Here is a 57671-nt window from a genome sequence, read left to right as displayed (position 1 = left end):
CGCGCTCGCGCGAGGGGGTGGCGACCTGGACGAAGACGGCGTCCTCCACGTCGATCTCCCCGTCGCGCACCAGCTCGCCGAAGGCGCGCAGGCGGGAGTGGATGCCCTTGGTGTAGTCGAGGCGGTCGACGCCGAGGAAGATCTTGCGCGGGTTGCCGAGGGCCTCGCGGATCTCCGTGGCGCGCTTCTCGACGCCCTCGGAGCGGGCCAGCTCCTCGAAGCCGGCCGTGTCGATCGAGATCGGGAACGCGGTGGCCTTCACCGGACGACCGTCGGGGAGGTAGATCGTGTCGCGGTGGGTCTTGTGGCCCACCCGGCTGCGCACGAGGCGTACGAAGTTGGCGGCCGCGCCCGGCAGCTGGAAGCCGATCAGGTCGGCGCCGAGGAGGCCCTCGAGGATCTGGCGGCGCCACGGCAGCTGCGAGAACAGCTCGGCCGGCGGGAAGGGGATGTGGAGGTAGAAGCCGATCCGCAGGTCGGGCCGCTTGGCCCGGAGCATCTGCGGCACGAGCTGGAGCTGGTAGTCCTGCACCCAGACGGTCGCCCCGTGGGCGGCGACCTCCGCGGCGCGGTCGGCGAAGCGCTGGTTGACCTCGACGTAGGACTCCCACCACTCGCGGTGGAACTCCGGCTTGGCGATGACGTCGTGGTAGAGCGGCCACAGGGTGCCGTTGGAGAAGCCCTCGTAGAACTCCTCGACCTCCCGCGCGCTCAAGGAGACCGGCACGAGCGAGAGGCCGTCCTCGACGAACGGCTCGACGTCCTCCTCGTCGGCGGAGCCAGGCCAGCCGATCCACGCCCCGTCGTTGGCCCGCAGCACCGGCTCGAGGGCGGTGACCAGCCCGCCGGGGGAGGTCCGCCACGACACGCTGCCGTCGGGCTGGTGGACCCGGTCGACAGGCAGGCGGTTGGCCACGATCACGAGGTCTGCCTGCAGCGATGGGCTCACGTGGCAACCCTAACGAGCGCCGGTGACATGCAGGTCACCCCGCGGTGTCCTCCCTGTGACCGGTCTGCCCTCGCCGCATTCCCCCGGTTTGTCCAGACGACTCGCCGGAGGCGAATGACATCGTTGTCGTTCGTCGCCTAGACTCACTCCCGTCCACCCGGTCACGGGTGGGTGTGGGGTCGACGAGGAGATGGCAATGGACGCAGCGAAGCACATCGCTACCGAGCAGGAGACTGCTCCGGAGCTGAGCCAGCGCGACCGCGACATCCTCGAGTTCGAGCGGCACTGGTGGAAGTACGCCGGCGCCAAGGAGCAGGCGGTCCGCGAGAAGTTCGACATGTCGTCGACCCGCTACTACCAGGTCCTCAACGCGCTCATCGACCGCCCGGAGGCACTCGAGTCCGACCCGTTGCTGGTCCGCCGGCTGCGTCGTCTCCGTGCCTCGCGCCAGCGCCAGCGCTCCGCCCGCCGCCTCGGCTTCGAGGTCTGACCCACCGAGATCTGACCAACCACTCACGATCGGCTTCCTTCCCCATGGCCTTCTTCCCCAGTCCTGGCCGTTCATCCCGCCGCTCTGCCCGTCCCGGGCGTGACGAGCGGGGCGTGGCCTTCCCGTCACCCGTCGTGCTGCTGTCGGTCCTCGCGGTCGCGATGGCCGCCGTCACCTTCGTCGCCACCCGCGACCAGGCCCCGACCGAGCGCCGCGTCGACAACACCGCGACCATCGCGAGCGCCGACCAGACGCCGAGTCCCGAGCCCGAGAAGACCAAGGAGCCGAAGCCCGAGCCGCAGCTCGAGCGCGGCGAGGTCTACGTCGAGGTCTTCAACAACTCCGGCATCAAGGGCCTCGCCGCCACCACCGCGCAGAAGGCCACCACGGTCGGCTGGGCCGTCGTCGGCGAGGACAACTGGTACGGCGTCGTGCCGACGACCACGGTCTACTTCCCGCCGCGCCTCAAGGCCGCCGGCAAGCAGCTGGCCCTCGACCTCGGCATCAAGCGCACCGCGCCCGCCGTGGGCGAGATGAAGCGCGACCGGCTGACGATCATCCTCACCACCGACGCTCCCCAGTGACGGCCGCGCGCTGAGTCCATCTCGGGGCGTGGTTGGCTTGGCCCCATGGAGTTCACCTCCGACGACGCGCGCGCCCACTACGACGCCGTACGCGCCGTCCTCGACGGTGTGGTGGTCGGTCTCGACTTCGACGGCACGCTGTCGCCGGTCGTGGACGACCCGGAGGCCGCGCGGCTGCACCCGGGCGCCCCGGGCGCGCTGCTCGAGCTGGCGGAGGTCGTGCGCGCGGTCGCGGTGATCACCGGGCGTCCCGCGCGCCAGGCCATCGCGATGGGTGACCTCGACGCGCTGGGCAACGCGATGCTCGACCGCGGGGCCGAGCTGTTCGTCTTCGGGCAGTACGGCAACGAGCGCTGGTCGTCCACCGAGCAGCGCATCCGTTCGCCGCGACCGCCCGCCGGCCTGGCGACCTTCGAGCGCGAGCTCCCCGCCGTCCTGCGCAAGGCCGGCGCCGCCGATGCCTTCATCGAGGAGAAGGGCCTCGCCGTCGCCGTGCACACCCGGCGGATGGACGACCCCGCCGGTGCCCTCGAGCGTCTGCGCGGACCCGTCGCGGAGCTGGCCGCGCGCCACCACCTCAGCATCGAGCCCGGCCGCAACGTCGTCGAGGTCCGCTCCGGCGACATGCACAAGGGTCAGGCCGTCCGCGCCTTCGTCGCCGAGCAGGAGGCCACCGGCATCGTCTTCGGCGGCGACGACCTCGGCGACATCGAGGCCTTCGAGGCCGTCCGCGCGCTCCGCGCCGACGGCCTGCCCGGGCTCGTCGTGTGCTCGGCGTCCCACGAGCAGCCCGACCTCGAGGAGCTCGCCGACGTCGTGGTCGACGGGCCCGCCGGCGTCGTCGACCTGCTCACCCGGCTGGCCCTCCCCGTGCGGCACTGATCTCTCATCCTGAGACGCACGTCCAACAGGTGGACGAACGGCGCACGCGACGACGCGGTCTGCCTACTCTGGTCCTGCTCATCACGAGGGACTGAGGGAACGGCCCGACGAAGTCCCGGCAACCACCCATGAGCCTCCTGCGCGGATCCGTCCGGCAGTCATGGGAGCAGGTGCCAAATCCGACCCACGCGAGAGTCGCGGGGACAGATGAGAAGGAGGACTTCATGAGCACCCTGGTGGACGAGAGCACCACGCACACGCTTCGCGAGGGCGCCTTCGGCAACGCCCGCTCCCTCGCCTGCCGCGAGTGCGGGCACGAGGTCGAGCTCGGCCCGTCGTACGCCTGTCCGGAGTGCTTCGGACCCCTCGAGGTCGCCTACGACTACCCGGCCGTGACGCGCGAGGAGATCGCCGCCGGCCCGGCCAACATCTGGCGCTACAAGGCGCTCCTGCCGGTGCCCGACGACATCGAGCAGAGCCCCAACACCGAGCCCGGCTTCACCCGCCTGCTCAAGGCGCACAACCTCGGTCGCGAGCTGGGCATCGACCACCTCTGGGTCAAGGACGACTCGACCAACCCGACGAACTCCTTCAAGGACCGCGTCGTCGCCTGTGCCCTGAGCGCCGCCCGCGAGCTCGACGCCAAGGTCTTCGCCTGCCCCTCGACCGGCAACCTGGCCAACGCGGTCGCCGCCGCGGGTGCCCGGGCCGGGATCCCGACCGTGGTCTTCATCCCGAGCAACCTCGAGACGCCGAAGAAGGTGAACTCGGCGGTCTTCACCGAGAAGCTCGTCGCCGTCGACGGCAACTACGACGACGTCAACAAGCTCGCCTCCGAGATCGCCGGCGAGGAGGAGGGCTGGGCGTTCGTCAACGTCAACGTGCGCCCCTTCTACGCCGAGGGCTCCAAGACACTCGGCTACGAGATCGCCGAGCAGCTCGGCTGGCGGCTCCCCGACCAGATCGTGATCCCGGTCGCGTCCGGCTCGCAGCTGACCAAGGTCGACAAGGCCTTCAAGGAGCTGATCGCGCTCGGGCTCGTCGAGGACAAGCCCTACAAGGTCTTCGGCGCCCAGGCGACCGGTTGCTCGCCGGTCTCGGTCGCCTACAAGGCCGGCACCGACGCGATCCGCCCGGTCAAGCCCGACACGATCGCCAAGAGCCTCGCGATCGGCAACCCCGCCGACGGCATCTACGTGCTCGACATCTGCCGCAGCTCCGGTGGTGCGGTCGAGGACATCTCCGACGACGAGGTCCGCGAGGCGATCGTCCTGCTGGCCCGCACGGAGGGGATCTTCACCGAGACCGCCGGTGGCACCACGGTCGGCGCGCTGAAGAAGCTCGTCGAGACCGGCCAGCTCGACACCTCGCTCGAGACGGTCGTCATCAACACCGGTCACGGCCTCAAGACCCTCGACTCGGTGTCCGACCGGGTCGGCCCCGCCGCCACCATCGCACCGTCCTACGACGCCTTCGTGGCGGCGAACATCATCTGAGCGCATCCTGGTGGAGCGTCTGCGGCGTTGTCGGCGCTCGACGACCCGCTCAGCTCGAAGGTCGCCGGCGCGCCTCCGCCCTGCATCCGCACACACCAGGACACGCTCAGCCCGGTCCACACACACCAAGGAAGTCTCATGGCAGTCTCCGTCCGGATCCCGACCATCCTCCGCACCTACACCGGCGGCGAGTCCGAGGTCAACGCCGAGGGCGACACCCTGGCGGCCGTCCTCGACGACCTCGACGCCAGCTATGCCGGCATCAAGGGCCGCATCCTCGACGAGGCGGGCAAGCTGCGCCGGTTCGTGAACGTGTACGTCGGCAACGACGACGTCCGGTTCCTCGACGAGCTCGAGACGCCCACGCCCGACGGCGTGCAGATCTCGGTCATCCCCGCCGTCGCCGGGGGCTGAGGGAACCCGCCTCCCTCAGGCGCGCGTCGTACCCACCATGACGACGATGAAGCACGTCCTGCTCGCAGCCCTGGCCCCGCTCGCACTCGGTGCCGCGGCCGGCCCGGCGGCGGCGGCCGATCCGCAGCCGGTGCAGCCGTTCGTCCCGGGCATCAACGAGGACCCCGACCTGTCCGCCGCCTGGCAGAAGTGGCAGTCCAAGGGCATCGACGACTACGTCATCACCGTGCGGGAGACCTGCTTCTGCGTTCGCCGCAAGCCGGTGGAGACGGTCATCCGCAACGACCGCACGGTCCGGGTCACCCAGGGAGACCGACGGCTGAAGGCGTCCCGCGGGTGGTCGATGGACGAGCTGTTCTCGCTGATCCGCGACGCGAGGACCGAGGCCGAGCGGGTCGACGTCGAGTGGACCCGCCGCGGCGTCCCGAGCTCGATCGTGATCGACCCGAGCACGATGGTCGCCGACGAGGAGACCTACTACACCGTGACGCTCAGCCGGCCCTGACGTCCACCACGGCCGCGTTGCCGCGCGAGTCGACCTTGATCTCGGCGACGGCACCGTCCTGCAGGAGCTGCTCTGTCTCGCGGGCCCGGTCCTGCGGCAGGAACCAGCTCTCGATGCCGCAGCGGACCTGCCACGAGCGGTTGTCGCACGCGAGGTAGGGCCCGTCGTCGGGTCGCCGGCGGCTCCACTCGCCGGCGGTCCACACGCCGTCCGCCTCGACGAGGGTGACGTAGAGGTCCCCGCGCTGGTCGGAGGACTGCGGGTCGCCGTGGTGGAGGTCCGGGTAGTCGAGCGCGACGTAGGCGCCGCGGAACGGGTCGATCGGGTCGACCGGCGCGACCCGGACGAGGTAGGAGTCGCCGAGCACCCGCGCGGAGAGCTGGGGTGCGACGGCCACGCCCGCCAGGGCCAGCTGGCTGACGGCGATCAGGGCGACGGTGAAGGTGCGCTTCATCGGGCTGCTCCGTTGTCGTTGTCGGTGTCGTTGTCGAGTGCCTGGACCAGCTCGCGCCGGGCCCGGTCGAAGAGGAATCCGGTGCCGAGGAAGACCGTGCCCAGCACCACGAAGAGCCACGCCCCGGTCACGATCGGCGCGAAGACGGCGAAGCTCTGGAAGGTCGTGAAGACCACCAGCCCGACCATCGCCATCGCGGTCAGGATCGCGTGGTCACGCACCGTCCCGAGGGCGACGAGCGCGACGGCGAGGACGACGTACGCGCCGACGGAGACCCCGGCGTGCAACCAGTCGGACGCGTCGATCTCGCTAGCGTCGGTGCCGGTCGACCACAGGCCGAGCAGGGTCGCGGCGACCAGGACCGCGATCGCGCCGGCGGGTTCGAGACGTTGTACGCCACTCCCGGTGGCGAGCGCGGCGAGCGCGGCCAGGGCGGCGGCGACGAGGTGGGCGACGAGCCACGGCGACCAGCGGACGCCGTCACCACCGATGTCGGGGATCGCCGCGGCGAAGAGGGTCACCAGCGCCATCCCGCCGGCGACCGTGCGCCAGGTCCAGGCGAAGGCAGGCAGGTGGCTGTCGTGCACGACGGCGAGGCCGGCGGCGAGCACCGTCGCGGTGCCGAGGAGGACGACCACGGTGAGTCCGCTCTGCTCGTCCCACAGCGGCTGGGCGAACCACCAGCCGAGGCCGGTGAGGATCCCGACGACGAACGGCATGTGGGCGCGGACGAGGTAGCCGTGCAGCAATGCCCCCGCGGCCCAGAGGCCGAGCAGGCTCGGCTCGAAGGCGGGCACCTGGAGCGACTGGGCGGCCTGGAAGAGCACGGCCCCGGTGCCGAGGGCGGCGAGCAGGCGGATGGCGCCGACGAGGGGCGGCGAGGACTTCCGGGCGGCCAGGGTCTCGCCGCCCACGAGGCATGCGAGCCAGAGGACGGTCACGGCGCCGAAGCGGGTGACGGGGGACAGCTGGTCGAGGTTGGCGGCCACGAGCCAGATCAGGCCGATGCCGACGAACGCGCCCCCGATGGTGAGCAGGATGCGACCGATGCTGAAGCGGGTGTGCAGGTCGGCGCGGTAGTGGTGGGAGATGCGGTCCGCCTGGTCGGGGCTGATGATCCCCTGGGAGGTCCAGTCCGCGAGCTCGGTGCGCAGCCAGGCGAGCTGGCGGGGCGGGACCGAGCGGGTGGGCAGCACGGATGTGTCGGTCATGGCACCAGCGTGGCCTCGCGGGTGCGCGGTGTCGTGAGTACATGGACCCATCTGTGGGGGGCCTGTTGGGCCGTCCGTCGCCCGCGGTTGGGTGCCGGTCCACCTCGGTGTGGTTGAAGGGGGGCGTGGGAAAGCACCTGACCCGGGCCGGCGTGGCAGTGACGGTCGTCGGCGGCATCGGGGCCGGCGCGGCGTACGGCGCCCGCGGGCTGCTCGTGCGCCAGGCCGCGCAGGCGCGACGTGCGATCGGCAAGCCGCTGGGCGAGCAGGCGCCGGAGGCCGACCGGCACTGGAAGAAGGCGTACGGCGACCCGATGGACCTGCTCGTGCTCGGCGACTCGATCGCGGCGGGGCTCGGAGCGGAGAAGGCCAAGCACACGCTCGGCGGCCGGCTGGCCCGTGGGACTGCCCGGAGCGCGGGTCGGTCGGTGCGCCTGCGGACGGCGGCCGTCGTCGGCTCGGAGAGCAGCATGCTCGCCGCGCAGCTGGCGTCGCTGCCGACGTCGTACGCACCCGACGTCGCGGTCATCGTGGTCGGCGGCAACGACGTCACCCATCGCGTGCCGGTGGCCGAGTCCGTCGCCCACCTCGCGGCGGCCGTCGACGACCTCCGGGCCCGCGGCGCCGAGGTGGTCGTCGGCACCTGCCCGGACCTCGGCGCACTGCGCCCGGTCCCGCAGCCGTTGCGGGCGCTCGGCTCGCGGGCCTCGCGCCAGCTCGCCGAGGCGCAGCGCGTGGCGGCGCTGGAGCACGGCGCGCGCGTCGTCTCGCTGGCCCACGTGGTGGGTCCGTTCTTCATCACCAACCCCGACGAGATGTTCAGCCTCGACCGCTTCCACCCGAGCGCGCACGGCTACAAGCGGACCGCGAAGGCGATGCTGCCGTCGGTGCTGGCGGCACTGGGGGTGGTGCAGGACCTGCCGTTCGGGCACCACGCACCCGGGGTCGGCGGCTCGGGTTAGGGTTCCCGGGTGCGAACGACTGCTCGACGAGCCGGCCAGGCCGTCAAGAGAGCCGCCCAGAAGGCCGGTCGGATGCAGGACCCGCCCGCACCCGAGCCGCCCGCTGCGTCCGACCCGAAGGCCGAGCGCCGGCAGCGGCTCCTCGCGAGCAACCTGACCGAGCTGGCCATCGAGTTCCGCACCGACAAGTGGGGCGTCCACCGCTACACCCCCCACTACGAGCGCCACCTCCAGCACCTGAGGAAGGACTCGTTCACGCTGCTCGAGCTCGGCATCGGCGGCTACAAGAAACGGCGCAAGAGCGGCGCCTCGATGAAGATGTGGCGCTGGTTCTTCCCGCGGGCCACCATCGTCGGCCTCGACATCGAGGACAAGACGTGGCTGACCAAGGGCCACATCCACACCTACCTCGGCGACCAGACCGACCCCGATATCCTTGCGCAGATCATCGAGGAGCAGGGCGCGCCGCTGGTCGTCATCGACGACGGCAGCCACATCCCGGCCCACGTCCGCGAGTCGTTCCGGATCCTCTTCCCGTTGATGCCCGACGGCGGCATCTACTGCATCGAGGACATCCAGACGTCCTACTGGCCCGCGTGGGGCGGCGAGATCGACCCGCGCGCGCCGGGGACCTCGATGGACCTCGTCAAGGACCTCATCGACGGCCTCAACCACGAGGAGTTCCTCGTCGAGGGCTACGAGGCGACCTACACCGACCAGTGGGTGCGGGCGGTGCACTGCTACCACAACCTCGTGATCATCGAGAAGGGCGACAACCGCGAGGGCTCCAACCGCGACGACGTCGCCCACGAGCTCTACGGCAAGTCGGAGCTGCCGACCTCATGACGGTGCTCCTGGTCACCAGTCGCGACCTGCCGACCGGTGAGCCGGGCGCCGCCGCGCTCGATGCCGCCCTCGTCGCGCGCGGGATCGACGCGCGGTGGGCGGTCTGGGACGACCCGGACGTGGACTGGTCCGCAGCCTCGCTGGTCGCCGTACGCTCACCGTGGGACTACACCGAGCGCTCCGCCGAGTTCCTCGACTGGGCGCACGCGCTGGACCAGTCGCGGCTGCTCAACGGCGCCGACGTCTTCGCGTGGAACCACGACAAGCGCTACCTCCTCGACCTCCACCAGGTGCCCGCGGTGCCGACCGCCTGGGTGACGAGCGCGGCCCAGCTCGTCGCGGCGGTCGACGACCTCGGCACCGCGGTCGTGAAGCCCGCCGTCGGCGCCGGCGGGGTGGGGCTCACGGTCCTGGGCGCCGGCCTCGACCAGGCAGCGGCCGAGGTGCACGTCGAGGCGGGTGCGGTCGTCGTACAACCCCTCGTCGCCTCGATCCGCACCCACGGCGAGGTCTCGGTGTTCCTCGTCGAGGGCGTCCCGGTGTGCCAGGTGGTCAAGGTGCCGGTGGGCGAGGAGGTGCGCGTGCACGAGGAGTACGGCGGCTCGTCCACCGTGGTGCCGCTCGACCCCGCCTGCGTCGACGTGGCACTCGCGGCCGACGCCGAGGCCGCCCGACGGTTCGGCCGACGCCTCGACTACGGGCGCGTCGACCTGCTCTGGTGGGAGGAGCGCTGGGTGGTCAGCGAGCTCGAGCTGATCGAGCCCGGCCTCTACCTCGACGTGGCGCCCGACAACGCTTATCCGTTCGCGGACATGGTCGCGCGCGTTTTGAATCCTTCTTGACGAAGTCCTCTAGACCATGAGGTAAGGGCGCCCTCACAACGCTACCGTCGCGGCGTCGCTGCACCCCGATGGTCAGCGAAACCGTCCGTCGTGGGTCGGGATGTTTTCGTAGATTCTCCGATGTCGTGCAGTGATCCCGGGGGGGACGTGTGCGGAGAGAGGCCGGTCTGTCATGGTCGGTAGAAGTAGTCAACGCTGCCCGAATGAACGTGGGGCAGCAGCAGTCGAGTTCGCCTTGATCGTCCCCATCTTGTTGACCTTGGTCTTCGGGATGATCGACTTCGGTCTGGCGATCAACCGCTACACCATGCTCAACAATGCCGCCCGGGAGGGCGTGCGGGCAGCAAGCCTCAGTGCGAGCGCCGCCGAGGTGTCCACGGTCGTGAACGATCGCCTCGCCGACCTCAAGGGCAAGGTCAGCGTGACCGTGTCGTGCAAGACGCCGACGGGCGGGTCCTGCGGCTCCTGGGACACCGGTCGGACCGCCGGGGGGATCGCCGTCGTGACGGCGACCTACCAGCACAGCTGGTTGACCCCGGTCGGCAAGCTCATCTCGCCCCAGCTCACGCTGAGCAAGACCAGTGAGATGAGGATCGAGTGAAGCGCGGGGCAGGCGCCTCCGCTCGTCGTGATCGAGACGAGACAGGCGCCGTCGCGGTGCTCGTCGGCCTGCTGGCGATCGTGATCTTCGCGTGTGCCGCTCTGGCGGTGGACGTGGCCTCCCTCTCGATGGAGCGACAGAGGCTCCACGACCACGTCGACGCAGCAGCGCACGCGGGGGCTTTCGAGCTGCCCGCGAGCGGGACGTCGGCCAGGAGCTGGGCGGTCACCATGGCCAAGCGGCAGGACCCGGCGATGACGCCGGACGTCGATCTCTTCTGCGTGGTGGCCTCGACGGGCGCCTCGCGGCAGGTGGCCTCGAACCAGGTCCCGGCCACGTGCGACCCGGGGTCGTACGCCGGTGCCTCGGTCCGTTGCAGTGTCACGATCTGCTCGATCCCGTGCCCGACCACCGCGAGGTGCAACACGGTCCGGGTGACCGACTCCAAGGACGTGGACTTCGACTTCGCGCCGATCATCGGTCACAAGAAGGGGTCGACCGGGTCGGTCTCGTCCGCAGCCTGCAGGGGTGCCTGCGGGACGACTTTGCCGAATCCGATGGACATCGTGATCATGGCCGACCGGACCACCTCGATGTCCGACACGCATCGCAACGAGATGAAGGCTGCGATCGTGTCCAGCCTGAACGTGATGGACCCGGCGCTGCACTACGTCGCCTTCGGCGCCATCCACAAGAGCAGGCCCACGTCGTCGTGCTCGACCTCCGCGACGACGTCGTCCGACGGCGTCACCGGCGGTACCTGGGTCCCGGTTCCCTTCTCGAACGACTACAAGGCCAACCGCGACTCGCCGATCAACACGGCCAGCACGCTGGTCAAGGGCGTGCAGTGCCTCCCGAGCAGTGCCGTCGCCAACCTGAGCACCGGCTCGTACGGCACGCACCTCGCCGGCGCGATGAAGGGCGCGGCTCGATACCTGCTCGGCAAGGACTCGAACAACCTGAGCCAGCTGCCCAAGCGTCCCGGGACGCCCAAGAAGGTCATCATCTTCGAGACCGACGGTCAGCCGGACGAGCTGCTGTCGAGCGGATCCACCAGTCTCGACACGAGCGGCGACCTGGGTGCGGATCGCAACTTCTACGGCAACGGCAACGGTGTGAGGGGTTGTGACAACTTCGCACAGGTGTCGCGCTACGCGAAGGACAACGACATCACGGTGCTGGTCATCGGTTTCGGTGACGCCAACAGCGCGTCGTGCGAGAAGCCGGTGACCTCCGGGGGCTCGAGCCGCACGCCCCGTGCGCCGTGGGTGCGGGACTACCTGGCGCAGGCGGCGTCCCCCGGTCCGGGAGGGGCGCCGAGCAAGGCCGAGTCGGACTGTTCGACGACCGCCGAACGCGTCGCGGAGAACGGGGACGGTGACTACTACTTCTGCGCCGCGACCGGCTCGGAGCTCGGGCCGATCTTCGCTGCCGCCGTCAACGCGGTGACGGAGAGCATCAAGCTGATCGCGATGCCGTGACGAGTGGTCACCCGGACCCTCGGGGAGGGGCGCGCCCGGCGCGCCTCTCCCCGGGAATCGTCGTTTGCACTCTCGGGGGGCGAGTGCTAAACATGAGGCTGGCACTCTCGACACGAGAGTGACAACGACCTGGGTGACGCTGAGGTCCACACAAGCCGGCGTGAATGGATCGCCGGGGGAGTGGGCCGTCCGTCGCGGGCAGCCCGCCCGAGGTCCCCACACAGACTCACGTCGAAGGAATCGCGAAGAGCCATGCCGAAGCTGATTGCTTTCAACGAGGAGGCCCGCCGCGGGCTGGAGCGGGGTATGAACACCCTCGCCGACGCGGTCAAGGTCACCCTCGGCCCCAAGGGCCGCAACGTCGTCCTGGAGAAGAAGTGGGGCGCCCCCACGATCACCAACGACGGCGTCTCGATCGCCAAGGAGATCGAGCTGGAGGACCCCTACGAGAAGATCGGCGCCGAGCTGGTCAAGGAGGTCGCCAAGAAGACCGACGACGTCGCCGGTGACGGTACGACGACGGCGACCGTCCTGGCCCAGGCCATGGTCCGCGAGGGCCTGCGCAACGTCGCGGCCGGCGCCAACCCGATGGGTCTCAAGCGCGGCATCGAGGCCGCTGTCGCCGCCGTGTCGGAGCAGCTCTCCTCGATGGCGATCGACATCGAGACCAAGGAGCAGATCGCCGCGACCGCGTCGATCTCCGCCGCTGACACCACCGTGGGCGAGATCATCGCCGAGGCGATGGACAAGGTCGGCAAGGAAGGCGTCATCACCGTCGAGGAGTCCAACACCTTCGGGCTGGACCTCGAGCTGACCGAGGGCATGCGGTTCGACAAGGGCTACATCTCGGCCTACTTCGCCACCGACCTCGAGCGCATGGAGGCCGTGCTGGAGGACCCCTACGTCCTCATCGCCAACTCCAAGGTGTCGACGGTCAAGGACCTCCTCCCGCTGCTGGAGAAGGTCATGCAGTCCGGCAAGCCGCTGCTGATCATCGCCGAGGACGTCGACGGCGAGGCGCTGTCGACCCTGGTCGTCAACAAGATCAAGGGCACCTTCCGCTCCGTCGCCGTCAAGGCTCCGGGCTTCGGTGACCGCCGCAAGGCCATGCTCCAGGACATCGCCATCCTCACCGGTGGCCAGGTCATCTCCGAGGAGGTCGGCCTCAAGCTCGACACCGCTGGTCTCGAGCTGCTCGGCCAGGCCCGCAAGGTCGTCATCACCAAGGACGAGACCACCATCGTCGAGGGTGCCGGCGACCAGGGCCAGATCGAGGGCCGGGTCAACCAGATCCGCGCCGAGATCGAGAAGTCGGACTCCGACTACGACCGCGAGAAGCTCCAGGAGCGCCTCGCCAAGCTCGCCGGCGGCGTGGCCGTCATCAAGGTCGGCGCGGCCACCGAGGTCGAGCTCAAGGAGCGCAAGCACCGCATCGAGGACGCCGTCCGCAACGCCAAGGCTGCGGTCGAGGAGGGCATCGTCGCCGGCGGCGGCGTCGCGCTCGTCCAGGCTGCTGCCACCGCGTTCGACAAGCTGGACCTGACCGGCGACGAGGCCACCGGCGCGAACATCGTCCGCGTCGCCACCTCGGCCCCCCTCAAGCAGATCGCGATCAACGCCGGTCTCGAGGGTGGCGTCGTGGCGGAGAAGGTCGCCAACCTGCAGGCCGGTCACGGCCTCAACGCGGCGACCGGTGACTACGTCGACATGATCGCCGAGGGCATCATCGACCCGGCCAAGGTCACCCGCTCGGCGCTGCAGAACGCCGCGTCGATCGCCGCGCTGTTCCTCACCACCGAGGCCGTCGTGGCCGACAAGCCCGAGAAGGCGCCCGCCATGGGCGGCGGCGACGGCGGCATGGGCGGCATGGGCGGCATGGACTTCTGATCCACCAGCTCCACCAAGCTCCACCAAGCTCCACCAGCAGGGCCCCCGCTCCGGCGGGGGCCCTGCTGTCGTTCCCGTACCTGTCTGGACCTCTGCCGAATCGTGACCTTGCCTTGCGTGCTCACCAAGGGATCCGTCCCCTAGCGTGAGGCGCAGCACGCATTCCACCGTCCCGTCGCCCGTCCGGCAGGGGGTCCCGCTTGAGCACAGCAGCCGTCGAGCTCGTCGGCCTGAGCAAGTCCTTCGGTGACGTCACGGCCGTCGACGGCGTCGACCTGACGATCCGCGACGGCGAGTTCTTCTCGATGCTCGGCCCCAGCGGGTCGGGCAAGACGACGGTCCTCCGGATGATCGCCGGCTTCGAGCAGCCGACCTCCGGGTCGGTCCACCTCGCCGGCCAGGACGTGACCGGCCGCCCGCCGTTCGCCCGCGACGTCAACACCGTCTTCCAGGACTATGCGCTCTTCCCGCACATGGACGTGCTCGCCAACGTCGAGTACGGACTGCGGGTCAAGAAGGTCCCGCGTCCCGAGCGCCGCGAGAGGGCGATGGCCGCCCTCGACTCCGTCCAGCTCGGCGACCTCGCCGCGCGTCGTCCGACGCAGCTCTCCGGCGGGCAGCGCCAGCGCGTCGCGCTGGCCCGCGCTCTGGTCAACCGACCCAGGGTGCTGCTGCTCGACGAGCCGCTGGGGGCGCTCGACCTCAAGCTGCGCCGCGCGATGCAGCTCGAGCTGAAGCAGATCCAGCGCGAGGTCGGCATCACCTTCGTGTTCGTGACGCACGACCAGGAGGAGGCCCTGACGATGAGCGACCGGATCGCGGTCTTCCGCGACGGGCGCATCGAGCAGGTGGCCACGCCCGCCGACCTCTACGAGAGCCCCACCTCGCCGTTCGTCGCCGGGTTCGTCGGCACCTCCAACCTGCTGGACGGAGGTGCGGCGCAGACCGTCGTCGGTCGCCCGGGCATGTTCAGCATCCGGCCGGAGAAGATCCACCTCGGCGACGACGTGCGCGACGGGGACGCCACGGCGCCGGGGGTCGTGCAGGACGTCGTCTACCTCGGGTCGGTCAACCACTACCTGGTCGAGCTCGACGCCGGGCCGACCCTCACCGTGCTGCGCCAGAACCTGCGCGGCACCACCGACGAGGCGATGGCCCTGCGAGGTCAGCGGGTCACCGTCGGATGGGCTCCCGAGCACGTCATCGAGCTCGGCCCGCACCAACAGCTCGAGAAGGAGGAGTCATGAGGAGATCAACGATGGCCCGGGTGGCGACGGGCGCGGTCCTCGCGCTGGCGCTGGTCGGCTGCGGCACGTCGAGCGGCGACGACGACGGGGGCGGCAGCGGCACCGCGGGCTCGGAGGAGCAGGGTGGCTTCACCGCGCCCGACATCCCGATGGCCGAGTCGCTCGGGGACAACGAGGGATCGCTCAGCGTGCTGGCCTGGCCCGGCTACGCCGAGGACGGCTCGACCGACAAGTCCGTCGACTGGGTGACACCGTTCGAGGAGGAGACGGGCTGCCAGGTCGAGGTGAAGTACTTCGGCACCTCCGACGAGGCGGTCAGCCTGATGAAGACGGGCCAGTACGACGTCGTGTCGGCCTCGGGCGACGCCTCGCTGCGCCTGATCGCGGGCGGTGACGTCGCACCCGTCAACACCGACCTGATCGACAACTACGCCGACGTGTGGCCGTTCCTCAAGGACCGCGACTGGAACTCCGTCGACGGCCAGATGTACGGCGTCCCGCACGGCTACGGCGCCAACCTGCTGATGTACAACACCGACGAGGTCGACCCCGCGCCCACGAGCTGGAGCTCGGTCTTCGACGACGCCGGCACCTACAGCGGGAAGGTGACGTCGTACGACTCGCCGATCTACATCGCCGACGCGGCGCTCTACCTGATGAACACCCAGCCCGACCTCGGTATCGAGGACCCCTACGCCCTCGACGCCGACCAGCTGGCGGCTGCGGTCGACCTGCTCAAGGCGCAGCGCGAGCACGTCGGCGAGTACTGGTCGGACTACCTGAAGGAGACGCAGGCCTTCAAGACCGGCGACTCGGTCATCGGCACGACCTGGCAGGTGATCGCCAACCTCGCGCAGTCCGAGGGTGCGACGGTCGAGGCGTTCCTGCCCGACGAGGGATCCACCGGCTGGTCGGACACCTGGATGGTGGGCTCGAAGACCGAGCACCCGAACTGCGCCTACGCGTGGATGAACCACATCGTCAGCCCGGAGGCCAACGCGGCCGTGGCGGAGTGGTTCGGCGAGGCGCCGGCCAACCAGAAGGCGTGCGACCTCACCAGCGACGGGTTCTGCGAGTCCTACCACGCCGGTGACGAGGCCTACGCCGAGAAGATCCACTACTGGACGACGCCGATCGAGCAGTGCCTGGACGGACGCACCGACGTGCAGTGCACGACGTACCAGGACTGGACGCAGGCCTGGACCGAGATCAAGGGCTGACGCGTGGCCCAGCAGCACCCGCCGCCCGGGGGCGGTGCGGCACTCCGGTCAGGAGTGCTGCACCGCCATCCCCGGCTCCGGCTCGGGTTGCTGCTGGGCCCCCCGATGCTGTGGCTCGGGGTGCTCTACCTCGGCTCGCTCGCGGCGCTGTTCATCACCTCGCTGTGGTCGGTCGACGCCTTCGGCGGCAACATCGAGCGGATCTGGAACCTCGACAACTACCGCGACCTCTTCACCCTCGACGTCTACCGGACCATCACGGTCCGCACGCTCCTGATCGCCGCCTCGGTCACCGTCATCGACGCCGTGCTGGCGTTCCCGGTCGCCCTCTACATGGCGAAGGTCGCCTCCCCGCGCCTCCAGCGGATCCTGGTCATCGCCGTGCTGACGCCGCTGTGGGCGTCGTACCTCGTCAAGGCGTACGCGTGGCGGGGGATGTTCGCGAGCGGCGGCCCGCTCGACTCGGTCGGCATCTCGCCGGGCTACGGCCTGGCGGCCACCGTGCTGACGCTGTCCTACCTCTGGCTGCCCTACATGATCCTGCCGATGTACGCCGGCCTGGAGCGGCTGCCGGGCTCGCTGATCGAGGCGTCGGCCGACCTCGGCGCCGGCACGGCCACCACGATGAGGCGGGTCGTGCTGCCGGTGCTCTTCCCCGCGGCGGTCGCGGGATCGATCTTCACCTTCTCCCTGACCCTCGGCGACTACATCGCGGTGAAGATCGTCGGCGGCGCCAACCAGATGCTCGGCAACGTCGTCTACGACTCGTTCCTCACCGGCAACAACCTGCCCTTCGCCGCGGCCGTGGCGACGATCCCGGTCGCCGCGATGCTCGTCTACCTCGCGGCCGTGCGCCGGACGGGAGCGCTGGACTCGCTATGACGTTCTCACCCGCGACACGGGTCCTGCTCCGGGCGTTCACCGGGCTGGTGCTGCTGTTCGTCTACGCACCGCTCGCGCTCGTGGTGCTGAACTCCTTCAACACCTCGCGCACCTTCGAGTGGCCGCCGCCGGGCTTCACCACGCGGTGGTGGTCGGCCGCCGTGGAGAGCGACGGTGCGCGCAACGCGATCGTCGTGTCGCTCGAGGTGGCGGTGATGGCCACGGTGATCGCGCTCGTGCTCGGCACGATGGCCGCGCTGGCGCTCCAGCGGTTCCGCTTCTTCGGTCGCGACACCGTCTCCCTGCTGATCATCCTGCCGATCGCGCTGCCGGGCGTGGTGACCGGCATCGCACTGGCCAACGCGTTCCTGACGATGTTCGGGATCCAGCTCGGCATGCTGACGCTCGTCGTCTCGCACGCGACGTTCTGCATCGTGACGGTGTTCAACAACGCCATCGCCCGGCTCCGACGGCTCGGGGGCAACCTGGAGGAGGCGTCGATGGACCTCGGCGCCGGCACCTTCCGCACCTTCTGGTCGATCACCCTCCCGATGATGCGCTCGGCCCTGCTGGCCGGCGCGCTGCTGTCGTTCGCCCTGTCGTTCGACGAGATCATCGTGACGACCTTCACCGCGGGTCAGGGCATCCAGACCCTGCCGATCTGGATCTACCAGAACCTGTTCCGCCCCAACCAGGCCCCGGTGGTCAACGTCGTCGCCGCCGCGCTCATCGTGCTGTCGGTCATCCCGATCTGGGTCTCGCAGAAGCTGGCCGGGACGGACGAGTCGGTCGCCGCCGCACGGTAGGTCCGGGGCGAGGCCCCGCTGGTAGGAATGGGGCATGCGCCTGCCCGCCGTGCCCGGCCCCCGCGACGTCCTGTCCGCCCTCGAGCGGGGCGGTGACCAGGTCGAGGCGCTCGTCGGTGCCGTGCCTCGTGCGCTCGCCCTGCTCGGCCAGGCCGAGCAGCTGCTCGTCCGGGCCTCGGCGGTCATCGACCGGGTGGAGGGGATCGCCGACGCCGCGGAGCACGAGGTGGCACGCGTCGCGGCGGTCGTCGACGAAGCGACGACGCAGGTGGACCGGGTGGGGGCGGTCGTGGACGCCGCGAACGTCCAGATCGAGCGGGTGAGCGGCGTCGTGGACGGCGCGACCTGGGAGATCCGCCGGGTCGGGGACGTCGTCGACGGCGCGAAGGAGAAGATCGACGCGGTCGGCCCCGTGGTGGACGGTGCGGCCGTGCAGGTGGGCCGGGCCGCGTCGCTGATGGACGTCCTCGAGCCACCGCTGACGACCCTCCAGCCCACGTTGCAGACCCTTGCGGACACCACCAGCCCGGCCGAGGTCGAGGCGCTCGTGCGGCTGGTCGACCAGCTCCCGGAGCTCACGGACTCGATGGAGAAGGACGTCATGCCGGTCCTGGCCACGCTCGGCACGGTCGCGCCCGACGTCCACGAGCTGCTCGTCGTCTCCCGCGAGCTCAACGAGATCCTCGGCAAGATCCCCGGCATCGGCCGCCTCAAGCGGCGGGTCGAGGAGGAAGAGGAGGAGGACCCAGCGCGGTGACCGAGCGGAACCCGAGCGCCCCTGGCGTCGTCCCACTGGCGACGCCGTCCGTCCCAGGAGGAACCGTGAAGACCACCCGCACGCACACCCGCACGCTGCTCGCCACCCCTCTCCTCGTGGCGCTGGCCTTCCTGACCGCGTGCGGAGCCAGCTCCGACGCCGACTCCGCGACCACGGCGTCCGACCCGGGCTCGTCGAGCAGCTCGGACGCCACCACCGACGACGGGCCGGTCGCCCTCACCGCCGACGGGTCGGTCGCCGCCAAGTGCGCGATGCCGTCCGCCGAGACCCTCTCCACCTTCGACACCGCGTTCTCCGGCACGGTCACCTCGATCGAGGGCGGTACGGCGACGCTGGAGGTCGACCAGTGGTACACCGGCGGCGACGCGTCGACGGTGACCGTCGAGTCGCCCAGCAAGAACCTCCAGGACCTGCTGATGGCGGTGGACTTCCAGGAGGGCAAGACCTACCTCGTCAGCGCCACGGACGACCGGGTGACGCTCTGCGGCTTCACGGCCGAGGAGTCCCCCGAGCTCGAGGCGATGTACGCCGAGGCGTTCGGCGGCTGAGCTGCCCGGGTCGGGAGAGAGGTCCCGGCCGGGTCGGGACCAATGGCCCGTGAATGCGTGAGGGCTGCGCACTAGCGTCGCGCTCGTCGGCACGAGACACTTGTCCCAGGAGCGCATGAATGACACACGCCAGCCTCACGCAGGACCACGCGGGAGGGAGCGGCCCGAACAGTTGGGTGATGCTGGCCCTGGCGACACTGGGGTTCGCCGTGAACTTCTGGGCGTGGGCCCTGATCAGCCCCCTCGGTGCGCTCTACCTCAAGCAGGGCGCGGACAGCCCGCTCGGACTGCTGAGCCAGTCGGAGGTGGCCCTGATGGTCGCCGTACCCGTGCTCGTCGGTTCGCTCGGGAGGATCATCGTCGGGGCGTTGACCGATCGGTTCGGCGGGCGGGTGATGTTCCCGATCGTCTCCGCGGTGACCATCGTGCCGGTGTTGTTCCTGGCGTTCTTCGCCCTCGACTCGTACACCCTGATGCTCTTCGGAGGCTTCTTCCTCGGCATCGCCGGGACGGCGTTCGCCGTCGGCGTCCCGTTCGTCAACGCGTGGTTCCCGCCGGAGAAGCGCGGCCTGGCGGTCGGCATCTTCGGTGCGGGCATGGGTGGCACCGCCATCAGCGCGCTGACCACGGTGCCCCTGTCGCAGGAGCAGGGGCGCACTGTCCCGTTCCTCATCACCGCGGCCGTGCTGGCCGCCTACGCGCTCGTGGCGTGGCTCGTCCTCCGCGACGCGCCCGGACGCGCGGTCCCGACCACCAGCCTGGCCACCCGGCTCGCCGCCAACGCCCGGCTGCCGATCACTTGGCAGGCATGCGTGCTCTACGCCGTCGCGTTCGGCGGCTACGTCGCGTTCTCGGTCTTCCTCCCCACCTACCTCAAGACCGCGCACGGGCTCGAGCCGGCCGACGCAGCCAACCGCATGGCCGGGTTCGTCCTGATCGCGGTCGTGATGCGCCCCGTGGGCGGCTGGCTCTCGGACCGCCTGGGATCGATCCGGGTGCTGACCGTGGCGTACGGCCTCGTCGCCGTGTGCGCGGCCGTCGCTGCCCCCAATCCGCCGGTCACGTCGGCCGACGGCAGCAACCTCACGCTGGGCACCGTCGCCTTCCTGGTGATGGCAGCGGCGCTGGGGGCCGGCTCCGGGGCAGTGTTCGCCCTCATCGCCCACACCACCGAGCCCGCGCGGGTGGGCGGCGTGACCGGACTCGTCGGTGCCGCGGGTGGTCTCGGTGGTTTCGTGCCGCCGCTGCTGATGGGCTGGCTCTACGGCCAGACCGAGTCCTACGCGGTCGGCCTCTGGCTGCTGGCCGTGACCGCCGCGCTCACCCTCGCGCTCACCCTGCTCGTCGTACGACGCACGGCGGCCGCGGCGTCGTCGGCGGCGACGACGACGGTCCCTGCCTGACCCTGCACGACGCCCGACCTGCACGACGCCCGACGGACACCGCACAGAGAGGCACCACGTGACCGACCTCGAGAACCAGCTCCAGAGGACGTTGATCGGCAGTCGCCGGTTCTTCACCAAGGCGGAGGTCAGCGACGACCAGCGGACCCTGCACAAGAAGGGCGGGCGCGAAGGCGACGTCTTCTACCGCGAGCGGTGGAGCCACGACAAGGTCGTGCGGTCCACCCACGGAGTCAACTGCACCGGTTCGTGCTCGTGGAAGGTCTACGTCAAGGACGGGATCATCACCTGGGAGGCGCAGCAGACCGACTACCCCAGCGCGGGTCCGGACCGCCCGGAGTACGAGCCGCGCGGGTGTCCGCGCGGTGCCGCCTTCAGCTGGTACACCTACAGCCCGACGCGGGTGCGCTACCCCTACGTCCGCGGCGTCCTGCTGGACATGTTCCGCGCCGCCAAGCAGCAGTACGGCGACCCGGTCGTGGCGTGGGGCTCGATCGTCCAGGACGAGGAGAAGGCGCGGGTCTACAAGAAGGCTCGCGGCAAGGGCGGGCTGGTGCGCGCGACGTGGGAGGAGGTCGTCGAGATCGTCGCCGCGGCGCACGTCTACACCGTCAAGCGGTGGGGGCCCGACCGCATCGCCGGGTTCTCGCCGATCCCGGCGATGTCCCAGGTGTCGTACGTCTCGGGCGCGCGCTTCCTCGAGCTCATCGGCGCTCCCATGCTCTCCTTCTACGACTGGTACGCCGACCTGCCGAACGCGTCACCACAGATGTTCGGGGACCAGACCGACGTTCCCGAGTCGGGCGACTGGTGGGATGCGGGCTACCTGTTCATGTGGGGCTCCAACGTCCCGGTCACCCGCACGCCTGACGCCCACTGGATGACCGAGGCGCGCTACCGCGGCCAGAAGGTGGTCGCCGTCGCGCCGGACTACGCCGAGAACGTGAAGTTCGCCGACGAGTGGGTGAGTCCCGCGCCCGGCACCGACGGTGCACTCGCCATGGCGATGGGGCACGTGGTCCTCAAGGAGTTCTTCGTCGACTCCACGACGCCGTTCTTCGAGACCTACAACAAGCAGTACACCGACCTGCCGCACCTCATCTGCCTCGAGCCGGACGGCTCCGGGGCCTATCGGCCCGGCAAGTTCCTCGTCGAGGGCGACCTCGGTGGGGACAGCGAGAACGCCATGTGGAAGCCGGCCGTCATCGACGCCACCACCGGCGAGGTGCGCATCCCGCAGGGCTCCATCGGCGACCGTTTCGGCGACGAGGGCCTGGGCAGGTGGAACCTCGAGCTCGGCGACATCGACCCCGCGCTCAGCATGTACCGCGACCACCAGGGCGGGACCCGCGAGTCCGTCGAGGTCGAGCTGCCCCGGTTCGACGCGGCGGACGGCAAGGTCATCCACGAGCGACGCGGAGTGCCGATCGCCCGCGTGGGCGACCGCGTCGTCACCACCGTCCTCGACCTGATGCTCGCCCAGTACGGCGTCGCCCGCGACGGCCTGCCCGGCACCTGGCCGCGCACCAGCGAGTCCGACCCGCACGGCTACGACGACCCGTCGGTGCCGGCGACCCCCGCCTGGCAGGAGCAGCACACCGGCGTGCCTGCCGCGCAGGTCACCCGGATCGCCCGGGAGTGGGCGGAGAACGCGATCGACACCAACGGTCGCGGCATGATCTTGATGGGTGCGGGCACCAACCACTGGTTCCACTCCGACCAGATCTATCGCGCGATGCTCGTCCTCACCACCATCACCGGGTGCCAGGGGCGCAACGGCGGTGGCTGGGCCCACTACGTGGGGCAGGAGAAGGTGCGTCCGCTGATGGGGTTCCAGCACATGGCCTTCGCCCTGGACTGGCAGCGCCCGCCGCGGCACATGAACCAGACGGCGTACTGGTACGTCAACACCTCCCAGTACCGCTACGACACCTTCGACGCCGACGACCTCGACGCCGGGACCGGGGTGTTCGCCGGAAAGACGGTGATGGACCTGCTGGCCCAGTCGGTGCGTCTCGGCTGGACCCCGAGCTACCCGACCTTCAACCGGAGCAGCCTCTCGTTGGTCGACCAGGCCGAGGAGGCCGGTCAGGCTCCGGCCGACTACGTGGTCGAGCAGCTGAAGTCGGGCGAGCTGAAGTTCGCGGTGGAGGACCCCGAGGCGGAGGAGAACCACCCACGGGTCCTGAGCCTGTGGCGCTCGAACCTGCTGGGCTCATCGGCCAAGGGCAACGAATACTTCCTGCGGCACCTCCTCGGGACCGACAGCGCGGAGAGCGCCCAGGAGGCGCCGCCGGGCAAACGACCGCGCGACGTCGTGTGGGCCGACAAGGCGGCCGAGGGCAGGCTCGACCTGCTGATGACGATCGACTTCCGGATGACCAGCTCGACGATCCTCTCCGACGTCGTCCTGCCGGCCGCGACCTGGTACGAGAAGCACGACCTCAACACCACCGACATGCATCCCTTCATCCACTCGTTCAACCCGGCCATCGCACCGCCGTGGCAGACGAAGACGGACTGGGAGGCGTGGAAGGCGATCGCGAAGCGCTTCTCCGAGCTCGCGGTGAACCACCTCGGCACCCGCAAGGACCTCGTCGCCAAGCCGTTGTGGCACGACACCCCCGAGGCGATGGCCACCGTCCACGGGGAGGTCAAGGACTGGAAGACCGGCGAGGTCGACCCGGTGCCCGGGAAGACGATGCCGGTGCTCGTGGTCGCCGAGCGCGACTTCACGGCGGTCCACGAGAAGATGACGTCGATCGGTCCGCTCATCGAGGACCTCGGCATGGTGACCAAGGGCGTGCCCTACACGGCCGGTCGCGAGATCGACATCCTGCGCCAGCGCAACGGAGTGGTGCACGGCGGGGCCGGTGACGGGCAGCCGCGCCTGGAGACCGACATCCAGTGCGCGGAGGCGATCCTGCACCTGTCCGGCACCACCAACGGCCACCTGGCCACGCTCGGGTTCAAGAACCTGGAGAAGCGCACCGGCACCGAGCTCCACGACCTCTCGGCCGAGCACGAGGGCAAGCAGATCACCTTCGCCGACACCCAGGTCGCCCCCGTCCCGGTCATCACCTCGCCGGAGTGGTCGGGCTCGGAGTCGGGTGGGCGCCGCTACGCGCCGTTCACCATCAACGTCGAGCGCAAGAAGCCGTTCCACACCCTCACGGGTCGTCAGCAGTTCTACGTCGACCACGACTGGTTCCTCGGCATGGGCGAGGCCCTGCCCGTCTACCGGCCGCCGTTGAACATGTCGGCGCTCTTCGGTGAGGCGCCGATCGGGGAGGTCAACGAGCTGGGCGTGTCGGTGCGCTACCTGACGCCCCACAACAAGTGGTCCATCCACTCCGAGTACCAGGACAACCTGTTCATGCTCTCGTTGTCGCGCGGCGGCCAGTCGGTGTGGATCTCGGACCGTGACGCGGCCAAGGTGGGGATCAAGGACAACGACTGGATCGAGATGGTCAACCGCAACGGCGTGGTCGCCGCTCGGGCCATCGTCAGCCACCGGATGCCGGAGGGCACGGTGTTCATGCACCACGCCCAGGACCGGTTGATCGACGTGCCACTGACCGAGCGGGACGGCAAGCGCGGCGGCATCCACAACAGCCTCACCAGGACGCTGATGAAGCCGAGCCACATCGTCGGCGGCTACGCGCAGCTGGCCTACTTCTTCAACTACATCGGCCCCACGGGGAACAACCGCGACGAGGTCACGATGATCCGCAAGCGCACGGCGAAGGTGGAGTACTGACATGCGCGTCATGGCTCAGATGGCGATGGTGATGAACCTCGACAAGTGCATCGGGTGCCACACCTGCTCGGTGACCTGCAAGCAGGCGTGGACCAACCGCACCGGCATGGAGTACGTCTGGTTCAACAACGTCGAGACGCGCCCCGGCCTCGGCTACCCCCGGACCTACGAGGACCAGGACGAGTGGCAGGGCGGCTGGGTCCGCAAGCCCAACGGGCGCCTGGCGCTCAAGGCCGGCGGCCGGCTGAAGAAGCTGCTCAGCATCTTCTCCAACCCCAAGCTGCCCTCGATCGAGGACTACTACGAGCCCTGGACCTACGACTACGAGACGCTGCTGAACTCGCCGGCGTCGGAGAACTTCCCGGTGGCACGTCCCAAGAGCCTGCTCACCGGCAAGGACATGCAGGTGCAGTGGTCGGCCAACTGGGACGACGACCTGGGTGGCTCGCAGGAGCACGCCGCGCGCGACGTGATGTTCAAGGGCATCGAGGACAAGGTCAAGCTCGAGTTCGAGGAGACCTTCATGTTCTACCTGCCGCGCATCTGCGAGCACTGCCTCAACCCCTCCTGCGCGGCGTCGTGCCCCTCCGGAGCGATCTACAAGCGCGCCGAGGACGGCATCGTCCTCGTCGACCAGGACCGCTGCCGGGGGTGGCGGATGTGCGTGTCGGGTTGCCCCTACAAGAAGGTGTACTTCAACCACAAGACCGGCAAGGCCGAGAAGTGCACGTTCTGCTACCCGCGGATCGAGGTCGGCATCCCGACGGTCTGCGCGGAGACCTGCGTGGGCCGGCTGCGCTACATCGGCCTCATGCTCTACGACGCGGACGCGGTCCTCGAGGCTGCGGCGGTCGAGGACGACCACGACCTCTACGAGGCGCAGCGCAGCGTGTTCCTCGACCCACGCGACCCCGAGGTTGAGCAGGCCGCCCTCGCCGCGGGGATCCAGGCCGACTGGATCGAAGCGGCGAAGAAGTCGCCCGTGCTGCGGCTCATCACCGACTACAAGGTCGCCCTGCCGCTGCACCCGGAGTACCGCACGATGCCGATGGTCTGGTACATCCCGCCGCTCTCACCCGTGGTCGACGTGGTGAAGGAGACGGGCGAGGACGCGGAGGACCGCGGCAACCTGTTCGCCGCGATCGACACGCTGCGGATCCCGGTCGAGTACCTCGCCAACCTGTTCACGGCCGGCGATGTCGAGCCGGTCAACGGGGTGTTGAAGAAGCTCGCCGCGATGCGCTCCTACATGCGTGACATCAACCTCGGGCGCGAGCCCGATGCCAGCATCCCCGCCGCCGTCGGCATGACGGAGGAGGAGATGTACGAGATGTTCCGCCTGCTCGCGATCGCGAAGTACGCCGACCGCTACGTGATCCCGTCGGCACACGCCGAGCAGGCGCACGGGTTGGAGGAGCTCGCCACCGACTGTGCGGTGGACTTCGACGCAGCCGGTTCCCACTACGACCAGGCACTTCTCGGCGAGGGAGCGGGCTACCCCACCCCCGTTGCGGTGGAGAACTTCCGGATGCTCCAGGACCGGCAGACCTCCGACTCGCTCGCCGCGCCGGACGACAAGGCCAGCCGGGTCAACCTCCTGAACTGGGACGGCAAGGGGACGCCCGAGGGCCTGTTCCCGGCGCGACCCGAGGGAGGGGAGAGGTGATGTTCCGACGTCGCACTCCCAGCAGACCCGACGACGACGTCCGCCGCGTGTGGGCCGTGTGCTCGGCCGTGCTCGACTACCCGACGCCCGAGCTCGTCGACACCCTGGACGACCTCGAGGCCCTGGTGCCGCACGACGACCACCTGCCCGCGCTGCTGGACCACCTGCGACGCACCCCGCTCGACGAGCTCCAGCAGGACTACGTCGCCACCTTCGACCACACCCGCAAGTGCGCGCTCTACCTGACGTACTTCGCCTACGGCGACACCCGCCGTCGAGGCGCGGCGCTGGTGCGCTTCAAGGAGGCGTACCGCGCCGCCGGCGCCGAGTGGGACGAGGCTCACGGCGAGCTCCCGGACCACCTGTGCGCCGTGCTGCAGCTCGGTGCTGTCGTCGATGCCGACACCGCGTGGCAGCTGCTCACCGAGCACCGCGCCGGCGTGGAGATGCTTCGGTTGGCGCTGACCGGGTGGCGCAACGACGACGGCACCACCGGTTCGCCCTGGGCGGCCGCGCTGCTGGCGATCTGCGGCACGCTCCCCGCGCTCGAGGGGGCGGAGGCGGACGCCGTACGTCGTCTCGTCGAGCAGGGCCCGCCGGCCGAGGAGGTCGGGCTCTCCGGCTACGGTGCCGATCCCGCCCTCGCGACCGGCCCCGCCCTGATCGCCTCCGCCTCCATCCCCGTAGGAGCACCGAGATGAGCACGTTCCTGTGGGTCATCGTCCCGTACCTGTGCCTGGCGGTGTTCGTCGTCGGGCACCTGTGGCGCTACCGCTACGACAAGTTCGGGTGGACCACGCGGTCCTCGCAGCTCTACGAGAACAAGCTCCTGCGCCTGGGCTCGCCCCTGTTCCACTTCGGCATGCTCGGCGTGGTCGGCGGTCACGTCATCGGGCTCCTCGTCCCGCGCTCCTGGACCGAGGCGGTCGGGATCGGCGACCACCTCTACCACTACGCAGCGGTCGGTGGCGGCCTGGTGGCGGGCGTGATGGCCCTCGTCGGCATGGGCATCCTCGTCTACCGCCGGCGCACCGTCGGGCCGGTGTTCTCCGCGACCACGCCGATGGACAAGGTCATGTACGCCTTCCTCGGCGCGGCGATCCTGCTGGGGATGTGGAACACCATCGCGGGGTCGGTCTTCAGCCTGGGCGGTGAGTACAACTATCGGGAGGGCGTCTCGGTCTGGTACCGCTCCTTCCTCGCCTTCCAGCCCGACGCGGACCTCATGGCCCGGGCACCCATCGGCTTCCAGCTCCACGCGCTGGTCGCCTTCGGACTCTTCGCCCTCTGGCCGTTCACCCGTCTCGTGCACGTGTTCTCCGCGCCGGTCGGCTACCTGACCCGGCCGTACATCGTCTACCGCTCGCGCGACTCGCGCCCCGGGCCCGGGAGCACGCCGTCGCGGCGCGGGTGGGACCGGGTGGGCTGACCGGTTCCAGCGGCCACATCGTCCCACCACCTATCGAGGAGAGCACCCATGGACAAGACCTCACTCACCGAGCTCGCCCACGAACAGCTCGCCGCGGCCCGGGAGGCGAGCAGCGGCCGTGCGTCCGTCACCGTGTTCGGCGGTCGGGAGCACGACCTCCGACAGACAGTGGTCGCGCTGGCCCGCGGGCGGTCCCTCGGCGAGCACGAGTCGCCCGGGGACGCGAGCCTGCAGGTCCTCGTCGGCACGGTCCGGCTGGCGGCCGGGGAGGAGGTCTGGGAGGGCAGCGCCGGCGACTACCTGGTGATCCCACCGCACCGGCACGACCTCCACGCCGACACCGACGCGGTGGTGCTGCTGACGGTCGCCACCCGGGCCTGACCGGGTGTGCCACTACTGCGGGTGCCGGCAGATACCGCTCATCCGGGACTACATCGCCGAGCACGAGCGCGTGCTGGACCTCGGTCACCGGGCGCTGGAGCAGGGCGGTCGCGGTGAGCTCGACGCGGCGCAGTCCACCGTCGGACGAATGCGTGCGGAGCTCCGGTCGCACTGGCAGGGCGAGGAGGAGGGCGTGTTCGCGCTCATGCGGGGCGAGGAGCTCTATCGCGTCCACATCGACCCGCTCATCGCCGAGCACCGCGAGCTGGACGAGGTCCTGCGCACGCTGGACATGGCGGACCACCGGCACCGCATCGTGCTCCGCGACCAGGTGGAGGAGCTGCACGTCCACATCTCCAAGGAGGAGGACGGCATCTTCCCGGTGACGCTGGTGGAGTTCAGCGGGCCGGAGTGGGACGCTGCGATCGACGCGTGGGAACGTGCCCACCCCGGCCGACAGCTGATCGAGGACTGAGTGACGACCGACGTGGTGGGCCTGCTCCTCGCCGCGGGCGCGGGGGAGCGCTTCGGCGGTCCCAAGGCCCTGGCCCGCGACGCCGACGGCACGTCGTGGCTGCTCCGGTCGGTGCAGGCGCTGCGACCCTGCGCCGAGCTCGTCGTGGTGCTCGGCGCCGAGGCCGAGCGGGCGGCGGCGCTGCTGCCGATGTCGGTGTCGCGGGTCCGCGCCGACGACTGGGCCGAGGGGATGGGCGCGTCCCTGCGCGCCGGCCTCACGGCGCTCGCCCCGACCGACCACGACGCCGCCCTCGTGTCGCTGGTCGACCTCCCCGACGTCGACGCCGCGGTGGTGGCCCGCCTCGTGGGCTCGGCCGGCGGGCGCGACGACCTCGCCCGGGCGGCGTACGACGGCGTGCCCGGCCACCCCGTCCTGATCGGGCGCGACCACTGGGCCGGAGTGGTCGAGGGCGCGACCGGCGACCGCGGGGCCCGCGACTACCTCGCCGCCCACCACCCCCGCCTGGTCGAGTGCGGCGACCTCGCGACCGGCGTCGACGTCGACAGCCGGTGACACTCCAACGTCCGACCAACGTGCCGGTCGTAGCCTGACGCCATGCCTGCCTCCGCGCTCACTGGACTGGACTCCGCAGCGGACGTCGCCGCCCGTCTGGGCACGACCGGCTACCTCGCCGACGACGAGCTCGCCACGGTCGTCTTCCTGGCCGCCCGGATGCAGCGACCCCTGCTGCTCGAGGGCGAGCCGGGCACGGGCAAGACGGCGCTGGCGGAGGCCTTGGCGCAGAGCCTCGGGCTGCCGCTCGTGCGGCTCCAGTGCTACGAGGGGATCGACGCCAGCCAGGCGCTCTACGACTGGGACTTCCCGCGCCAGATCCTCCACCTCCGCGCGCTCGAGGCGTCCGGTCAGGTCGACTCCGACGAGGCCGAGAAGAGCCTCTACGACGAGCGCTTCCTGCTGGCGCGCCCGGTGCTGTCGGCCCTGCGGCAGGCGCCCGCGGTGCTGCTGGTCGACGAGGTGGACCGCGCGGACGACGAGTTCGAGGCGTTCCTGCTGGAGGTGCTCTCGACCTGGCAGGTCACCATCCCGGAGTTCGGCACGGTCACCGCGCCGGAGCCGCCGCTGGTGGTGCTGACCTCCAACCGCACCCGCGAGCTCCACGACGCGCTCAAGCGCCGCTGCCTCTACCACTGGATCGACCACCCGGGCCTCGAGCGCGAGATCCAGATCGTCCGGTCCCGCGCCCCGGAGGTCAGCGAGACCCTCGCCCGGCAGGTGGTCGGGCTGGTCCAGCAGCTGCGTGCCCGCGACGACCTGCTCAAGCCGCCGGGCGTCGCGGAGACGCTCGACTGGGCCCGGGCACTGACCTACCTCGGTAGCGCCGAGCTCGACCTCGCCTCGGCCGCCGCCACGCTCGGTGCGCTGCTGAAGTACCGCGAGGACGCCGACCGGGTGAAGGCCGCCCTCGACCGGATGATGGCGCAGGCATGAACCAGCCCGTGAGCACGGCGCAGCACGACGTCGACGAGGTCTTCCTCGGCTTCACCCGTGCCCTCCGCGCGGCCGGCGTACCCGTGACCCAGGACCGGGCGCAGACCTTCCTCGCCGCCGCCGCGGAGGTCGGCGCCGACGACGGGCAGGCCGTGTGGTGGGCCGGGCGGGCCACCCTGTGCGCCTCGCCCGACGACCTGTTCCGCCACGACCAGGTGTTCGCGGCCTGGTTCAACGCGCGCGACGGCCTGCCGCAGGCCCGCCCACGCGACGCCTCGCGCCCGGCGACCGCTCACCTCCTGCCCGATGCGGAGGGTGCCGGTGGCGGCGACACCGAGGCCGAGGAGGACGTGGTGCGCGCTGCCGCCTCCGAGGCGGAGGTGCTCCAGCACCGCGACGTCGGCTCGCTCGACGCCGCCGAGAAGCGGCGGCTGGACCGGATGTTCGTCCGGCTGTCGCTGCGCCCGCCCACCCGGCGTACGGCCCGGCACCAGAGGTGGCACCGCGGCGAGGTCGACGCGTCCCGCACGCTGCGGCGCTCGCTGCGCCAGATGGGCGAGCCCGCCGAGATCGCCTGGCGTCGTCGCGGCGTGCGGCCACGCCGGGTGGTGCTGCTGGTCGACGTCAGCGGCTCGATGAGTGCGTACGCCGACGCGCTGCTGCGCCTCGCCCACCGCCTGACCCAGTGTGCGCGCACCGCCAACGGCATTGTCGAGACCTTCACGGTCGGCACCCGCCTGACTCACGTCACCCGCGCTCTCCGCTCGCCCGACGCCGACCGGGCGATCGTCGCGGCCGGCGAGGTCGTGCCCGACTGGTCGGGCGGCACCCGGCTCGGCGAGACGCTCCGGTTCTTCCTCGACCGCTGGGGGCAGCGCGGGATGGCCCGCGGCGCCGTGGTCGTGGTGTTCAGCGACGGGTGGGAACGCGGCGACGCCGAGCTCCTCGGTGAGCAGATGGCGCGGCTGCGGCGGGTCGCCCACCGCGTCGTCTGGGTCAACCCGCACCGCGGCAAGGCCGGCTACGAGCCGCTCCAGGGCGGGGTGGTGGCGGCGCTGCCGCACTGCGACGACTTCCTCGCCGGGCACTCGCTGGCGACGTTCGCCGAGCTGACGGAGGTGATCTCGCGTGCGTGACGTGCTGCCCGAGCTCATGCAGTGGTGGGAGGCCGGCGAGACCATCGGCGTCGGCACCGTCGTCGCGACCTTCCGGTCCGCGCCGCGACCGCCGGGCGCCTCGATGCTCGTCGGTCCCGACGAGAGCGCCGTCGGGTCCGTGTCGGGCGGCTGCGTCGAGGGGGCCGTCTACGAGCTCGCCCAGTCCGTCGTCGCCTCGGGCGAGCCCGTGCTGGAGAGGTACGGCGTCTCCGACGACGACGCCTTCGCCGTCGGGCTGACCTGCGGCGGGATCCTCGACGTCTTCGTCGAGCAGGTCTCCCGCACCACCTTCCCGCAGCTCGGCGAGGTGGCCGCCGACATCGAGGCGGGCCGCCCGGTCGCCCTGGCCACCGTCATCGAGCACCCCGACCCGGCATGGCTCGGCAGGCGGATGATCGTCCGTCCCGACCGCGCCGCGGAGGGAGGCATCGGGTCCCCGCGGGCGGACGCGGCCGTCCACGACGACGCGCTCGGCCTCCTCGCCGCCGGGACCAACGCGACCCTGTCCTACGGGCCCGACGGCGAGCGCCGGGGCGAGGGGATGCGGGTCTTCGTCTGGGGGTTCGCGCCCAAGCCGCGGATGCTGGTCTTCGGCGCGATCGACTTCGCTGCGGCCGTCGCCAAGGTCGGGTCGTTCCTCGGCTACCACGTGACGGTGTGCGACGCCCGGCCCGTCTTCGCGACCAGCTCGCGCTTCCCCGGCGCCGACGAGGTCGTCGTCGACTGGCCGCACCGCTACCTCCAGGCCGAGCTCGACGCCGGCCGCATCGACCGTCGTACGGTCCTCGCGGTGCTCACCCACGACCCGAAGTTCGACGTGCCGCTGCTCGAGGTGGCGCTCCGGCTCGACGACGACGTACGCCCCGGCTACATCGGCGCGATGGGCTCGCGGCGTACGCACGACGAGCGGATGGAGCGGCTGGCCGAGGCCGGGTTGTCCGCGCCCGAGCTGGCACTGCTGTCGTCCCCGATCGGCCTCGACCTCGGCGCCCGTACGCCCGAGGAGACCGCGGTGTCCATCGCCGCCGAGATCGTCGCGCGGCAGTGGGGCGGGTCCGGGGAGCGGCTCGCGTCGACCGAGGGCCGGATCCACCACGACGACTGAGGCGGCGGCCACACGGGTGTCGCCGGATTTGGCCGAGCGCGGATGACCCACCTACTGTCTTTCGAATGTTTTGCCACCCCCCGTTGCACCGCACCCTCGTCCGTCTCGCAGCCCTGGTCACCACGCTGGTCCTGCTGACCGCGGCACCCACCCTCGTCGTCTCGCCGGCGCAGGCGCGTGAGGACACCGGCTCCGACACCCGCACCGCGTCCAAGGTGCCGGTCCGGTTCAGCGTGGCGACGCTGAACCTGATGAAGGGGATGCGGGTCCCCGGCATGCGGCACGACATCGGCCGCGTCATCTCCGGCGACGCCTCGGTGATCGGGTTCCAGGAGCGGCTGTTCAGCCGCCCGGCCCTGCGCGCCTCGCTGCCGAAGTCGTGGACCCTGCTCATGCCGAAGGGCCCGACGGGCACCGACGACAACCCGATCGCCTTCGACAAGGACGTGTGGGAGCTGGAGAAGACCTGGTCGGCCCTGCTGACCGGCAGGACCTGGCGTCGCCAGACCGGACAGGTCGCCCACGACCAGTACGGCGTGGTGGCGGTGCTCCGCCACCGGCGGACCGGCCACACGATCCGCGCCGTGAGCTTCCACCTGCCCAACCACCTGCACAACCGTCGTACGGGCGGCCCCAACTACCACAACATGGCCGGTGTGCGGGCGATGTGGCGGATGGCCGACCGGCTCCGCGACCTGAGGAAGGGCACGCGTCCCGAGCACCAGTTCGTGGCGATGTGCGACTGCAACGTCACCGAGAACCGCGACCTCACCGACGACCTCGTCAAGGGTCGGATCACCCGGCCGCTGCGCCTCGAGACCAACTACAGCGGTCGCAAGGGCGGGTCGGGCATCGACTACGTGATGGCCGAGCGCAGCTCCGAGTTCCGGATCGACTCCTTCGAGATGTACCGCCGACTGGTCACCGACCACCCCGGCATCGTCGCCACCTTCCGACGCGTGGGCTGAGATCCGGCCGCCCGGTCCGCTCCACCCTGTTGCGAGCGTCACACTCGGGCTAGGTTGGCCGCGACCCGTGGGGAGCTGCCATGTCGACGAGTGAGGACCTGCACGCACGCAGGCTGCGAGCCGTGCGCGCGTGGACGCAGTTCGTCGCCGACGGCGAGGAGGAGGCCGAGACCGTCCGGCCCGAGATCCTCAGCAGCTGGCAGCTCTCGGGCGTGGTCTCACCCGACGTCACGCACGCGCCGCTGGCCGACGAGGGCGACACCGCCGACTTCTGGAACCAGTCGCCCCTGCAGACCGCCGTGAGCCGCGTGCAGGACGAGCTGCGTCGGACGGCCGAGGACGGCGACCTCGTCATCGCGGTCACCGACGAGCAGACCCGCATCCTCTGGACCTACGGCGGCCGGGTGATGCGCCGCAAGGCGGAGACGGTCAACTTCGTGCCCGGCGGTCGGTGGGACGAGGCGAGCGTCGGCACCAACGCGCTCGCGATCGCCGGGCGGACCGGCGCTCCCTCGATGGTCTTCAGTGCGGAGCACTACGCCGAGGTGGTGCACAACTGGGTGTGCTGGGCCGCCCCGGTCTTCGACCCGGCGAGCGGTCGGCCGCTCGGCGTCATCGACCTCTCGACGACCTGGGACCGCACCCACCCCATCGGCCTGGCGACGGCACGGGTGATGGCGCGGCTGATCGAGGGTGCCCTGCCGTCCGACCGGCGGACGACCCCGCTCGGCGCGGCCGCTCCCGCCGACCCCGGTCTCACGCTGACGTTGCTCGGCACCGCCGAGGTGTGGCTCGACGGGCAGCGCCTGCTGCTCAACCGGCGGCAGACCGAGATCCTCGCGCTGCTGGCGATGCACCCCGGCGGTCTCTCGGTCGAGCACCTCCACTCGCTGCTCTACGGCGACTCGTCGGTGACCACCTCGACGCTCAAGGCCGAGGTGTCGCACCTGCGCGCCGCGCTGGCGGGCCAGCTCTCGTCGCGCCCCTACAAGCTCACGCTCCCCGTCACCACCGACGTCGAGGAGGTCCAGCGCCTTCTGCGCCGCGGCGACGTACGCGCCGCGGTGCGGGCCTACGGCGGCGACCTGCTCCCGGGCACGGAGTCCCCGGCGCTCGTGCAGATGGGCGACTACCTCGCGGTGAGCGTCCGCGAGGCGCTGCTCGTCCAGCCCGACCCCGACGCGGTCCTGCGCTACAGCGACCTCGCGCCCTACGACACCGCCGTCGTGGAGGCGTGCCTCGCCTCCCTCCCGGTCCACCACCCGGTCGCGCCGCTGCTCAAGGGCAAGCTCGCGGCGGGCCGCTGACGCGCTGGTCCACACGTCCAACCATCGGCCAACCAGCGCGACCTAGGTTCGGACCAGGACGTGACCCGCCTCACACTGGAGTGGCCCGATGACCAAGATCGAACTCACCGTCGACGGGGCTGCGGTCTCCGACGACGTCGAGCCCCGCATGCTGCTGGTGCAGTACCTGCGCGAGAAGCTCGGCAAGACCGGCACCGTGATCGGCTGCGACACCTCCAACTGCGGGGCGTGCACCGTGCACCTCGACGGCACCAGCGTGAAGTCGTGCAACGTGCTCGCCGTGCAGGCCAACGGCCGCACCGTGACCACGATCGAGGGACTCGCCGACACGGCCGAGGGCGACCTGCACCCGGTGCAGGAGGCGTTCCGCGAGTGCCACGGCCTCCAGTGCGGGTTCTGCACCCCCGGGATGGTGATGCAGGCCGTCGACCTGCTCGGTGAGAACCCGAACCCGACCGAGGAGGAGGTGCGGCTCGGCATGGAGGGCAACCTCTGCCGCTGCACCGGCTACCACAACATCGTCAAGAGCGTGCTGCACGCCGCCGAGCAGACCGGGGTGAAGGCATGACCGCCACGCAGGACCGCCCGGCCGCCGAGATCGGCAAGGACCGCCGGCGCAAGGAGGACCAGCGCCTGATCACCGGTCGTACGCGCTGGACCGACAACATCACGCTGCCCGGGATGCTGCACCTCGCGATGGTGCGCAGCCCCTTCGCCCACGCGAACATCACGTCGGTCGACGTGGAGGCCGCGAAGTCGTCCCCCAACGTCGTGACGGTGCTGAGCGGCAAGGACTTCGGCGAGGAGCTCGGCGCGTGCATCAACGCGTGGCCGATCACCCCGGACCAGAAGACCCCGGCCCACTCGCCGATGCCGGCCGACCGGGTCGCCTTCGCCGGCGAGATCGTCGCCGTCGTCGTCGCCAGGACGTCCGCCGAGGCCCGTGACGCCGCCGAGCTCGTCGACGTGGAGTACGAGGAGCTGCCGGCCGTCGTCGGCATCAAGAACGCCCTCAAGGACGAGGTGCTGGCCCACCCGGACCTCGGCACCAACAAGTCGGCGCTGTGGGTCTTCGACTCCGGCGAGGCCGGCACCGGGACCGACGCCGAGGCCGCGATCACCGAGGCCCGCGCCAACGGGATCGTGATCGAGCGGGAGTACCGCCAGCAGCGACTCATCCCGGCCTTCATGGAGCCGCGCAGCGTCGTGGTGGACCCCACCGGCGAGCAGATCACGATGTGGTCGGCGACCCAGATCCCGCACATCCTCCGCTTCGCGCTCGCCGCGACGACCGGCGTGCCCGAGAGCAAGATCCGGGTCATCGCCCCCGACGTCGGCGGTGGCTTCGGCGGCAAGCTGCAGGTCACGCCCGAGGAGTGGATCGCCTGGGCCGTCGCCCGCCGGCTGATGAAGCCGGTGAAGTACACCGAGACCCGCAGCGAGAGCCTGATGGCCGCCCACCACGGTCGCGACCAGGTGCAGACGCTGACCCTCGCGGCCGACAAGGACGGCAAGGTCACGGGGCTCAAGGTGCACCTCGACGCCGACCTCGGCTCCTACGTCGCCATCGTCGGTGGCGGTGTCCCGGTGCTCGGCGCGTTCATGTTCAACGCGATCTACAAGTTCCCGGCCTACCGCTTCGAGTGCCAGACCGTCCTCACCAACACGACCTTCACCGACGCCTACCGCGGCGCCGGCCGGCCGGAGGCGACGTACGCCATCGAGCGGCTCATGGACGAGCTCGCCGCGGAGGTGGGCGTCGACCCGCTGGAGATCCGCGAGCGCAACTGGATCACCCACGAGGAGTTCCCGTTCACGACCGTCGCCGGTCTGGAGTACGACACCGGCAACTACGAGGCAGCGACCGCGAAGGCCAGGGCGTCGTTCGGCTACGACGAGCTGCGGCGCGAGCAGGCGGAGCGTCGCGAGCGCGGCGACCGGGTGCAGCTCGGCATCGGCGTCTCGACCTTCACCGAGATGTGCGGCCTGGCCCCGAGCCGGGTGCTCGGCAGCCTGGACTACGGCGCCGGCGGCTGGGAGAGCGCGAGCGTGCGGCTGACCCCGCTCGGCAAGGTCGAGGTCGTCACCGGTGCGAGCGCCCACGGGCAGGGCCACGAGACGGCGTTCAGCCAGATCGTCGCCGACCGCCTGGGGGTGCCCTTCGAGGACGTCGAGGTGCTGCACGGCGACACCCAGGTGGCGCCCAAGGGCCTCGACACCTACGGCTCGCGCTCGCTGGTCGTGGGCGGCGAGGCGCTCGTCAAGGCGGTCGACAAGGTGATCGACAAGGCCAAGGTCCTCGCGGCGCACCTGCTCGAGGCCAACGCCGACGACCTGGACTACGCCGATGGCAAGTTCACCGTCCGCGGCACCGACCAGGGCAAGGCGATCCAGGAGCTGGCGACGGCGACCTTCGCGGGGCACGACTACCCCGAGGGCATGGAGCTGACGCTCGATGCCGACGCGACCTACGACCCCGTCAACTTCAACTACCCGCACGGCACGCACCTCTGCGCGATGGAGGTCGACACCGAGACGGGCGCGGTGAAGATGCGGAAGTACACCTGCTGCGACGACATCGGCACGATCATCAACCCGCTGATCGTCGCCGGGCAGGTCCACGGCGGGCTCGTGCAGGGCATCGCCCAGGCGCTGTGGGAGGAGGCGGTGCACGACGAGGCCGGCACGCTCGTGAGCGGGTCGTTCGTCGACTACCTGCTCCCCACGTCGGCCGACACGATCTCGTTCGACGTCGTCCACACCGACGACCCGAGCATCTGCACGACCAACACGCTCGGCACCAAGGGCGTCGGCGAGGCGGGCACCATCGCCTCGACCCCGGCCGTGGTCAACGCGGTCGTCGACGCCGTACGCCACCTGGGGGTCAACGACATCCAGATGCCGTGCACGCCGGAGCGGGTGTGGCGGGCGATCCATGCCAATGACGGGGACGCCGCCACACCGGCGGACGCCATGCCCCACTTCCACGAAGGCTCGTTGAACCAGGACGAAGGAGCGGGCGCATGATCCCGGTGAAGTTCGACTACCTCGCACCCACGTCGGTGGAGGAGGCGCTGGCCGCGCTCGGAGAGCACGGCGACGACGCGAAGATCCTGGCCGGTGGGCAGAGCCTGCTGCCGGTCCTGCGGATGCGGCTCAACGCCCCCGAGGTCGTCATCGACCTCAACGGCATCTCCTCGCTGCGCGGGATCCGCGACGACGGCGACGCGATCGTGATCGGCGCGATGACCACGCACCACGACGTGCGCGACCACGAGCTCGTGAAGGAGCACGCACTGCTGCTCGCGAAGGCGGCGGCCGAGGTCGCCGACTCGCAGATCCGTCACCGCGGCACCTTCGGCGGTGCGCTCGCGCACGCCGACCCCGCCGGCGACCTCGGTGCTCCGGCACTGGCGCTCGGTGCGCAGTTCGTCGTCCAGGGGCCGGGCGGCAGTCGTACGGTCGAGGCGGACGACTTCTTCGTCGACCTCTTCGAGACGGCCATCGGCGACGACGAGATCCTCACCGAGGTGCGCATCCCCAAGCACACCGGCTGGGGCGCGCACTACGAGAAGTTCGTCCGGGTCGCCCACCAGTGGCCGATCGTCGCGGTCGCGGTCACCGTCAAGGGCTCGATCGACGAGGCCAGGGTCGGGCTCACCAACATGGGCTCCACGCCCCTGCGCGCGCGTGCCACGGAGGCGGCGCTCGCGGGTGCGAGCGCGACCGAGGACGGCGTACGCGCTGCTGCCGAGCAGGCAGCCGAGGGCACCAACCCGCCCTCGGACCTCAACGGCGCAGCCGACTACCGCCAGCACCTCGCCCGGGTGCTGACCGGTCGGGCCGTGCTCAAGGCCGCAGGAGCCGCGTAGTGGAGCTGAGCCACCGCTTCACCGTTCCCATCGGCGTCGAGGAGACCTGGGAGCACTTCAACGACATCGCGTCGGTAGCCGAGTGCTTCCCAGGTGCCCAGGTCACCGAGGCCGACGCCGACTCGTTCGCCGGGTCGGTGAAGGTCAAGCTCGGCCCGATCGCGCTGCTCTACAACGGGACCGGCACCTTCGTGGAGAAGGACGAGGCGGCACACCGCTTCGTCGTCGACGCCAAGGGCAAGGACAAGCGCGGCAACGGCACGGCCGGTGCCAACGTGGTGGTCACGATGACCGACGCGGGCGGCTCGACGGACGTGTCCGTGCAGACGGACCTGGCCATCACCGGCAAGCCGGCGCAGTTCGGTCGCGGCGTGATGCAGGACGTCTCGGACAAGCTGCTCGGCCAGTTCGTCGCCTGCCTCGAGCAGCGGCTGACGGCACCCGAGCCCACCCCCGAACCACCGTCCGGCGCGGGTGCCCCCGCGCCGGGCGGTGACCCACTGGCCGCCGCCGCAGCCGATGCGCCGCCACCGAGGCCGGCCGCACCCCGGCCGCCGCCACCGCCGGCGCAGACCGAGGCGCTCGACCTCGGCAGCGCGGTGCTGCCGGTGCTGCTCAAGTCGTACTGGAAGCAGGCGCTGGCCGCGGTCGTCGGGCTCGCCGTGCTGCGGAGGCTGCTCCAGCGCTGACCGGCTAGAAGACGTTGAGGGGGCGGAACTGCACCGAGATCCGCGGGCCGGAGTGGGCGACCTTGGGCACGGCGTGCTCCCAGCTGCGCTGGCACGTGCCGCCCATCACCACCAGGTCGCCGTGACCCATGGTCAGCGCGATGGACGGGCCGCCGCCACGCGGACGGAGCAGGAGCCGGCGGGGGTCGCCGACGCTGACGATCGCGACCATCGTGTCCTCGGCACGACCGCGACCGATCGTGTCGCCGTGCCAGGCGACGGAGTCGCGTCCGTCGCGGTAGTAGCAGCAGCCGGCGGTCACGAAGGGCTCGCCCAGCTCGGGCAGGTAGTGGGCGCTCAGGTCGGCACGGGCCCGGTCGAGCGCGGCATGGGGGAGCGGGTCGCCGGCGAGGTAGGTGTGGACGAGGCGCGGCACGTCGACCACGGCGTCGTACATCTCCCGGCGCTCCGCGCGCCACGGCACCCGCTCGACCAGGGCCGTGAAGGCGGCGTCGGGGTCGGGGAGCCAGTTGCGCTGGACGTCGACCCAGGCGCCCCGGGACAGGACGCGTCGCTCCGGGGCGAGCGCTGGGGCGGCTGCGGCCTCGTCGGCGAAGAGGGACGACTGGAAGTCCACGGCACCAGCATAACCGATGGATCGAACGCCTGTTCGATCGTCAAGATAGTCCGAAGGTTTTACCACATGGTTGGTCAATTCCCGGACACCGGTCCAGCCCAGTCCTAGCCTGAGCACCATGGATCACGTGGACCTCGTCGTACCGCGCCAGCGGGCGCTGAAGCATGTCCAGGTCCGTGAGCACGTCCGCAGCCTCATCGAGGCCCAGCCCCCCGGCTCCGCGGCACCGTCCGAGCGCGAGCTGGTCGCTCGCTTCGGAGTGGCGCGGATGACCGTACGACAGGCGCTCGACGCCCTCGTCGCCGAGGGTCTCCTGGAGCGCATTCCGGGACGTGGCACGTTCGTCGCGCAGCCGCCCAAGACCGCCGGTCGCCTGACCTCCTTCACCGAGGAGATCAAGCGCCGGGGCATGCTGCCGGAGTCCCAGACACTGCTGGCCCGCGTCGAGCAGGCCGGCCCGGGTGTCGCCCGCGCGCTCGACATCTCGCCCGGTGACCCGGTGCTGCACTGGCGCCGGTTGCGCCGTGCCGACCAGGCCATCGTGTGCGTCGAGGACGCCTACCTCAACGAGGTGCTGCTGCCGGGGTTCCTCCAGCACGGCACGCCGACGAGCCTCTACGAGGCCCTCGCCGCCCGCGGACTGCGGCCGACGGAGGTCGAGGACTCGATCAGCGCCGACCGTGCCAGCGCGGACGAGGCAGCGGTCCTCGAGATCGCCGAGGGTGACCCGGTCCTGCGCCACGCTCGCCGTGCGGTGTCGGAGGGCCGGATCGTCGAGGTCTCGCGCACCTGCTACCGCCACGACCGGTTCACGGTCTACCAGCAGCTCGCGGACCGCTAGTCGCTGTCACTCCCCGCGCCGGAGCTCCTCGAGCTCCCGCGCGAGGTTGGCGCGCGCCCGCTCCTCCCAGAGCTCGCGTCCGCGTCGTGTGTGGAAGAGCGACGGGTTCGCCGCCAGGTCGGAGAGGACCGCGGCCCGGCCGGCCCGGAAGTCGTCGTCGCTGACGTGCGCGAAGTCGGCGCGCACGCCCGCGGCATACGCGGCGTAGCGCTCCGGGGGCGCCGCGAGGATGCCGAGGTCGGCATCGCTCAGGGCCGATCCCGCTGGGTCGTCGTCGGCCGGGCGGTGGTGCACGGTCATCCGCACGAGCCGCGCTACCTCGTCGGCGTACGCCGCCGGCAGCGCGCTCTCGGCCCACTGGGCCGACCGCTCCTCGTCGTCGTCCGCCCCTTCGTAGACCGCGTCGTGGAACCACGCGGCCAGCGCGACGGTCGGGGCGTCGACATCCTCGCTGGCGAGCTCGTCGAGCCGGTCGAGCACCTCGGCGAGGTGGAGGAGGTCGTGGTAGCCGTCGCGGTCCCAGGCGACCAGGAGCGCGTCGCGCAGCTCGACGTGGTCCTCGAGCGGCCAGCGGTCGGCGAGGCTCATGCCCGCGAAGCGGTCTCGCGCTGGATCGACCTGGCGTGCTCGTGGCCCGACGACATGGCCCAGCGGATGGTGCGGGTGCCGATCTGGCCGAGCACCCGGTTGGTCACCGGCGGCACCCATGGCAACCGCAGCTCGCGGCGGGCATGAGCGGGCAGCAGGCCGATCGCCGCGGTGGCGAGCGACAGGTATCCCGGACGCGCCGCCAGGGGCAGGTCGGGGTGCAGCAGCAGGAACCGGATGGCGTCGTGGGCCGCGGGCGTCCCGCGCAGCTCGGGACCGTAGGCCGCCAGCATCCGCTGCAGCTCCTCCTCCGACTGCGGCGGGTCGATCACCCCGAGGTGGGCCGCGGCGACCCCGGTCTGGGCGACGTACTCGTCGCGCTCGGGACCCACCAGGGGGCGGACCCCGTAGCGGTCGTGGGCGGCGAGGAAGCTGTCGATCTCGGCGACGTGCACCCAGCCGAGCAGGTGCGGGTCGCTGGCGGCGTACGGCGTCCCGTCCGGCATCGTGCCGACGACCGACTCGTGGGCGCGCTGCACTGCGCGGATGATCTGGAGCGCGTCGCGCTCGGTGCCGAAGGTCGTCATCGCCAGGTAGGTGGAGACTTGGGCGAGCCGGCCCCACATGTCGCCCTGGTAGCCCGAGTGGTCGGCCACGCCCTGCATGGCCGCGGGGTGGAGCGACTGCAGCATGATCGCCCGGATGCCGCCGACGAACATCGAGGCGTCGCCGTGCACACGGGCGATGGGAGAGTCGGGAGCGAACCAGCGGGGGCCGGGGGTGCCGTGCACGCGCTCGCGCGCCTTGTCGCCGTCGGGGCCGGCGACCTTGCGGAACAGCTCGGTGCCGAGGCGGTCGCGGAGGGTCACGTCCCGAGGCTAGCGGGGGACTCCACGCCCGAGAGCCACGTCACGCGGCGGGCCTTTGACTTCGAGTACTCGAAGTTCCTACCGTCGATGACGTGACCACCCACGCCGTAGCCCGCAGCTACTCCATCAAGGAGGCGGCAGCCCTCACCGGGCTGCCGGCCAGCACGCTGCGCTACTACGAGCAGATCGGCGTCATCTCGCCGGTGAGCCGCGGCGCGAGCAGCGGTCACCGCGTCTACGACGACGGTGACCTCGACGAGCTCATGTGGGTGTCGTGCCTGGCTGCCACCGGCATGTCGATCGGTGACATGCGCGCCTACATGGCCAACAACAGGCTGGGCGCGGAGGCCGCCGCGGACCAGCGTCGGCTGCTCGAGGAGCAGCAGGCGCGCCTCACGACCGAGGCGGAGGCACTGGCGCTGCGCCAGCGCTACGTCGCGCTCAAGATCGACTACTGGCGCGCGGTCGCCGACCGCGACGCCGCCCGGAGCGAGCAGATCGCTCGCCGGGCCCGTGAGCTCGCCGATGAGCTCCGAGCCGTCACGCACGACTAGTCCGACACCCGGACCGTCCATCCCCCCGAGAAGAACGGAAGGCTCCAGCATGCGCGTCAACGCCTATGCAGCACCCGCCGCCGGCCAGCCGCTGGCCCCCACGACCATCGAGCGCCGCGAGGTCGGCGCCCGCGACGTGCTCATCGACATCGAGTACGCCGGCATCTGCCACTCCGACATCCACACCGTCAACGGCGACTGGGGCCCGCAGCCCTTCCCGCTCGTCCCGGGCCACGAGATCGTCGGCCGGGTCACCGAGGTCGGCTCCGAGGTCACCCGCCACCAGGTCGGCGACCGCGTCGGCGTCGGCTGCATGGTCAACTCGTGCGGCGAGTGCGACCGCTGCACCAGCGGCGACGAGCAGTACTGCGTGCAGGGGATGGTCGGCACCTACGGAGCCACCGACCGCGACGGTACGACGACCCAGGGCGGCTACTCGACCCACGTCGTCGTGGACGCCGACTACGTCCTGTCGATCCCCGAGAGCCTGGACGCCGCGGCCGCGACGCCGCTGCTGTGCGCCGGCATCACGACGTACTCGCCCCTCAAGCACTGGAACGCCGGTCCCGGCAAGAAGGTGGCCGTCGTCGGTCTCGGCGGTCTCGGCCACATGGCCGTCCAGATCGCGCACGCCATGGGCGCCGAGGTCACCGTGCTCTCCCAGTCGCTGAAGAAGCAGGAGGACGGCCTGCGCCTCGGTGCCGACCACTACTTCGCGACGAGCGACCCCGACACGTTCGAGGCGCTCGCCGAGTCGTTCGACCTGGTCATCAACACGGTCAGCGCCCGGATCGACGTGAGCGCCTACCTCGGCCTGCTCGACGTCAACGGCGCGCTGGTCAACGTCGGCGCCCCGGCTGAGCCGCTGGACGTCAACGTCTTCGCGCTGCTGTCCAACCGGCGCTCGTTCTCCGGCTCGATGATCGGCGGGATCGCGGAGACCCAGGAGATGCTCGACTTCTGTGCCGAGCACGGCATCGCCTCGGAGGTCGAGGTGATCAGCGCCGACCAGGTCAACGAGGCCTACGAGCGCGTCCTCGCCTCCGACGTGCGCTACCGCTTCGTCATCGACGCGAGCACGCTGGACTGAGGTCGAGGATCGTCACGCCGGGGACTGCAGGTCCCCGGCGTCGATGATCCGGTAGGCGTAGCCCTGCTCGGCGAGGAAGCGCTGGCGGTTCTGCGCGAAGTCGGCGTCCACGGTGTCGCGGGAGACGATCGTGTAGAAGTGCGCGCTGCGTCCCTCGGTCTTCGGCCGGAGCAGCCGGCCGAGGCGCTGGGCCTCCTCCTGCCGCGAGCCGAAGGAACCGCTGACCTGGATCGCGACCTCGGCCGAGGGCAGGTCGATGGAGAAGTTCGCGACCTTGCTCACCACCAGCAGCCCGATCTCGCCGGAGCGGAACGCGTTGAACAGGCGCTGGCGCTCCTTGACCGGCGTCTCGCCCTTGATCACCGGGGCGTCGAGCAGCGCCGCGATCTCGTCGAGCTGGTCGATGTACTGGCCGATCACGAGCGTCGGCTGGCCCGCGTGCTGCCGCACCAGGTCGCGTACGACGTCGATCTTGGCGTGGGTGCACGACGCCAGGCGGTAGCGGGTGTCGGGGTCGGCCGTGGCGTAGGCGAGGCGCTCGCCGTCGGGCAGGGTGACCCGGACCTCGACGCAGTCGGCCGGCGCGATGTAGCCCTGCGCCTCGATGTCCTTCCACGGGGCGTCGTAGCGCTTGGGCCCGATCAGCGAGAAGACCTCGCCCTCCCGGCCGTCCTCGCGGACCAGCGTCGCGGTGAGGCCGAGCCGGCGGCGCGCCTGGAGGTCGGCGGTCATCCGGAAGATCGGCGCCGGCAGCAGGTGCACCTCGTCGTACACGATGAGGCCCCAGTCGCGTGCGTCGAGCAGGTCGAGGTGCGGGTAGACGCCCTTCCGCTTCGTCGTCAGCACCTGGTAGGTCGCGATGGTGACGGGGCGGATCTCCTTGACGGCACCGGAGTACTCACCGATCTCGTCGGGCGTCAGCGACGTCCGCGCGACCAGCTCGTCCTTCCACTGCCGCGCACTGACGGTGTTGGTGACGAGGATCAGCGTCGTGGCCTGCGCCTGCGCCATCGAGGCCGCGCCGACGATGGTCTTGCCGGCACCGCACGGGAGCACGACGACGCCGGACCCGCCGTCCCAGAAGGACTCGGCCGCCTCGCGCTGGTAGGGCCGCAGCGTCCAGCCGTCCTCGGCGAGGTCGATCGCGTGCGCCTCGCCGTCGACGTAGCCGGCGAAGTCCTCGGCCGGCCAGCCGAGCTTGAGCAGCGCCTGCTTGAGGTTGCCGCGCTCGCTCGGGTGGACCGCGACGGAGTCGGCGTCGAGCCGCGCGCCGACCATGCCGGCGATCTTCTTGGCGCGCAGCACCTCCTCGAGCACCGGTCGGTCCGTGCTCGACAGCACGAGCCCGTGCACCGGGTGCTTCTCGAGGCGGAGCCGGCCGTAGCGACCCATCGTCTCGGCGACGTCGACGAGCAGCGCGTGCGGGACGGCGTACCGGCTCCACGTCAGCAGGGCGTCGACGACCTGCTCGGCGTCGTGTCCGGCGGCGCGGGCGTTCCAGAGGCCGAGCGGGGTGAGCCGGTAGGTGTGGATGTGCTCGGGCGAGCGCTCGAGCTCGGCGAAGGGGGCGATCGCCTTGCGGGCCTCGGCGGCCGACGGGTGGTCGACCTCGAGCAGGAGGGTCTTGTCGGACTGGACGATGAGGGGTCCGTCGTTCACGCAGAGGCTGCTTTCTGTCGGGCGCGGAAGGCCGCGACGTTGGCCCGTGAGGAGCACCGGTCGGAGCAGTAGCGCCGCGACTGGTTGGGCGAGGTGTCGACGAAGACGTTGTCGCACCGCGGCTCGGAGCAGATGCCGAGGCGGGTCGCCCCGAGGTCGCAGACCAGGTTGGCCAACCCCATCAGCGACTCGGCGATCAGCAGCTCGGCGACGGACGAGGCCTTGTTGGTGACGTGCATGTGGAGGTTGGCCGGGTCGTGGTCGGAGATCATCGGCGTGACCGGGTGGCTCGCGAGCAGCGCGTTGAGCGACGCCACGACGAGGGGTACGTCGTCGACGTCCGAGGCCTCGAAGACCGGTCGCAGCTCGGCCTGGAACGACGTCAGGGACGCGATGTCCGCGGGCGCCACCGACCGGTGCAGCCACGAGCGGTCGGCCAGGTGGTCGTGCAGCGCCGCCTCGTCGGGGAGGTCGGCGTTGACGAGCGCAGCGGCACGCTCGGCATAACGGATGAAGTCCACCGACCCATTCTACGGAGGTGGTCCTTACAGCGCTCCGGGCTAGGCGCGCCTGACCGTGGTGATGCGGTGCACCGCGAACTCGCGTACGTCGTCCGCGCGGTGGTCGAACGCCGAGAGCCGGCCGCCGTCGAGCCGGCGCGGGTCGACGACGCGCTCGCTGGTGGCGCCGTGGTTGTCGACGTAGCCGATGACGACAGTGGTGCCGCCCTCGATGGCGTCGCGGAGGGCGGCCAGCGCATCGGACGGGGTGGTGGTCGAGGCGCTCGCGGGGCGGGACGACTCGGCCCGGTCGCCGACCCGGATGGCGGTCGCGACCGCCTGCACCTGCGCGGCCTGCCGTGCCGACACCGCGCCGGCGGGACGGCGCCCGCGATGGCTGCGCGCGCGGCGGAGATCCGGCCGGCTCACCCGCACGGTGCCGTCGGCCGCCTCGACGACCGGCGCCGCGCCCAGCTCGCGCAGCCGCGGCAGCAGCACGTCGAGCGGCGAGGTCGAGATCGCGACGGTCGGCGCGAGCAGCCGCAGCCCGAGGGTCCGGGACCGCGGGTCGTGCACCAGCGCGGCCAGCGCCGCCTCGTCGTCCGCACGCAGGAACGCCTCGGCGTGCCCGACCCGGACGCTGCCGAACGTGCGGGCGACGTCGTCGACCAGGAACTCGAGCGGCTGCGGGACGGGCGTCTGCGAGACCCCGGTGAGGAACTCGCGCACCTCGAGCGCCGACCAGCCGGCGTCGAACCCGCGCCGCAGCGAGCCGGACGTGAACCGGTAGACGGTGGCACCGCCGCGCGACTCGACGTCGGCGAGCAGGTGCAGCCGGCGCGCGACCTCGGTCTCGAGCGGACCGGGCGCGACCGCCGTCAGGTCGGCCTGGAGCAGGACGTGGTCGACCGGTCGGGGCAGGTGCGGGGCGAGGGCGGACGCAGCACCCGGCAGGTCGTCGTCGGCGACCAGGCGGCCGCTCGGCGGCAGGCCGCCGGCGCCGCTCACCCCGAGGACGGCTGCCTCGTCGAGGGCTGCCGTCACCAGGTCAGCGAAGATCGCGGGCCGGCGCGGCCGCAGCCACTCGACGTGCTGCACCACCGACGCCACGCCGGTCCCGACGGCCAGCACCTCGCCCTCGGGCACGCCGGCCAGCACCCGGAGCGCGAGGCGCCGCGCCTCCTCGGCCAGGCCGCTCGACAGCTCGGGCGCCAGCGCGTTCCACGACTTGCCCGCCTGGTCGCGCGACCCGACGAGCGACGGCACGCGGCTGCTCGCCAGCCACCCGCCGACGAGCCGGGCCCACCGCTCGGCCGTGGGGCGGCCGGACCACACGTCGAACTCCTCGGTCGGCAGCCAGGCCGGCGTGCCGTCGGGCTCGGCCCCCTCGGCGATCAGCCCCGCCGACAGCGCCACCTCGACCAGCAGCGCGGCACCTGCGTCGTCGACGTGGAGCTCGCGCGCCACCGCCTTGAGGTCGCGGACGGCGAGGCCGCCGGAGCGCAGCACGCTCGGCGGCTGGACGCCCCAGTGGTCGAGCAGCAGCTCCGTGCGGCGTACGACGTCGAAGGCTGCGCCTGCGGCCGTCCGGGCCACGAGGGCGGGGTCGCGCGTCGCGGTGGCGAGGGGCGGCACCTCGTCGACGGGATCGGTGGTGGTCCGCCCGCCGCGCAGCGCGAGGCCGACCTCGCCGGGGAGGACGACGGTGTCGCCCTCGCGGGGCACCAGCAGCCGGCGGCTGATCAGCTCCTCGGCCGGGCTCGCCGCCTGGTCGGGCGAGACCGTACGCCGTGCGGACCCGGTGGTCCCCTCGCCGCCGTGGGCGTCGACGTGGCGCAGCATCGCGGTCGCGGCCGGACTGAGCTCGGCCAGCAGGCCCGCCACCTGCGCGGCCGTGGGCGGCTCGGGGCTCGACGGTCGCAGCCCGCTCACGAGGCCGGGCATCCCGCGCATCGCATCGGCCACCCCGCTCAGCGCGCGGATGCCTCCGGGCGCCTCCCACGCGAGGGCCAGGTCGAGCAACCGCTCGAGCGCTGCACCCGCACGGGTGGGGTCGGCGTGGACGATCGAGACAAGTCCTGCCGAGGTGGTTTGACCCGCAACCAGCAGGGCATCAAGCACCGAGAGCTCGAGTCGGTCCAGGCCGTCGAGGGCGCGGTGGATCGACGAGCGCGTGGCGGCCCGGGAGGCGAGCTGCGAAGAATCTTGAGGGGCGGGAGTGGCGAGATCCGGACGGGCCCGCAGGAGCGCGACGAGTCGCTCGTCCGGCCAGCTCCGCAGCTGGTCGGCAAGGGTTCGTGCGGGTGTCGCCCGCCCACGACTGGACATCCCTCTTACGCTACTCGCCGGGTCGGTGAGGCCGCCCCACGTCTCGACGCTGAGAGGGCGGGCATGAGGAACGTTGATCTGCACCACGGGGCGTCGAGCGACGTCGGCCTCGTGCGCAAGGTCAACGAGGACTCCTATCTCGTCGCGCCCCCGGTCTTCGTGGTCGCCGACGGCATGGGCGGGCACTCCGGCGGTGACGTCGCCAGCCAGATGGTCGTCGAGGAGTTCCAGCGCCTGGCCGCGGTCTACGACCCGTCGCGCGGTGCCGAGCAGGTCGCGGACACCTTCGCCCGCGCGCAGGCGCGCATCATCGACTTCGGCAACGCGCACCGGGCGATGACGCCGGGCTGGCACGCCGGCACCACCGCCGTGGTCGCCGTGCTCGTCGACGACAACGGCGTGACGAAGTGGCTGCTGGCCAACCTCGGCGACTCCCGCATCTACCGCATCACCGACGGCAGCCTCGAGCAGATCAGCGTCGACCACTCGGTCGTGCAGGAGCTCATCGACGCGGGCCAGATCACCGTCGAGGAGGCCGCGACCCACCCCGAGCGCCACGTCATCACCCGCGCCCTCGGCAGCCCCGAGGGCATCCAGCCCGACTTCTTCCTGCTCCCGCTCGGCTCGGTCGAGCGGCTGCTGCTGTGCAGCGACGGCGTCACCGGGATGATCGAGGACAAGGAGATCGAGGACATCCTCGAGTCCGTCGCCGATCCCCGCGACGCCGCCGACAGGCTGGTCCGCGCGGCGGTGGCCGCCGGTGGCCGCGACAACGCGACGGCCATCGTCGTCGATGTGGTGGGATTGGTGAAGGACGCCACGTATGACTCCCAGCGCCAGCTGGAGAGCCTCGAATCCAAGCTGGGGGGACGACTGTGAGCACCGATGCCAGGTTCGCGACGGGGGACTGGTACGCCGTCGTCGGCGACCACGTCACGGTCCTGCTGCCCGGCAGCCAGCGCGACCGCGTGGCCGCGCTCTGGGACCTCGCCGACGCCGGCGCGACGGCCGACGCCGTCCTCGACGCCCTGGTGTCCGGCGGGCTGTCCACCCTCGACCACGTCGCCCTCGTCGCCCACGGCGACGACTCCACCCGCGTCATCGTCCGCGGCGCGCCCACTGCGACGGTCGCCTCGACCTCGGGCGAGGAGATCGTCAGCGCGACCGCCGGCACGGCCTGGGCCGAGCGCCTCGTCACCGGCGTCACCAGCATCCGCGTCACCCTCACCGGCGACGGTGCCGCCGACCACGCCCTGACCGCCGGGATCGCCCGCGTCTCCGTCGTCGAGTTCGGTACGCCGTCCGCCGCGCCGTCGGCCCCGGTCGAGGAGCCGGTCGAGGAGCCCGTCGCGCCGGTGGTGGCCGCGGAGCCGGATCCCGAGCCGGAGCCGCAGCCCGAGCCGGAGCCCGTCGCGGTCGAGCCGGAGCCCGAGGCGGCGCCGGCGTACGCCGAGCCGGAGCCGGTCGCCGCGGCCCCGATGAGCTTCGGCGAGCCCGAGGAGGACCCGACGCCGACCGGGGAGACCCCGGTCGTCGAGGCTCCGGTGGTCGACGACTGGTCCGACCGCGACGGCCAGACCGTCACCGGCCCGCCCGTGCCCGACTTCGACCGCCCGCCGATCCCCGGCCAGGAGATGGCTCCCGAGGTCGTGTCGCAGCCCGTGGCCTCGCTGGTGTTCTCGACCGGCGACGTCGTGCTGGTCGACCGCACCGTGCTCGTCGGCCGGGCGCCCGAGGCCCGCCGGTTCGCCTCCCACGACCAGCCCCACGTCGTGACCGTGGCGAGCCCGCAGCAGGAGATCTCCTCGACGCACCTCGAGATCCGCCCCGGTGCCGGCGCCGACCACGGCTCCGCGATCGCCACCGACCTGGGCTCCACCAACGGCACCGTCCTGGCCCAGCCCGGTCTCGAGCCCGAGGAGCTCAAGGCCGGCATCGCCGTGAGCCTCATCCCGGGTGCCGTGCTCGACCTCGGCGACGGCGTCACCATCCAGGTCACGAACCCCTGAGCAGCCCCGTCGTGACCCAGCAAGCACCCCCCTACGCGACGACCTACCCGATCGCGCAGCTCGAGCGACGGTTCACGGCCTTCGCCGTCGACCGGCTGCTGGCCTGGGGCCTGCTCGCCGTCGTCGGCGTCCTGACGGCGATGTTCGTCTCCGACGAGGTGTGGACCGTGGTCGGCGTGGTGGCCGGCGCCATGGTCGTCCTCTGGCTGGTCCTCGCCGTCGTGCTCGGCGTCACCGGGAGCTCGCCCGGCAAGGCGATGTCCGGGCTGCGCGTGGTGCACCACGGCACCGGGACCCCGATCGGCGTCGGTCGCGCCCTGCTCCGCTCGCTCGTCCTCGGCGTGTCCGGCCTGCCCACCTTCGGGATCGGCCTCGCCACCCTGGCCTGGACGTCCGTCGAGGACCGCGGCCGGCAGCGTCGCGGCTGGCACGACCACCGGGCCCACTCGGTCGTGGTCGACGTACGCCCTCCGGCGGAGGTCGACGACGTCGTCGACGAGGGACCGCGCCACATCGTCAACCTGACCGCGATGCGCCTGGTCCCCGCCCCGCCGGTCGAGGCGGTGCCGACCCCCGAGCGCTCGGAGCAGTCCATGCGCCGCCAGCAGCTGCCGCCCGAGGTCACCCAGCCGCCGGCCCCGGCGGCCCCGCCCGCCCACGCGCCGCCGCAGCGCCAGGCGCCGCCGCCCGCCCAGCAGGCGCCGCAGCAGCAGCCCGTGCCCCAGCAAGCTCCGCCCCAGCAAGCTCCGCCCCAGCAAGCTCCGCCCCAGCAAGCCCCGCCCCAGCAAGCCCCGCCCCAGCAAGCCCCGCCCCAGCAAGCCCCGCCCCAGCAAGCCCCGCCCCCGCAGCGGCCGCAGCCGGTCCCGGCCCAGCCGCAGGCACCGGCCCAGCGGTGGCGGGTGCACTTCGACAACGGCGAGAGCTTCGTGATCGCGGGCCTGGCACTGGTGGGGCGCCGTCCCGAGGCCCGCACCGGCGAGCCGGTGGCGCACCTGATCCCGCTCCAGTCGGCCGACATGTCGGTGTCGAAGACGCACGCCCAGTTCGGCCCCGCTCCCGACGGGACGATCGTGGTGATGGACCGCGGGTCGACCAACGGCACCGTGCTCGTGCGCCAGGGGGTGTCGCGCCAGCTCGCGCCGGGCAAGCCCGCCGCGCTCGTCCACGGCGACAAGGTCGTCTACGGCGACCGCGAGATGACCATCACCCGCGAGGCCTGAGCGGCACAGGCCCGTCCCCGGGCAGGATGGCCCCGTGCCGTCCTTCCTCGACCTGCTCTACGACGAGGCCCCGCTGGCGGCGTTCGACGAGCACCTCGCGCACGCCGAGCGCGGCCTCGGTGCCGCCGAGGCCGCCGCCCTCCGCGCGGAGTACGACGTCGCCCTCCGGCTGCGCGACCTGATCACGCGGATGCGCTCGCGCGAGGCCGAGCTGTCCGCGCTCTACGAGACGGCGTCCGACCTCACCGCGATCCGCGACGTCGACACGATCCTCGCGGCCATCGTGCGGCGTGCCCGCCAGCTGCTGCACTGCGACATGACCTACCTCTCGCTCAACGACGCGGCCTCCGGTGCGTCGTTCATGAAGGTGACCGACGGCGCCCTGACCCGCGAGTTCCAGAACCTCCGGCTCCCGCTCGGCACCGGCCTGCTGGGCCTCGTCGCGCAGACGGGTGCGGCCTACTTCACCGAGGACTACGCCACCGACGACCGCTTCGTGCACAAGGGCTGGATCGACGAGGCCGTGGCGGGCGAGCAGATCCGCGCGATCCTCGGGGTCCCGCTGGTCCTCGACGGCGTGGTCATCGGCGCGCTGCTCGCGGTGCACCGGTCCGTACGCCGCTTCCCGCAGGCCGAGGTGAGCCTGCTGACGTCGTTCGCCGCCCACGCCGTCGTCGCGCTCGAGAACGCCCGGCTGTTCGCCGAGCTCGACGAGGCCAACCGCTCGCTGACCCGCCACACCGAGGCCGTCGACGCCGCGGCACTCGCGCACGACCGGCTCACCGACCTCCTCATCGGCGGCGGGGGCGTGGCCGAGGTGGCCGAGGTGCTGTCCGGCGTGCTCGACGCGGCCGTCTCGATCTGGACGCCGACCGGCGAGCTGGAGGCGGGGGAGGACCCCGGCCTCGCGTGGACCGACGCGGTCGCGGGTGCCGTCACCTCGGGTCGGTCGGTGGCGATCGACGGCGGGCTGGTCGCGGCGGCGCGCGCCGGCACCGAGCACGTCGCCACCCTGGTGGTCCGACGCGACGACGCGCTCGACCTCGCCGGCCGCCGTACGCTCGAGCGCGGTGCACTCGTCACCGCCCTCGTCCTCCTCTTCGCGCGCTCGGTCACCGACGCCGAGGAGCGACTCGGCGGGCAGCTCCTGGCCGACCTGCTCGAGCCCGGCGACGGATCGCGCGACCGGCTCCGCGACCGCGTACGCCGTCACAGCGCGAGCCTCGACGGACCGCTCGTGGTGGCCGCCGCGGCGGTCGACGGCGCCGACCCGCACCGCGCCGGTCGGGCGGCTGTCGGCCTGGCCCGCCGGATGTCGGGATTGGCCGGCGAGCACCGCGGTGTGGTCGTCGCGGTGGTGCCGGGCGACGACCCGCGGCGGCTCGGCGCGGACCTCCAGGCCGCGATCGCTGCCGCAGGCGGACGGGCGACGGTCGGCGTCGCGGCCACGGACGACACCCTGGACGACCGGCTGGTCGCCGCGCACGCGGAGGCGCGCCGGTGCCTCGACACCCTGCTGCGGCTCGGCCGCCTGGGGGAGGTGAGCGACCCGGCGGGCCTGGGCGTCGCACGGCTGCTGCTCGGCGACAACGACCCCGAGCACGTCGCGGCCTTCGTCGACACGATGATCGGTCCGGTGCGCGAGTGGGACGAGCGGCGCGGGACCGGGCTGGTCGACACCCTCGAGGAGTGGTTCGCCAGCGGCGGGCGGCTCAAGGAGACGGCGTCGGCCCTGCACGTCCACCCCAACACGGTCACCCAGCGGCTGGAGCGGATCGGCGAGCTGCTGGGCGACGGGTGGCGCGAGCCCGCCCGTTCCCTCGACCTCCAGCTCGCCCTCCGGCTGGCGCGGTTGCGGGACGCCTGACCCGCTCTCCATGTGGCCGTGCCACATGTCGCGCACCCAAGTATGGCCGTTGAGGCCATGTGCCGTACGTCACGGGGGTCCCTACGTTGAGGCCATGACCTCCTTCCACGGACGACGGGCGCTCGTGACCGGCGCCGCCAGCGGTATCGGTGCGGCGGTCGCGACGCGGCTCGCCGAGGGCGGCGCCGACGTCCACCTGCTCGACCGTGACGAGGAGGGCGTGGCCAAGGTCGCGGCCCAGGTCCACGGCACTGCGCACGTCGTCGACCTCACCGACGAGGCCGCCATCGCGGCGCTCGACCTCGACGTCGACGTCCTCGTCAACAACGCCGGCATCCAGCACGTCGCGCCGGTCGAGGACTTCGACCCCGCGCAGTTCCGCACCATCCACGCGCTGATGCTGCACGCCCCGTTCCTGCTCGCCCGCCGGTTCCTGCCCGGCATGTACGCCCGCGGCTGGGGCCGGCTCGTCCACGTGTCCAGCGTGCACGGGCACCGGGCCTCGGCCTACAAGTCGGCCTACGTGAGCGCCAAGCACGGGCTCGAGGGCCTCTCCAAGGTCCTCGCCCTCGAGGCCGCGGACAAGGGCGTCACCAGCAACACCGTGTGTCCCGGTTACGTCCGTACGCCGCTCGTCGAGGGCCAGCTCGCCGACCAGGCCCGCAGCCACGGGATCGCCGAGGACGAGGTCCTCGACACCGTCCTCCTGGCCCGTACTCCGGTGCGCCGGCTCGTCGAGCCGGAGGAGGTCGCCGAGGCGGTGGCCTTCCTCTGCGGCCCGAGCGCGACCTCGATGACCGGCTCGTCCCTGCTCCTGGACGGCGGCTGGACCGCCGCCTGACGCGCACCTCCGACCACCTCCGACCACCCCTCGCACCGCACTCCCCGATGAAAGGCACGTTCATGACCACCGACACCTCCACCACGACCGGGACCGGCGCGCCGGGCGCACCGCCCGAGCGGACCAACATCGTCAAGGTCGTCTTCGCGTCCCTCATCGGCACCGCCGTCGAGTGGTACGACTTCTTCCTCTACGGCTCCGCCGCGGCACTCGTCTTCGGCACGCTGTTCTTCCCCGAGAGCGAGCCCGCCACCGCGACCCTCCTGGCCTTCGGCACGTACGCCCTCGGCTTCGTCGCGCGCCCCCTCGGCGGCGTCGTCTTCGGTCACTTCGGCGACCGGGTCGGCCGCAAGAAGATGCTTGTCTTCTCGCTCTTCCTGATGGGTGTGGCGACCTTCGCGATCGGCCTCCTGCCGACCTACGCCTCCATCGGCGTCGCAGCGCCGCTGCTCCTGCTCCTCTGCCGCCTGCTCCAGGGCTTCGCCGTCGGTGGCGAGTGGGGCGGCGCGGTGCTGATGGCCGCCGAGCACGGCGACGACTCGCAGCGCGGCTTCTGGTCCTCGTGGCCGCAGGCCGGCGTGGCGCTCGGCAACCTGCTCGCGACCGGTGTCCTCTGGGTGCTCGCCGCCGTGCAGTCCGACGCGGCCTTCGAGTCGTGGGGCTGGCGCATCCCGTTCCTGCTGAGCGCCGTCCTGGTCGGCGTGGGCCTCTGGGTCCGCCTCTCGATCGAGGAGTCGCCGGTCTTCGCCGACGCCAAGGCCGAGCTCGCGACCAAGAAGACCGCGCACCTGCCGATCCTCGAGGTCTTCCGCAAGTACCCCCGCGAGGTCCTCGTGGCGATGGGCATGCGGATGGCGGAGAACATCTCCTACTACCTCTTCACGATCATCTCGATCTCGTTCCTCACGCTCTACGCCGGAACCGCCGACGACAAGCCGCTCATCCTCAAGGCGCTGCTCATCGGCTCGGTCGTGCACTTCGTGACCATCCCGCTCGTCGGCGCCCTCAGCGACCGGGTCGGCCGTCGCCCGCTCTACCTCGCCGGCGCCGTCGGCGTCGCCGCCTGGTCGTGGGTGTTCTTCGACCTGATCGCCTCGCGCTCCGAGGGCAAGATCATCCTCGCGATCTGCGTCGGCCTGGTCCTGCACGCCCTGATGTACTCCCCGCAGGCGGCGTTCTTCTCCGAGCTCTTCGGCACCTCGGTGCGCTACACCGGTGCGTCGGTGGGCTACCAGCTCGCGTCGATCTTTGCCGGTGCGCTCGCCCCGATCATCGCGATCGACCTGCTCGGCAAGGCCAGCGACGGCACCGACAACGTCGGCAAGGTGGCGGTCTACATGACCATCGCCTCGGTCATCACGATCGTCTCGGTGCTCTTCGCCAAGGAGACCCGCGCGACCTCGCTGCGCCACGACCGGGTGCTCGGCGACTGAGCCCCGCGCTTCTTCCTCTGTCGGAGTCCCCGCACGTGCGGGGACTCCGACTGTTGGAGGGGGTTGCAACCGCCTCCAGGTGTCCGACTCGCCCTCCCAGTACGGTCGGGATGGTCAGCGGGTGAGGGCGACCGGCACGCGGGTGACCCCGCCGCGGGCGCCGAGCCACACGAGCTCGCCGTCGTCGAGGCCGCCGGGCGTGGTCGGGCCGGTCACGGTGACGGTGAAGCGGGCCGACTGCCCCGGCGCGAGGCGTACGGCGAGGGGCCGGATGCTGACGCGGTGGGCGGTGAAGCCACGCGCGGTGACCGAGAAGTACTCCGGCCGGGTGCCGACGTTGGTCAGGGTGCGCGTGGCGGTGCCGCGGCGCGCGGTGAGCAGGAGCGAGCCGGTGTTGAGGTCGGCGAGCGTGTGCTGACGCAGGGCGCGGCGCCAGGCGCGCGCCGGCACGTCGAGCGCGAGGTGTGCCGTCGGTGCCCGGCTCGGCAGCGCGCCGGCCCCCTGGGCCAGCACCGACGAGCCGCGGAGCGGACGCGCCGACCCCGCGACGAGCGAGCGGACGACGGCGGCCGACCAGTCGTGCTTCGCCAGCACCAGCGCTGCGAGCCCGCTCGCGTGCGCAGCGGCCGCGGAGCTGCCGCTGAAGACGCCCCACGTGCGGCCGGTCGCGTCGGGCAGGGCGCCCAGGACGGCGTCGCCGTCGGCGACCGCGTCGGGCTTGACCGAGGGGCCGCGCGGGTCGCCCGAGGCGCTCCACGGTGCCGTACGCCGGTTGCCGGGGTCGCCGCCCGCGCGCGTCATCCGGACGCGGGCGCCGGGGTGCGTGGCGACCCAGCGGCTGAAGCTCCGGCCGGCGGCGGCGGAGAGGTGGACGGTGGGGACGGCGTGGAAGTCGGCCGTGACCGAACCCGGACGCAGGTTGACCAGCACCATCGCGCGGCCACCCGCGAGGGAGACGCTGTCCGACTTGTCGATCCGGCCGATGCCGCCGCGCCGGCACACCACGATGCGGCGTGCGACCTTGCGCGAGTCGAGCGAGTCGCGGCGGCACTGACCGGCCGCGCGCCGGGAGACGCCCGGTGCCGCGGCATCCTGCGCGAGCACGGTGCGTCCGCGGACCGCCGCGGGCCTGCCGCCGCCGCTGAAGGTGCGTCCGCCCGGGCCGGTGAGCACGGCGCGCGACATCCGGCCGACGGCCGAGCCGACGGTGGTCACCCACGGCGAGGCGTGGGCGGCGTACGACGTCCGGCCGGAGTTGCCGGCCGCACCGACCACGACGATGTCGGCCTCCGCGGCGCCGAGGAGCGCCCGCTGGAGGGTGTCGATGCCGTTGCCGCCGGCGAGCGCGAGGTTGAGGACGTCGACGTGGTCGGCGACCGCGGCGTCGACCGCCGACACGACGTCGGCGGTCGAGCAGCCGTCGTCGGCGGGGTCGGGTGCGCCCCAGCAGGCCTTGTAGGCGGCGATCCGGGCCTGCGGTGCGACGCCGCCGAAGCTGCCGGCATCGCGCCCGTCGACCCGGACGCTGACGCCCGCGTTGCCGGCGGCGACCGAGGAGACCTGGGTGCCGTGGCCGAGCACGTCGCGCGCCGACAGCGACTCCGACGACCGGACCCGGTCGGTGCCGAACCCGGCGGCGAACCAGCGCGCGCCCACGACCTTGCGGGTGCAGTCGCCGACGGTCCATCCGTCGCCCTCGGCGCACTCGCCGGTGAACTCCTGCGGCTCGCGGCCGAGGCCGGGTACGTCGGCGAAGGCGGGGGAGTCCGGGGCGATGCCCGAGTCGACCACGCCGATCACGACGCCGGCGCCGCCGCGGAGCCGCGGGCTCTTCGCCGCGCCGCGGACGGTCGCGGACGTCGTACGGCCGGCGAGCGGTCGCACCTCGTCGGGCTCGATGACAGCAATGCCGGGCTGGTCGTCGAGGAGGGCGAGCTGGGCCTCGGAGAGGGGCAGGGCGAACCCGTTGAGGGCGGTGGTCCAGCGGTAGACCGGCTCCTCGGCGCCGATCGCCGCGAGCACCGCGTCCTGGCGGGCGAGGAGGTCCGCCGCGTCGCGGGTGCCGGCCGACGTCCCGGGTCCCGTCAGCGTGACGAGCGTGAGGGCAGAGGTCCCCGCGGCGGGTGCGTCCTCGGCCAGCGCGACACTCGAGGCGGACAGGGTGACGCCGAGCGCGAGCAGGCCGCAGCCCACGATCCGCCCCACGCGTCGTGCCCGCACGGTCCCCACCTCATCGCCCCGTCAGTACGTCTGTGCTCCGAACCGCCCATGATCGCAGCAGGGGCGACGGGAGACAAAGCCCTCCCTCCGGGCGGAACCCGTTGGTGGGGGTCCATCGGTGCCGCCTATCCTTTGGCCGCGCCCGCGACGTGCGGGCGGCGAGGACGGAACAGGTGGGGAGAAGGCCGTGCCCAGTGGCAAGGTGAAGTGGTTCGACGTGGAGAAGGGCTTCGGCTTCCTGTCGCAGG

At 71.6% G+C, this 57671-nt stretch carries 55 protein-coding genes and 1 riboswitch (2 of these 56 running past the window's edge); of the genes, 45 read left to right on the top strand and 10 right to left on the bottom strand.

Annotated features, from left to right (window positions below):
* On the bottom strand, positions 1-949 hold the 5' portion of the coding sequence (locus tag JI751_RS15300; protein WP_201938580.1) for an alpha,alpha-trehalose-phosphate synthase (UDP-forming). It extends 494 nt beyond the left edge of the window; the window shows 949 of its 1443 coding nt (coding positions 1-949); its start codon is at positions 947-949; its stop codon lies beyond the left edge, outside the window.
* A gap of 196 nt (positions 950-1145) precedes the next feature.
* Here JI751_RS15300 and napA point away from each other — a divergent pair, with 196 nt between their 5' ends.
* From napA to JI751_RS15270, 6 genes are all read left to right on the top strand, one after another.
* Positions 1146-1439, top strand: coding sequence for a nucleoid-associated protein NapA (napA, locus tag JI751_RS15295; RefSeq protein WP_201938578.1), 294 nt, complete (start codon positions 1146-1148; stop codon positions 1437-1439).
* Between the two features lie 113 nt (positions 1440-1552).
* Positions 1553-2023, top strand: a complete 471-nt coding sequence (locus tag JI751_RS15290) for a LytR C-terminal domain-containing protein (RefSeq protein WP_307814277.1) — start codon at positions 1553-1555, stop codon at positions 2021-2023.
* Between the two features lie 45 nt (positions 2024-2068).
* Complete coding sequence (otsB, locus tag JI751_RS15285; RefSeq protein ID WP_201938575.1) at positions 2069-2905, top strand: trehalose-phosphatase; 837 nt, start codon at positions 2069-2071, stop codon at positions 2903-2905.
* Positions 2906-2980: 75 nt separating this feature from the next.
* Positions 2981-3119: riboswitch (SAM riboswitch) on the top strand.
* Between the two features lie 10 nt (positions 3120-3129).
* Complete coding sequence (thrC, locus tag JI751_RS15280; RefSeq protein WP_201938573.1) at positions 3130-4401, top strand: threonine synthase; 1272 nt, start codon at positions 3130-3132, stop codon at positions 4399-4401.
* Positions 4402-4539: 138 nt separating this feature from the next.
* Entirely contained in the window at positions 4540-4815 is a 276-nt protein-coding gene (locus tag JI751_RS15275; RefSeq protein WP_201938572.1) for a MoaD/ThiS family protein, read from the top strand.
* A gap of 46 nt (positions 4816-4861) precedes the next feature.
* Positions 4862-5320: a DUF6174 domain-containing protein gene (locus tag JI751_RS15270; RefSeq protein WP_201938569.1), complete on the top strand. Its 459-nt coding sequence runs from the start codon at positions 4862-4864 to the stop codon at positions 5318-5320.
* Here the strand turns inward: JI751_RS15270 and JI751_RS15265 are convergent.
* Positions 5307-5774: a GDYXXLXY domain-containing protein gene (locus JI751_RS15265; RefSeq protein ID WP_201938566.1), complete on the bottom strand. Its 468-nt coding sequence runs from the start codon at positions 5772-5774 to the stop codon at positions 5307-5309. The two genes, JI751_RS15270 and JI751_RS15265, sit on opposite strands and share 14 nt — an antisense overlap.
* Positions 5771-6985: a DUF2157 domain-containing protein gene (locus JI751_RS15260; protein ID WP_201938565.1), complete on the bottom strand. Its 1215-nt coding sequence runs from the start codon at positions 6983-6985 to the stop codon at positions 5771-5773. The genes JI751_RS15265 and JI751_RS15260 overlap by 4 nt, the downstream gene beginning before the upstream one ends.
* Before the next feature lie 125 nt (positions 6986-7110).
* On the opposite strand from JI751_RS15260, the gene JI751_RS15255 reads away from it, so the two are divergent.
* The 29 genes from JI751_RS15255 (at position 7111) to JI751_RS15115 (ending at position 38788) form a co-directional block, all read left to right on the top strand.
* Positions 7111-7947, top strand: a complete 837-nt coding sequence (locus JI751_RS15255; RefSeq protein ID WP_307814276.1) for an SGNH/GDSL hydrolase family protein — start codon at positions 7111-7113, stop codon at positions 7945-7947.
* A 9-nt stretch (positions 7948-7956) separates the two neighbouring features.
* Entirely contained in the window at positions 7957-8793 is an 837-nt protein-coding gene (locus JI751_RS15250; protein WP_201938563.1) for a hypothetical protein, read from the top strand.
* Positions 8790-9635: an ATP-grasp domain-containing protein gene (locus JI751_RS15245; RefSeq protein ID WP_201938562.1), complete on the top strand. Its 846-nt coding sequence runs from the start codon at positions 8790-8792 to the stop codon at positions 9633-9635. The genes JI751_RS15250 and JI751_RS15245 overlap by 4 nt, the downstream gene beginning before the upstream one ends.
* A gap of 172 nt (positions 9636-9807) precedes the next feature.
* Positions 9808-10236, top strand: coding sequence for a TadE/TadG family type IV pilus assembly protein (locus tag JI751_RS15240; protein WP_269090524.1), 429 nt, complete (start codon positions 9808-9810; stop codon positions 10234-10236).
* Complete coding sequence (locus JI751_RS15235) at positions 10233-11717, top strand: pilus assembly protein (protein WP_201938560.1); 1485 nt, start codon at positions 10233-10235, stop codon at positions 11715-11717. Before JI751_RS15240 ends, JI751_RS15235 begins: the two co-directional genes overlap by 4 nt.
* 252 nt (positions 11718-11969) lie before the next feature.
* On the top strand, positions 11970-13604 hold the full coding sequence (gene groL, locus JI751_RS15230) for a chaperonin GroEL (protein WP_201938559.1): 1635 nt from the start codon (positions 11970-11972) through the stop codon (positions 13602-13604).
* Positions 13605-13804: 200 nt separating this feature from the next.
* Positions 13805-14851, top strand: coding sequence for an ABC transporter ATP-binding protein (locus JI751_RS15225; RefSeq protein WP_236666274.1), 1047 nt, complete (start codon positions 13805-13807; stop codon positions 14849-14851).
* Positions 14848-16071 (top strand): ABC transporter substrate-binding protein, encoded by a 1224-nt coding sequence (locus JI751_RS15220; RefSeq protein WP_201938558.1) that lies wholly within the window; start codon positions 14848-14850, stop codon positions 16069-16071. Before JI751_RS15225 ends, JI751_RS15220 begins: the two co-directional genes overlap by 4 nt.
* A gap of 3 nt (positions 16072-16074) precedes the next feature.
* Positions 16075-16953: an ABC transporter permease gene (locus tag JI751_RS15215; protein WP_307814275.1), complete on the top strand. Its 879-nt coding sequence runs from the start codon at positions 16075-16077 to the stop codon at positions 16951-16953.
* Positions 16950-17759: an ABC transporter permease gene (locus JI751_RS15210; RefSeq protein ID WP_201938557.1), complete on the top strand. Its 810-nt coding sequence runs from the start codon at positions 16950-16952 to the stop codon at positions 17757-17759. Before JI751_RS15215 ends, JI751_RS15210 begins: the two co-directional genes overlap by 4 nt.
* A gap of 34 nt (positions 17760-17793) precedes the next feature.
* Complete coding sequence (locus JI751_RS15205) at positions 17794-18516, top strand: hypothetical protein (protein ID WP_201938556.1); 723 nt, start codon at positions 17794-17796, stop codon at positions 18514-18516.
* Between the two features lie 65 nt (positions 18517-18581).
* A complete protein-coding gene (locus JI751_RS15200) occupies positions 18582-19085 on the top strand; it encodes a hypothetical protein (RefSeq protein WP_201938555.1) in 504 nt (167 codons plus the stop codon).
* A 119-nt stretch (positions 19086-19204) separates the two neighbouring features.
* On the top strand, positions 19205-20488 hold the full coding sequence (locus tag JI751_RS15195; RefSeq protein ID WP_201938554.1) for an MFS transporter: 1284 nt from the start codon (positions 19205-19207) through the stop codon (positions 20486-20488).
* Between the two features lie 58 nt (positions 20489-20546).
* Positions 20547-24248 carry a nitrate reductase subunit alpha gene (locus tag JI751_RS15190; RefSeq protein ID WP_201938553.1) on the top strand — a complete coding sequence of 1234 codons (3702 nt, stop codon included), beginning with the start codon at positions 20547-20549 and terminating at the stop codon, positions 24246-24248.
* 1 nt (position 24249) lies between these two features.
* Complete coding sequence (gene narH, locus JI751_RS15185; protein WP_201938547.1) at positions 24250-25914, top strand: nitrate reductase subunit beta; 1665 nt, start codon at positions 24250-24252, stop codon at positions 25912-25914.
* Positions 25914-26615 carry a nitrate reductase molybdenum cofactor assembly chaperone gene (narJ, locus tag JI751_RS15180; protein ID WP_201938538.1) on the top strand — a complete coding sequence of 234 codons (702 nt, stop codon included), beginning with the start codon at positions 25914-25916 and terminating at the stop codon, positions 26613-26615. Before narH ends, narJ begins: the two co-directional genes overlap by 1 nt.
* Positions 26612-27343, top strand: a complete 732-nt coding sequence (gene narI, locus JI751_RS15175) for a respiratory nitrate reductase subunit gamma (protein WP_201938529.1) — start codon at positions 26612-26614, stop codon at positions 27341-27343. The genes narJ and narI overlap by 4 nt, the downstream gene beginning before the upstream one ends.
* Before the next feature lie 48 nt (positions 27344-27391).
* Positions 27392-27724, top strand: a complete 333-nt coding sequence (locus JI751_RS15170; protein ID WP_201938526.1) for a cupin domain-containing protein — start codon at positions 27392-27394, stop codon at positions 27722-27724.
* Positions 27725-27728: 4 nt separating this feature from the next.
* Positions 27729-28199, top strand: a complete 471-nt coding sequence (locus JI751_RS15165; protein ID WP_307814273.1) for a hemerythrin domain-containing protein — start codon at positions 27729-27731, stop codon at positions 28197-28199.
* Positions 28200-28754 carry a nucleotidyltransferase family protein gene (locus JI751_RS15160; protein WP_201938521.1) on the top strand — a complete coding sequence of 185 codons (555 nt, stop codon included), beginning with the start codon at positions 28200-28202 and terminating at the stop codon, positions 28752-28754.
* Positions 28755-28796: 42 nt separating this feature from the next.
* Complete coding sequence (locus JI751_RS15155; RefSeq protein ID WP_201938512.1) at positions 28797-29690, top strand: AAA family ATPase; 894 nt, start codon at positions 28797-28799, stop codon at positions 29688-29690.
* The gene (locus tag JI751_RS15150; protein ID WP_201938510.1) at positions 29687-30826 is read left to right on the top strand and encodes a vWA domain-containing protein; all 1140 of its coding nucleotides are present in this window, start codon (positions 29687-29689) and stop codon (positions 30824-30826) included. Before JI751_RS15155 ends, JI751_RS15150 begins: the two co-directional genes overlap by 4 nt.
* Positions 30819-31952 carry an XdhC family protein gene (locus JI751_RS15145; RefSeq protein WP_201938508.1) on the top strand — a complete coding sequence of 378 codons (1134 nt, stop codon included), beginning with the start codon at positions 30819-30821 and terminating at the stop codon, positions 31950-31952. The genes JI751_RS15150 and JI751_RS15145 overlap by 8 nt, the downstream gene beginning before the upstream one ends.
* 65 nt (positions 31953-32017) lie before the next feature.
* Positions 32018-32920 carry an exonuclease/endonuclease/phosphatase family protein gene (locus tag JI751_RS15140; protein ID WP_201938506.1) on the top strand — a complete coding sequence of 301 codons (903 nt, stop codon included), beginning with the start codon at positions 32018-32020 and terminating at the stop codon, positions 32918-32920.
* Between the two features lie 80 nt (positions 32921-33000).
* Positions 33001-34227, top strand: a complete 1227-nt coding sequence (locus tag JI751_RS15135) for a transcriptional regulator (RefSeq protein WP_201938504.1) — start codon at positions 33001-33003, stop codon at positions 34225-34227.
* Between the two features lie 88 nt (positions 34228-34315).
* Positions 34316-34795, top strand: a complete 480-nt coding sequence (locus tag JI751_RS15130) for a (2Fe-2S)-binding protein (protein WP_201938502.1) — start codon at positions 34316-34318, stop codon at positions 34793-34795.
* Positions 34792-37254 (top strand): xanthine dehydrogenase family protein molybdopterin-binding subunit, encoded by a 2463-nt coding sequence (locus JI751_RS15125; RefSeq protein WP_201938493.1) that lies wholly within the window; start codon positions 34792-34794, stop codon positions 37252-37254. Before JI751_RS15130 ends, JI751_RS15125 begins: the two co-directional genes overlap by 4 nt.
* Positions 37251-38099, top strand: a complete 849-nt coding sequence (locus JI751_RS15120; protein ID WP_201938492.1) for an FAD binding domain-containing protein — start codon at positions 37251-37253, stop codon at positions 38097-38099. Before JI751_RS15125 ends, JI751_RS15120 begins: the two co-directional genes overlap by 4 nt.
* Positions 38099-38788 carry an SRPBCC family protein gene (locus JI751_RS15115; RefSeq protein WP_201938489.1) on the top strand — a complete coding sequence of 230 codons (690 nt, stop codon included), beginning with the start codon at positions 38099-38101 and terminating at the stop codon, positions 38786-38788. The genes JI751_RS15120 and JI751_RS15115 overlap by 1 nt, the downstream gene beginning before the upstream one ends.
* Before the next feature lie 4 nt (positions 38789-38792).
* On the opposite strand, the gene JI751_RS15110 is transcribed toward JI751_RS15115, so the two are convergent.
* Entirely contained in the window at positions 38793-39404 is a 612-nt protein-coding gene (locus tag JI751_RS15110) for an alpha-ketoglutarate-dependent dioxygenase AlkB (RefSeq protein ID WP_307814272.1), read from the bottom strand.
* A gap of 118 nt (positions 39405-39522) precedes the next feature.
* On the opposite strand from JI751_RS15110, the gene JI751_RS15105 reads away from it, so the two are divergent.
* Positions 39523-40245, top strand: coding sequence for a GntR family transcriptional regulator (locus JI751_RS15105; protein WP_201938484.1), 723 nt, complete (start codon positions 39523-39525; stop codon positions 40243-40245).
* A gap of 6 nt (positions 40246-40251) precedes the next feature.
* On the opposite strand, the gene JI751_RS15100 is transcribed toward JI751_RS15105, so the two are convergent.
* Positions 40252-40833, bottom strand: coding sequence for an HD domain-containing protein (locus JI751_RS15100; RefSeq protein ID WP_201938482.1), 582 nt, complete (start codon positions 40831-40833; stop codon positions 40252-40254).
* Positions 40830-41702, bottom strand: coding sequence for an oxygenase MpaB family protein (locus tag JI751_RS15095; protein ID WP_201938480.1), 873 nt, complete (start codon positions 41700-41702; stop codon positions 40830-40832). The genes JI751_RS15100 and JI751_RS15095 overlap by 4 nt, the downstream gene beginning before the upstream one ends.
* Before the next feature lie 92 nt (positions 41703-41794).
* Here JI751_RS15095 and JI751_RS15090 point away from each other — a divergent pair, with 92 nt between their 5' ends.
* Positions 41795-42256, top strand: a complete 462-nt coding sequence (locus JI751_RS15090) for a MerR family transcriptional regulator (protein WP_201938478.1) — start codon at positions 41795-41797, stop codon at positions 42254-42256.
* Positions 42257-42305: 49 nt separating this feature from the next.
* Complete coding sequence (locus JI751_RS15085) at positions 42306-43346, top strand: NAD(P)-dependent alcohol dehydrogenase (RefSeq protein WP_201938475.1); 1041 nt, start codon at positions 42306-42308, stop codon at positions 43344-43346.
* 12 nt (positions 43347-43358) lie between these two features.
* Here JI751_RS15085 and JI751_RS15080 read toward each other — a convergent pair whose 3' ends face one another.
* The 3 genes from JI751_RS15080 to JI751_RS15070 are packed head-to-tail and all read right to left on the bottom strand — an operon-like array spanning position 43359 to position 47833.
* Positions 43359-45005, bottom strand: coding sequence for a DNA repair helicase XPB (locus JI751_RS15080; RefSeq protein WP_201938473.1), 1647 nt, complete (start codon positions 45003-45005; stop codon positions 43359-43361).
* On the bottom strand, positions 45002-45526 hold the full coding sequence (locus JI751_RS21925; RefSeq protein WP_201938471.1) for a CGNR zinc finger domain-containing protein: 525 nt from the start codon (positions 45524-45526) through the stop codon (positions 45002-45004). The genes JI751_RS15080 and JI751_RS21925 overlap by 4 nt, the downstream gene beginning before the upstream one ends.
* 39 nt (positions 45527-45565) lie before the next feature.
* Positions 45566-47833 carry a helicase C-terminal domain-containing protein gene (locus JI751_RS15070; RefSeq protein ID WP_201938470.1) on the bottom strand — a complete coding sequence of 756 codons (2268 nt, stop codon included), beginning with the start codon at positions 47831-47833 and terminating at the stop codon, positions 45566-45568.
* Positions 47834-47896: 63 nt separating this feature from the next.
* Here JI751_RS15070 and JI751_RS15065 point away from each other — a divergent pair, with 63 nt between their 5' ends.
* The 6 genes from JI751_RS15065 (at position 47897) to JI751_RS15040 (ending at position 55203) form a co-directional block, all read left to right on the top strand.
* Positions 47897-48712, top strand: coding sequence for a PP2C family protein-serine/threonine phosphatase (locus tag JI751_RS15065; protein ID WP_201938468.1), 816 nt, complete (start codon positions 47897-47899; stop codon positions 48710-48712).
* The gene (locus JI751_RS21920; RefSeq protein WP_201938466.1) at positions 48709-49842 is read left to right on the top strand and encodes an FHA domain-containing protein; all 1134 of its coding nucleotides are present in this window, start codon (positions 48709-48711) and stop codon (positions 49840-49842) included. Before JI751_RS15065 ends, JI751_RS21920 begins: the two co-directional genes overlap by 4 nt.
* An 11-nt stretch (positions 49843-49853) precedes the next feature.
* Positions 49854-51062, top strand: coding sequence for an RDD family protein (locus JI751_RS21915; RefSeq protein WP_201938464.1), 1209 nt, complete (start codon positions 49854-49856; stop codon positions 51060-51062).
* Positions 51063-51096: 34 nt separating this feature from the next.
* A complete protein-coding gene (locus tag JI751_RS15050) occupies positions 51097-52929 on the top strand; it encodes a helix-turn-helix domain-containing protein (RefSeq protein ID WP_201938462.1) in 1833 nt (610 codons plus the stop codon).
* A gap of 94 nt (positions 52930-53023) precedes the next feature.
* Entirely contained in the window at positions 53024-53770 is a 747-nt protein-coding gene (locus tag JI751_RS15045) for a 3-hydroxybutyrate dehydrogenase (RefSeq protein ID WP_201938460.1), read from the top strand.
* A gap of 62 nt (positions 53771-53832) precedes the next feature.
* Positions 53833-55203: an MFS transporter gene (locus tag JI751_RS15040; RefSeq protein WP_201938458.1), complete on the top strand. Its 1371-nt coding sequence runs from the start codon at positions 53833-53835 to the stop codon at positions 55201-55203.
* 114 nt (positions 55204-55317) lie between these two features.
* Here JI751_RS15040 and JI751_RS15035 read toward each other — a convergent pair whose 3' ends face one another.
* On the bottom strand, positions 55318-57423 hold the full coding sequence (locus tag JI751_RS15035; RefSeq protein ID WP_201938456.1) for a S8 family serine peptidase: 2106 nt from the start codon (positions 57421-57423) through the stop codon (positions 55318-55320).
* 187 nt (positions 57424-57610) lie between these two features.
* Between JI751_RS15035 and JI751_RS15030 the strand changes: the two genes are divergently transcribed.
* Positions 57611-57671: the 5' portion of a cold-shock protein gene (locus tag JI751_RS15030; protein WP_201938454.1), read on the top strand. The gene runs 335 nt beyond the window's last position; the window shows 61 of its 396 coding nt (coding positions 1-61); it begins with the start codon at positions 57611-57613; the stop codon falls past the right edge of the window.

Source organism: Nocardioides baculatus, from assembly GCF_016735675.1.
GTDB lineage: Bacteria > Actinomycetota > Actinomycetes > Propionibacteriales > Nocardioidaceae > Nocardioides > Nocardioides baculatus.
This window is presented reverse-complemented; position numbering and strand designations above follow the sequence as displayed.

What these genes read in the sequence shown, in the direction of transcription:
- napA (WP_201938578.1), top strand. Translation starts at nt 1,146, where the DNA reads ATGGACGCAGCGAAGCACATCGCTACCGAGCAGGAGACTGCTCCGGAG.
- otsB (WP_201938575.1), top strand. Translation starts at nt 2,069, where the DNA reads ATGGAGTTCACCTCCGACGACGCGCGCGCCCACTACGACGCCGTACGC.
- thrC (WP_201938573.1), top strand. Translation starts at nt 3,130, where the DNA reads ATGAGCACCCTGGTGGACGAGAGCACCACGCACACGCTTCGCGAGGGC.
- JI751_RS15275 (WP_201938572.1), top strand. Translation starts at nt 4,540, where the DNA reads ATGGCAGTCTCCGTCCGGATCCCGACCATCCTCCGCACCTACACCGGC.
- JI751_RS15270 (WP_201938569.1), top strand. Translation starts at nt 4,862, where the DNA reads ATGAAGCACGTCCTGCTCGCAGCCCTGGCCCCGCTCGCACTCGGTGCC.
- JI751_RS15265 (WP_201938566.1), bottom strand. Translation starts at nt 5,774, where the DNA reads ATGAAGCGCACCTTCACCGTCGCCCTGATCGCCGTCAGCCAGCTGGCC.
- JI751_RS15260 (WP_201938565.1), bottom strand. Translation starts at nt 6,985, where the DNA reads ATGACCGACACATCCGTGCTGCCCACCCGCTCGGTCCCGCCCCGCCAG.
- JI751_RS15245 (WP_201938562.1), top strand. Translation starts at nt 8,790, where the DNA reads ATGACGGTGCTCCTGGTCACCAGTCGCGACCTGCCGACCGGTGAGCCG.
- JI751_RS15240 (WP_269090524.1), top strand. Translation starts at nt 9,808, where the DNA reads ATGGTCGGTAGAAGTAGTCAACGCTGCCCGAATGAACGTGGGGCAGCA.
- groL (WP_201938559.1), top strand. Translation starts at nt 11,970, where the DNA reads ATGCCGAAGCTGATTGCTTTCAACGAGGAGGCCCGCCGCGGGCTGGAG.
- JI751_RS15220 (WP_201938558.1), top strand. Translation starts at nt 14,848, where the DNA reads ATGAGGAGATCAACGATGGCCCGGGTGGCGACGGGCGCGGTCCTCGCG.
- JI751_RS15210 (WP_201938557.1), top strand. Translation starts at nt 16,950, where the DNA reads ATGACGTTCTCACCCGCGACACGGGTCCTGCTCCGGGCGTTCACCGGG.
- JI751_RS15205 (WP_201938556.1), top strand. Translation starts at nt 17,794, where the DNA reads ATGCGCCTGCCCGCCGTGCCCGGCCCCCGCGACGTCCTGTCCGCCCTC.
- JI751_RS15195 (WP_201938554.1), top strand. Translation starts at nt 19,205, where the DNA reads ATGACACACGCCAGCCTCACGCAGGACCACGCGGGAGGGAGCGGCCCG.
- narH (WP_201938547.1), top strand. Translation starts at nt 24,250, where the DNA reads ATGCGCGTCATGGCTCAGATGGCGATGGTGATGAACCTCGACAAGTGC.
- narJ (WP_201938538.1), top strand. Translation starts at nt 25,914, where the DNA reads ATGTTCCGACGTCGCACTCCCAGCAGACCCGACGACGACGTCCGCCGC.
- narI (WP_201938529.1), top strand. Translation starts at nt 26,612, where the DNA reads ATGAGCACGTTCCTGTGGGTCATCGTCCCGTACCTGTGCCTGGCGGTG.
- JI751_RS15170 (WP_201938526.1), top strand. Translation starts at nt 27,392, where the DNA reads ATGGACAAGACCTCACTCACCGAGCTCGCCCACGAACAGCTCGCCGCG.
- JI751_RS15155 (WP_201938512.1), top strand. Translation starts at nt 28,797, where the DNA reads ATGCCTGCCTCCGCGCTCACTGGACTGGACTCCGCAGCGGACGTCGCC.
- JI751_RS15150 (WP_201938510.1), top strand. Translation starts at nt 29,687, where the DNA reads ATGAACCAGCCCGTGAGCACGGCGCAGCACGACGTCGACGAGGTCTTC.
- JI751_RS15140 (WP_201938506.1), top strand. Translation starts at nt 32,018, where the DNA reads ATGTTTTGCCACCCCCCGTTGCACCGCACCCTCGTCCGTCTCGCAGCC.
- JI751_RS15135 (WP_201938504.1), top strand. Translation starts at nt 33,001, where the DNA reads ATGTCGACGAGTGAGGACCTGCACGCACGCAGGCTGCGAGCCGTGCGC.
- JI751_RS15130 (WP_201938502.1), top strand. Translation starts at nt 34,316, where the DNA reads ATGACCAAGATCGAACTCACCGTCGACGGGGCTGCGGTCTCCGACGAC.
- JI751_RS15125 (WP_201938493.1), top strand. Translation starts at nt 34,792, where the DNA reads ATGACCGCCACGCAGGACCGCCCGGCCGCCGAGATCGGCAAGGACCGC.
- JI751_RS15120 (WP_201938492.1), top strand. Translation starts at nt 37,251, where the DNA reads ATGATCCCGGTGAAGTTCGACTACCTCGCACCCACGTCGGTGGAGGAG.
- JI751_RS15105 (WP_201938484.1), top strand. Translation starts at nt 39,523, where the DNA reads ATGGATCACGTGGACCTCGTCGTACCGCGCCAGCGGGCGCTGAAGCAT.
- JI751_RS15100 (WP_201938482.1), bottom strand. Translation starts at nt 40,833, where the DNA reads ATGAGCCTCGCCGACCGCTGGCCGCTCGAGGACCACGTCGAGCTGCGC.
- JI751_RS15085 (WP_201938475.1), top strand. Translation starts at nt 42,306, where the DNA reads ATGCGCGTCAACGCCTATGCAGCACCCGCCGCCGGCCAGCCGCTGGCC.
- JI751_RS15070 (WP_201938470.1), bottom strand. Translation starts at nt 47,833, where the DNA reads ATGTCCAGTCGTGGGCGGGCGACACCCGCACGAACCCTTGCCGACCAG.
- JI751_RS15065 (WP_201938468.1), top strand. Translation starts at nt 47,897, where the DNA reads ATGAGGAACGTTGATCTGCACCACGGGGCGTCGAGCGACGTCGGCCTC.
- JI751_RS15045 (WP_201938460.1), top strand. Translation starts at nt 53,024, where the DNA reads ATGACCTCCTTCCACGGACGACGGGCGCTCGTGACCGGCGCCGCCAGC.
- JI751_RS15040 (WP_201938458.1), top strand. Translation starts at nt 53,833, where the DNA reads ATGACCACCGACACCTCCACCACGACCGGGACCGGCGCGCCGGGCGCA.